Here is a 57,671-nt window from a genome sequence, read left to right as displayed (position 1 = left end):
TCGGAACAGTTGCGTCCGCAAACGCATATGTAAGTCTGGCAGCAGCCTTTGCAATCTTCTTCTCGGAGCACTTGTCCGCCGTAAAGCCGTTTACGTTGGTCAGTGTAAGCACCGGAATGTTGAATGCATCGCAGAAGCTGACGAATTCAGCGGCCTTATCACAGCCTGCGGGAGAAAGCGCAGCATCAAAGGAAGCGGTCTTCTCACCTTCGTCATTGTAAACTTCACAGCGGTTAGCCACAGCGCCTACGGTAATCCCGTTCAGCTTCATAAAGCCGGTTACCATTTCTTTGGCATATGCAGCCTTAACTTCAACAAAAGCATTGTCGTCTGCGATAGTGGAAAGAGCGATGGATGTATCTCCCACACAGTTGGCCAGAGATGCTTCCGCACGGTTCAGATCGTCCGTGCATTCCACGAAAGAATTGTCATCTTCATTGTTGGAAGGAAGCATGCATACCAGATCCCTGATCTGTCCGAGAACGGCTGCTTCGTCACCAACGAAATCCACGATACCTGCTTCTTCACTCTGGAAAGCCGCACTGGAGGTATCACATTTGGAAATTTCATTTCCTGCAAGCGCATTGGGTGCGTTTACAAACAGTCTGGCCTTCTTCTCTTCCATGAAGGTAAAATCGGTCAGCGCGGGGAACAGTGCAAGTCCGCCGCCGCAGGTTCCGAAAACAGCTGTAATCTGAGGAATCACACCGGAAGCAAGCGTCTGTTTCTTATAGATCTCCCCGAAAGCGTTCAGCGCATCCGTTGCTTCCTGTAATCTGAGTCCGGCGGAATCAATCAGGCCAATCACAGGTGCGCCTGTCTTCATCGCCAGATCATAGAGTCCGGCAATCTTCTTTGCATGCATCTCACCAATACTGCCGCCCAATACGGAAGCGTCCTGGCTGTAAACATACACAAGGTTGCCGTCAATCACTCCATAGCCGGTGATACATCCGTCGGAAGGAGTTTCTGTCTGTTTCAAATTGAAATCAGTTGCTCTGGCAGTTACCATAGCGCCAATTTCAACGAAACTGTTGTCATCGAGCAAAGCGGTAATTCTTTGACTCGCTTGTGAAGTAATACTCATTTTTCAGCCCTCCATTTTATATTAATAAAAAAGTTAACTTTAATCTACGGCTGTACAAGCACCTGCAGGCTGAAATCTGCGGCCGCGGGCAGTGGTTCCGATTGGGACAACCTCACCGCTGCTTCCTGACCCGTGCTCACAGCATCCGTATTTTAGTAGTATAACACGAAACCTGAAAAAGGACTAGATGGAAAAAGTAAAATTTTCATGCAGAAAACAAATTTTTTTCGTTTTTTTTCCGTGCAAATTCCCCTGTTTTTTCAGCAGCTTTCCTTTCTGCCATAGTTTTCTTTTACGGATCAGCCGGCCGTGCTTTGCATCAGAGCCAGAACAGCTCCAGGATACGGTCCAGGCAGTACCGGTAGGTCAGCGCAAGCACATCCGCCGCCGTAGTGATCGGCAACTGTGCATATACCTCGCCGTTGACATAGTAGGTTTCAAAGCCCACCGTTTTCCCGGCATGTACGGGTGCTTCCATAGTCTCAGGGATCTCCACCTCCATGCGCACCTCGTCCTGATCACACAGCAGCAGGGAAATCTCCTGTTCCTGCACCTGAAGGGGCATTTCTGCCTGGATTCCCCCCGTTACCGGCACCGGCGCCAGCTCTGCCTTTTCATAAATATTCCTCTTCTCATAATTGGCAAGCCCGTATTCATACAGCAGCTTGGCATCGTGCCATTTCCAGCTCTTATGGTTCGGCCAGCCGCAGGCAAGCAGGGCGATGGAGAAGGTCTTTCCCTCCCTGGAAAGCGCCCCTACGTAACAGTAGCCTGCTTTGCCCGTAAAGCCGGTCTTTCCGGTGAGCGCTCCTTCCATCATATTAAGGAAGGCATTGTGGTTCGTACAGGAAAACTGCCTGCTTCCCGTTAACCATTGATTATCTTCCCCCAGCTTATAATCGGTAAAAGAATAATCGGCTGTCCGGGTGATTGCAAGGAAATCCTCCTTTTTCGGGGAATCGGTAATGCAGTAGCTCATGATGCGGGCCAGATCCCCGGCTGTGGTGGAATGCTGCCGCTGGGCCTCGTTCCCCTCATCGTCCGTATAAGTCATAATGGCATCCAGGCCGTTGGGCGTAATAAAAAAAGTATCCGTACAGCCGATCTCCTCCGCCTTCGCATTCATCAGCGCTGCAAACCGCAGTACGGCCGCCCTGCTCTCCTCCTCCGAATTGTCCGCGCTCCGTTTGCCGCCTCCGTCCAGGCAGTTGCCCACATGCTCGGCTATAATAGCGGCCGCGTCATTATGGGATTCCAGCATCAGGGAATAGAGCAGATCTCCCAGACGGAACACCTGCCCCCTGGATACGCCCAGATGGACCTTGGGCATGCCCGCCGCATAGGAGGAAACAGAAACATAATCGTCCAGATTCGCCTGCTCAAGCGCCAGGATACAGGTCATGATCTTGGTTGTGCTTGCCATGGGCAGCACCTCCGAAGCATTTTTCTGCAGCAAAATACGCCCATTGTCCGCATCCATAAGGACGGCGGACAGGGCGTATAATTCACTGGTTGTACTATTTTCATCATTCTCCCGGGCACATACCTCAAGAGGTCTTACGGGAAATAGGACAGCCGAGCTGAGTGCCAGGATACAGGAAAGAACTATCACATGAAAAATTTTTGTGCGCATACGGATACCTGTTCGCAATGTATTGATACATTTTATTGCCGCGGTAACGTTTTTATGTATGCAGCTTTTCCTGCGATGTGATTTTTGGGAATTAATCCCCCATAGCCTCAACAGCCGCAGCCTGTGCAGCCGCTTTGGATGCTTCCTCCTGCGTTACGCCGCTGATATTGATATTCCGGTTTACCTTGGCATCATAGGTGCCTGCCTTTACGATTTCGGACATATCTATTCCCACGGTTTCCTTCATGGTTTCAAACAGCTTCGTCATAACGGCAGGCACATGATCCGCCACGGCGCCCACGCCGTCGCTGTCTCCGCTGCCGATAATGGTAATTTTGTCGATCTTGGTGAGAGGCTCCGCAATCTTTCCGGCGATATCAGGCAGTACATTTATGAGCATTTCCGCCATGGCGGCATTGTTGTACTTCTGGTAAGCCAGCGCCTTTTTCTCCATGGCCTCCGCTTCCGCAAGACCCTTGGCACGGATAGCCTCCGCTTCCGCCTCACCGACCATGCGGATACCGGCAGCCTCCTGCTCCTTTGCAAACGCCTGGGCTTCCGCCGTAGCCTTCATGGCCATGGCGCTCTTCTCAGTCTCGAATTTCTCAGCCTCAGCCCTCTTCTGTCTTTCATACAGTTCAGCCTCGGACTGCTGCTGACGCGCGTAGCGGTCTGCTTCCGCTTTCTTCTTTACCTGTGCGTCCAGCGCCTTTTCCTGCACCTCGGCCTCGCGCTGCTTCAGGATGACTTCCTTTTCCTGCTTGGCGATGCTGGCTTCCGCCGTGGTAATTTCAATGGTCTTTCTCTGCTGCTGCTGTTGGATACTGTAGGCTGCGTCCGCTTCCGCCTTCTTGGTATCCTCCATCTTCTTCAGCTCGGCCTTCTGCAGGGCAAGCTCATTGTTCTTCTTGGCAATTTCACGTTCCGAATTAATCCTTGCATCATTGGCCTGACGATCTGCCTCCGCTTTGGCAACGGCGATTTCCTTCTCCGCCTCCGCCTTGGCAATGGCAGCTTTTTTCTTAATCTGGGAAATGTTGTCGATTCCCAGATCTTCGATAACACCGTTGCCATCAGAGAAATTCTGCACGTTGAAGCTGACGATGTCAAGCCCCATGGCCGCCAGATCGGGTTCTGCATTCTCTTTTACCAGATTGGCGAATTTCTGTCTGTCGCTGACCATTTCCTCCAGACGCATGCGGCCCACGATTTCTCTCATGTTGCCTTCCAGCACCTCTCTGGCTATGGAAGCAATGTACTGAATATTCTGGTTCAGGAAGTTCTCCGCCGCCAGGGCAAGCCGGGAGGGCTCGCTGCTGATCTTCACATTAACAGCCGCATCCACCTGGATATTGATGTAATCCGCAGTGGGCACCGCATTGGTGGTCTTTACATCAATAGCGATCAGCTTCAGGCTCAGCTTATCCATTCTTTCCAAAAACGGAAGCTTTACGCTGGCCTTTCCAATGATGATCTTCTTGCGCAGACCCGAAATAATAAAAGCCGTATCCGGGGGCGCTTTCTTATATCCGGTGAATATAATAGCAATAACTAAAACGATGACTACTCCGGCAATGATATATGGTATCATACCTTCTCCTCCTTTTTCGCAGGCGCCTTGCGGCAGATTTATATGCGGCATCCGTATTACGGCGGATCTCCGTGTTCTATGGCCCCTCAGCAGCTGCCTTCCCCCAGGAAAAGCAGTCTCCCCACAGGCCCGGGAACCTTTTATATGTTCAATGCAAGCTCGGCCTCTTCCTCGGCCTCCTCTTTAAATTCCTCCAGCTTCAGTTCATTTAACTCCGGCAGATCCTCCAGGGATTTTACCCCGAAGCTTCTTAAAAACTGTTCCGTCGTCCCAAACAGAAGCGGCCTTCCCGGCGCGTCCATTCTCCCAAGCTCCGTCACGAGATCAAATTCAATGAGTCTGTTCACCGCGTGATCGCAGTTGACTCCGCGGATTCTTTCAATATCCAGCTTGGTTACCGGCTGTTTATAGGCGATAATGGAGAGCGTTTCCAGAAGGGTTTCCGTCAGGACATATTTTTTCGGGGTTTTGGCCACCTTGAGCAGATATTCATACATATCCCCTCTGGTACACATCTGGTAGGCATTTTCAAATCCCACAATGGAAACCCCTCTGCCTTCCTTCTCCCATTTATCCTTCATTTCGGCAATGATCTGCCTGGCCGTCTCTTCCTCTTCCTCTATCACCTCAGCCAGCTTGTCTATTTCCACGGATTCCCCCATGGCGAAAAGAACCGCTTCAATGGCCGCCTCCTGCTGTCTGCGCTCCATTACTGATTTTCCTCCCTGTCAATGTCTTCATTCTCCCCCACAGCGTCCCCCAGCGAGGTCAGGCCATGGAATTCCAGCCCGTCCTCCGGGATTTCCCGGGCGGTAATGATAATATCATCCTCAATGGATTCCTGCTCTACGGAAACAACTCCCGTCTTCATCAGCTCCAGCACCACCAGAAATGTGACGATGACATCCATCCTGCTTTTCTGTTTCTCCAGTAGCTCCCTGAAATTCATCCGCTTATGGCTTCTTATGTAACCGGCCACATAATTTGCCTTGGCGTCAATGTTGACCTCATCCTTTTCTATCCTTCCGAAATGGCTGCGGACAGGATCCACCTTGTCCTCCTGCCGTTTCAGGCAGTTTCTGAAAATTTCATTCAATCGGGTCAGCGTCAGATCCGCAAGCAGCTCATCATAATTGACCGGCTCCCTGAACTTCAGCACCTCCTCAGGAATGGTGGGAGGCTTATAGAAAACCTTCAGGGCATCCACCTGCATGTCCCGAAGCTCATAGGACATATATTTATAAGCCTTATACTCCAGCAGCTTCTGAACGAGCTCCGCCCTGGGGTCCTCTTCCTCGCCCTCTTCATTCACTTCCCGGGGAAGAAGCATCCTGCATTTGATATCCAGCAGCGTGGCCGCCATCAGCAGAAACTCACTCATCACATTCATATCCCCTTCTTCCATCTGACGGATATACTCCATGTACTGCTCCGTGATTTCCGCAATGGGGATATCGTAAATATCCACTTTATTCTTTTCTATTAAATGCAGCAGAAGGTCCAGCGGGCCTTCGAATACCTGCAGCTTGACTTCGATCGCCATCAGTTCACTCTTTCCGGCTCCAGGCGGACCACAATCAGTTCTCCCGGGTTAAATACCCGTATTGGCAGCGTGTGGGTTCCCAGCCCCCTGCCCAGTACCATTTTACTCTTTCCTTCCTCATACAGGCCCCCGTCATATCTGGGGAACAGGCGCAGCGCCGGGGAAAGCACGCCTCCCAGCACCGGCAGCCGCATAATGCCGCCGTGCACATGCCCGGAAAGCACCAGATCCGCTCCCCAGCCCGCATAGGCCTGGAAATAATCCGGATTGTGGGCAAGCAGGATGTTATATTCATCGGCGCAGGGTCGTCCCAACAGCGAATTGAGGTAAGAAACCTTCATCACACTTTTGCGAAGCTTCTTATAATAATCCATATCGATTTCCACGCCGAAAATCCGGATTCCCGTTTCCGGCAGTAAAGCGCTCTCATTTTCCAGGAGCACCACTCCCGCCCGGCGCAGCTGCTTTGCATACCGCTCATACCGGTCCTCGTACCTCTCCGTATCCGTTTTCACACGGTATTCGTGATTGCCGTTGGCATAATAAACCGGATACTTCTCCGCCAGGGCGCTCACCGTCTCCAGCGCCGGCGCAAAGGAGCCGGAAACCTGTGAGGTCAGCATATCTCCCGCAATCAGGACGCCGTCGGGACGGCACTCCTCCACCGCCTCAAGCAGCCTGCCGTTATGTTCCCCGAACTGCTTGTTATGCAGATCGGAGAGCATGACGAAACAGCAGCTCTTCTTCAGTCCCCTGCAGGGGATGCGGTATTCAACGGTTACAAAACGGTGGACATCCCGTATAATAACAACAAGGAAAAAAAGAACACATAAAGCCATCAGTCCCAATAAAATCTGTATCAATCGCTTACTCCTTTGCCTTCAGCTCCTCTTATATATAAGAAGCAGCAGCTGTACGGCATCCCTGCTCCGGCCGCCTGCACGAAAAGGGGATCCTGAACAGTTATCAGCAGTATATCATATTTTTAAATATTATAAAAGAAAATATGACAGAACTTTCAAAACATAATCCCGGTAAACGGCTTTCTCCACATTCTCGGAAAACAGGATGGGCACGGTGCCGATCGTCTCTCCATTCAGCCTGTAGACCGCTTCTCCCGCCTTATCTCCCGCCTTTACCGGCGCCTGTGCGCTCTCCGGAAGATGTATCACCTTTTCTATAGTGCTCAAATCATTTCCCTTCACGTCCAGATAGGAAAAGCCCTGCTGATAGGACAGGCCCGCATCATCCTGGACGCCGCCGTCAATGAGAAGCCTGGGCAGCGCATCCTGGTTGGCATCCTTATACAGGGCGCTCACACTGTAGCCATAGTTAAGCAGGGTGGCCGCATCGCTGAAACGCACCTTATAATCCGGCGCTGTCATTACCACGGCTATCAGATCAATATCATCCTTCCTGGCCGTGGCGGACAGGCAATACTTCGCCTTGCTGGTGGAACCGGTTTTCAGGCCCGTGGTCCACTGGTACTGCTTCAGCAGCTTATTGGTGCTGGAAAGGGTAAAGGTGGAGCTGCCCCTTGCCGTATTGTGGGTGATATCCTCCATCCAGATCATGGTGTAATTAAAAACATCCGGATGCCTTGTAATCAGTTCCCTTGACATGGCCGCCACATCCCGGGCCGTGGTATAGTGATTATCCGAATCCGTCAGGCCGCAGCAATCCTCAAAATGAGTGCCGTTCATCCCCAGCGCCTGCGCTTTTTCATTCATCCTGGAGACAAATTCTTCTTCACTGCCCGCAATGAACTCCGCCATAGCCACTGCCGCATCATTTCCGCTGGCCACCGCAATACATTTGATCATGGTGTCCACCGTCTGCATTTCCCCTTCCTCCAGAAAAACCTGGGAGCCGCCCATGGACTGCGCATGGGCGCTGGTCATCACTTCATCCTCCAGCTTGATGTCCCCTCTTTCCAGCGCTTCAAAAATCAGCAGCAGCGTCATGATTTTGGTAATGCTGGCCGGAGAACAGGCAGCGTCCGCATTCTGTTCATAGATCACAGTTCCGGTGGATGCCTCCAGCAGAATGGCAGAGGGCGCTGCAATGGTAACCGGAGCGCTTTCCTCCGCATACGCCTTTATCCCCGGCATCCATATCAGACATATGACCAGCATGAGAGAAATGATTTTTCTCGCCGTCACCTTTCGATACACACAATTCATAAGGGAAACTCCCCTCTACATAAGTTCTATAACACATTTTATGTAGACCTGGGGGGATTATTCCTTCGGCGTGCCTGTCCCTGAAAATAAAAAGAAAAATCCGCGGTTCCGCCGGAGCTTTACCACTCTGGCAGATCCGCGGTTCCTTTCGGGCACCTGAATTTCTGTGCCGCGCTTCTTACACCTTTTATATTTCGTCCGGTTACTGCGCCGCCTGTGCCTGGGCGATTACCGCCGCGGCGATTGCGGGATCCACAGGAAGCCCCGTTGCGGTGTCAATCATGTTCCCTGTCGCCGGGTCAAGCACCCAGGTGGAAGGATCCACGCCGGTCAGATCGATATCCGGCGCCACCACTTCCTGGCCGTAGCCTGTTGCATCGAATATATAGGTCTTGCCGTCCAGCACCAGCGTCTTGTTCATCGCCATGCTGCCGTCCTCCTGGAAGTAGCGTACGCCCTTCTCATCGGTAAACCAGCCGTACTGCATGGAACCGTCCGCACCGAACAGATAGGTCAGGCCGCCGATGTTTACAAATCCCTTCTGCATGAAGCCGTTTACGTCGAAATAGTAATTCTTTCCCTGGATATTCACCAGATCATGGAGCATATGGCCGTCCTTCGTGTCCATATAGAAGGTATTTACGCCGTCCGTCAGCCAGCCATTGGTGTAAAGGGTTCCGTCCGCATTCATGAAATAACGTTTTCCTTCATAGTCCACCCAACCGTACTGCATACGGTAATTATTGTAAAAATAAGTATTACCGCCCCTTGTGGTAAAGCCGTAAGGGATGATGATATTGGAATAATCCTTGAACTGGAAATTCAAATCCACACGTCCATCAATGCCGCTCACCGTTCCGCTGTTGGAAAACTGCCAGAAGGCCGGATTGGGATATTCACAGGCCTCTGCATACTGCGCCACCCATACGTCAAAAGGGATTGGCCCAACTCTCTGTGTCAGCCAGTTCTTGCTGGAGTACACCATGGGCTGGTAGCCTGCACTCTGTATAATGGAACAGAAAACCACCGTAAGCGCCTGCAGCTGCTCAGGAGTCATCGTTTTATGCACCGCATCCTCAAGATCAAAAACCACGGGCATGCTTACCGTAAAGGGCGCGATGGCAGCCAGTGTGAACTGGGCCTCCGCCATGGCTGCCTCAACTGTCGTGGCATAAGAATAAAGATAAACTCCCGTCTTAAGCCCCGCCGCATTGGCTCCCACCATGTTGGCGGCAAAATAAGGATCCAGGCCGCTCTTGGCGCTGCCTACCTTAATAAATGCAAAGCTGTATCCCTCCGCTGCCACTGCGCTCCAGTTAATGGCGCCCTGATATTTGGAAACGTCTATTCCCTTTGCTATGGCTCCGGCCGCTTCCGCTTCCACGCCGGACGCAAGGAACGTGCTCAGTCCGATTACCGCAGCCAGCGCCAGACTGACAATTCTTTTCTTCCAGTTCATATGTAGCTTTCCTCCTGCTTTTGTGTCCCGATGAATAATAAAAGACGGGGGCCTGAAGGTCCCCGCCTTTTACGTCAGAGTTAATACCATCTGGCTTTGAATTCCTGATATTTTTCCACCAGCCTGTCCCTCTGATCCGTCACATTGAAGTGCAGCGCAGCAAGCAGCTGATGTAAAAAGTCAATTGTAAAAATAAAAATAATCGCTTTCAGCACCCACAATCCGGGGCCGTATGTATACCATGAGGCAACATTCATCACAGCCTGATGGAGATAACCGATTATGATTACCGCATAAAATCCCCATGCTATTGTACTTTCCAGGCAGATAATTCCCTGATAGTTAAAGGGCTTCTCCCTGTAGTCCCACCATACCTCACCGAAAAGGCGAAGCATCAGACGCCCTACCATGTACTCAAAGACAGTCGCCGTAAAGGCTCCCGCCAGGTACAGCATTACCGGATTCCCGGCAAAAGGGCGCAGTAAAAAATAACCTGCAAGCGCTCCGATCCCATAAATAGGGCAAAATGGACCTTTTGCAAATCCTCTGTTTGTCAGCCTGCGGTTACAGAACGACATGTAGACAGATTCCACAAACCAGCCCAAAATACTGTAAATACAGAACGCCGCGAGCAGATGATAAACATCATTTCCCAGTATTCCACCTATCCACATATTTCTTTCCCCTCTGATCTCCGGCCTTCAGTTCAATGCACAGGATGTCCTGAATGCAGCTTCCGTACAAAGCAGCGTCAGTCACATCTTCCTGGCAGAAATTTCCAGCCGGATAAAACACAAGTCCTTGGTAGTAAATGCCAAGGACTTCCGTTTGCTTAGTTATATTTACGTTTTCTAGCCGCTTCGGATTTCTTCTTACGTCTTACGCTGGGCTTCTCGTAATGCTCTCTCTTGCGGATTTCCTGCTGGATCCCGGCTTTTGCGCAGCTTCTTTTAAAACGACGTAAAGCGCTGTCCAAAGTCTCATTTTCTTTTACGATAATGTTTGACATAGCTCACACCTGACCTCCCTTCAGTCCCTTCAAGTTCACGACTGATTGGGTTTTTTATGCATACCAATGCACAAGAAACATTATACCAAAAATTGCAGGTACGTCAACCATTTTTTTTGCAATTTAAGTATATTTTAAGAAAAAGTGCATTGAAAGTCCTCTTTTCATCAGTTTTTGGTCACTTTTTCCAAATTTCCGTGCTGTTAACAAGTTACTTAAGCTGTCCTTCCAGAACCTTCTCCACTTCGGCAATCGCCTGGGGGATTCCTGCGGGATTCTTTCCTCCGGCCTGTGCCATGTTCGGGCGTCCGCCGCCTCCTCCGCCTACCAGTGCCGCGATTCCCTTGATCAGATTGCCGGCATGGGCTCCCTGTGCCATAGCGCTGTCCGTTGCCATCGCCACCAGGTTCACCTTTCCATCTTTTTCAGAAGCCAGGACAACAACGCCCTCGCCCAGCTTCTCCTTGAGCTGGTCTCCCAGATCACGGAGGCCGTTCATGTCAGCGCCGTCCGCCTTGGCAGCCAGCAGCTTCACACCCTTGATCTCCTTCACCTGATCCATGACATTGCCCAGGGATTCCCTGGCAGCCTTGCTCTTTAAGGATTCGTTTTCACTGGAAAGCTGCTTCACCTCAGCCATAAGGTGCGTAAGCTTCTCCGCAAGATTGGCAGGAGTCGCCTTCACAATCTTCGCGGCCTCTGAAAGCCTGTCTTCCAGTTCTTTATAGTAAGCGAATACGCCGGGGCCGGTAAGCGCCTCAATTCTTCTCACGCCTGCCGCCACACCGCTTTCCGAAAGGATCTTGAACACGGCAATATCGCCGGTATTGGCCACATGGGTGCCGCCGCACAGCTCTGTGGAGAAATCTCCCATCTGCACCACGCGCACACTGTCGCCGTATTTCTCGCCAAACAGCGCCATCGCGCCTGTTTTCTTCGCATCCTCCAGCGTCATGACTGAAGTCCTGACGGGAAGATGCGCATTGATTTCATCATTTACAATCTGCTCAACCTTTGCCAGCTCCTCCGGGGTCATGGCGGAAAAATGGCTGAAGTCAAAACGCAGCCTGTGGGCATCCACATAGGAACCGGCCTGTTCCACATGGGAACCGAGCACAGTGCGCAGGGCTTTCTGAAGAAGGTGGGTTGCGCTGTGGTTCTTGCAGGTATCTGCTCTTCCTGCAGGATTCACGGAAAGCTCCACTTTATCACCCAGCTTGATCATTCCACTGGTCATTCTTCCGATATGGCCGATTTTGCCGCCTGCCAGATGAATGGTATCCTGTACCACAAATTCACCGTCGCCGCAGCGGATTACGCCGGTATCACCGCACTGTCCGCCCATGGTTCCGTAGAAGGGTGTCTGCGCCACGATAATCGTGCCGGACTCCCCATCGGTAAGGGCATCCACAACAGCTTCCTCCGTAGTCATTGCCGTTACGCCAGATTCCCATGACAGCTTGTCATAGCCTACGAATTCAGAGGTGATAGCAGGATCGATGGACTCATAAACCGTAACGTCCGCGCCCATATAGTTGGTTACCTTCCTGGCCTTGCGGGCTTTTTCCTTCTGCTCCTTCATGGCAGCCTGGAAGCCCTCCTCATCAATGGTGAGGTTTTTCTCCTCCAGGATTTCCATGGTGAGATCCAGAGGGAAGCCATAGGTATCATAAAGCCGGAAAGCATCTTCGCCCGAAAGCTGCGTCCTGCCTTCCTTCTCCATATTCTCTTCCATCTCGGCCAGAATATTCAGACCCTGGTCAATGGTTTTGTTGAATTTGCTTTCTTCCTGTGTCAGGACGTTGAAAATAAAGTCCTTTTTCTCTTCCAGCTCCGGATAACCGTCTTTGCTTCCTTCAATTACCGTGCTGCTCAAATTAGCCAGGAAATCTCCTTCGATTCCCAGAAGCCTTCCATGACGGGCCGCGCGGCGGATGATACGGCGCAGCACATAGCCCCTTCCTTCATTGGAGGGCATGATGCCGTCTGAAATCATAAAGGTGGCGGAACGGATATGATCCGTTACAATACGGATGGATACGTCCCATTCATGCTTTTCTTTGTATGTCTTTCCCGCCAGCTCGCATACGCGGTTGCGCAGCGCCTGGATGGTATCCACATCAAAAATAGACTCCACATCCTGCACAACGGCAGCCAGACGTTCCAGTCCCATGCCGGTATCTATGTTCTTCTGAGACAGATCCGTATAGTTTCCGTGTCCGTCGTTGTCAAATTGGGTAAATACATTGTTCCATACTTCAATATAGCGGTCGCATTCGCAGCCTACGGTACAGCCGGGCTTTCCGCAGCCGTACTTCTCGCCGCGGTCGTAGTAAACCTCGGAGCAGGGACCGCAGGGACCTGAGCCGTGTTCCCAGAAGTTGTCCTCCTTGCCGAAACGGAAGATGCGCTCCGCCGGAATTCCGATTTCCTTATTCCAGATATCAAAGGCTTCATCATCATCCAGATATACGGAAGGATAAAGCCTGTCCGCTTCCAGTCCCACCACTTCGGTCAGAAACTCCCAGCACCAGGCAATCGCTTCATGCTTGAAATAATCTCCGAAGGAGAAGTTGCCCAGCATTTCAAAAAAGGTTCCATGCCTGTCCGTCTTGCCGATATTCTCAATATCGCCGGTACGGATACACTTCTGGCAGGTAGTCACCCTCTTGCGGGGCGGAATCTCCTGTCCTGTAAAATAAGGCTTGAGCGGCGCCATGCCTGAATTGATTAACAGCAGGCTGTTGTCGTTATGCGGCACCAGGGAAAAGCTTTTCATCACCAGATGTCCTTTGCTTTCAAAGAAGTCAAGGAACATTTTTCTCAGTTCATTTACTCCGTATTTATTCACGTTTCTTTCCTCCACATCACTGCAGTATGTCCGCATCCTTCCTGCAGGCCGGTTTCCGGGCCGCAAAACGGATCTCAGACACGCTCAATCTATCCTATTATATGTTTAATTTTTTTCCTTGTCAACGCCGCCGCACAGGGTATTTGCAAAGGCTTCGATATTTTCTTCCCGCACGGACGGCATGACGGCCTTATAATGCTTCACCAGGTTGGTCATCATCCTGGCCATGAACCGGTCAAAGCCCTTCTGCTTATGGATATCCACCTCACCGCCGAACCCGGCGGCACAGACCGAGGCCTCCAGAAGCTCCCTGGGGAAATTCTCCAACAGCACCTGCTGTGTCTGCGCGGGAAAAGCGCTGCAGATAAAAAAGGCGGTTTTTTTACAATTCAGAAGCTCATTCCTGCCTGCTTCCAGAAAAGCCTTTGTTTCTTTCGGGATTTTCCCCATACGCACGGGCGCTCCTGTAATAATGCAGTCATAGCCGGCAAGCTGCGGTCTTCCGGCCGCCAGATTGGCAGCCGTGATCTGCGCCCCTCTTTTTTCCAGCTTCTTTTTCAGGATCTCCGCGCATTTTGCCGTTGTCCCCGTTTTACTCTGATAGCAAATCAAACATTTCATCTTAACAGTACTCCTGCCTTTTTCCTGAATCTAACCATTATCAATATCTTCCCGCCAATATCAGCACAGCGGGGCAAATACACGGAGGACGGAATCGAAAAGGCCTCCGATAATTCCCTGTTTGCAGTCCTTTAACGTAATTTCCCGGCTCGCCGCAATGGTTTCCAGACTGTCCTTTTTTAATTCCTCCAGCCCGCTCGTACGGTACAGAAGCGTGGCGCATTCGAAATGCAGGTACAGGCTTCTGAAGTCCATATTTACGCTTCCCACCACGCCGAACTCGTCGTCGCAGATATAGCTCTTTGCATGAATAAAGCCCGGCGTATATTCAAAAATCCGGATGCCCGCGCGCAAAAGCGGAGGATAATTGGAACGGGTCAGCCGGAAAATGGTTGGTTTGTCAGGAATGGCCGGCGTCACTATCCGCACATCCACACCCCTTTTGGCCGCCGTGCACAGCGCGTTTCTCATCACGTCGTCCACTATCAAGTAAGGCGTAAATATGTAGACATATTTTTTCGCCTGATGGAGAATGTCCAGATATACATTTTCCGCAATGGTTTCGTTATCCAGGGGCGAATCGGTATAGGGCTGCACGAAGCCCTTTCCCTCAAAAGGCCCCGGATGATGCACATGAGGCTTGAAGCAGCTGATATCCGTATCCTCTTTCCTGAAGGCATTCCACATTTCCAGGAACATCTCCGTAAAATTCCACACGCCGTCGCCCTTTAAGCGCACTCCCGTATCCTTCCAGTAGCCGAACCTGACCTTTTCATTAATGTATTCATCTGCCAGGTTGATTCCGCCCGTAAATGCGGTATGACCGTCTATGTCAAGGATTTTTCTGTGATCCCGGTTGTTCATTACCAGGGAGAAGAAAGGGATGACGTGGTTAAAGGCCATGCACTTAATCCCGTATCTTTCCAGTCCGGCGTAATAGCCGGCGGGCAGCAGGGTCAGGCATCCCATGTCATCGTAAATCATTCTGACATCCAGCCCTTCCTCCGCCTTCTGCTTCAGGATTTCCAGGATAGTTTCCCACATCCTGCCTTCCGCCACAATAAAATATTCCAGGAAAATAAAATGCTTTGCCTGGCGCAGCTCTTCCAGCATATCCACAAACATCTCTTCCCCGCTGGGATAATAGGTCACGTCCGTATTTTCATAGGCGGGGAAGTCGCTCACACGGCGCACATACTGAAACGTCCCCGCCGCGCGTCCGTGTATCTTTCCCAGACGATCCTGCAGTTCTCCCTCCTGTATCAGGGTATCCTTAAAAACATCATGCTGAGCATTCAGCTTCCTGCGCATATTCTGGGAAGGCTTTTTATCCCCTAAAAACAGATACAGCAGGCCGCCGAACAGCGGCAGCGTCATGATAAGGACAATCCAGCCTATTTTATAGGCCGAATTATCATCTTTTCCGATAATGTAGAGTACAATGGCGATACTCAGTGCGGTGAACGCCGTGGTGATCCAGCTGGAGTATCTCGCCAGCTTTTCCAGCATAAAAACAAACCAAACTATCTGAAGCAATATAAGAACAACCGTAATAACTATCCGATTGACCACAAGTCTTTTGTACTTCCCCTTCATCAGCTGTCTATCTTCCTTTCTGCTTCTCACGCCGCCCTACAGATGCGGCCGCTTCCCGGGGAACCTTTTTTTGAGCCTCCTGCGGGGTTTCCCGGATATTTTCCTGCGGGTTATCCGGTCTCCTGCCGTTGCGTCCCGCCACATCATTTCTTATCAGCTTATAGGCGGTTGCCGCAACCGGAACACCCAGAAGCATTCCACCGATGCCTCCCAGTCCGCCGCCCACCGTTACGGCCGCCAGCACCCAGATACCGGGAAGACCGATGGAGGAACCGACAACTCTGGGATATATCAGGTTTCCTTCCAGCTGCTGCAGCACTACAATAAATATGATGAACAGAAGCGCCTTCAGCGGATCTACCGTCAAAATCATGAATGCTCCCACCGCAGCGCCCAGATAAGCGCCTACAATGGGGATCAGCGCCGTAGCCCCGATAAATGCCCCGATCATCGGCGCATAAGGGAAACGGAACAGCAGCATTCCTATAGTACACAGTGTACCCAGAATTACCGCTTCCGTACACTGTCCTATTATAAAACTGGAAAAAGTTTCATTGGCGGTCCTGTAAATATACCTGATTCTGGCAACGGTACTTTCCTTCATATACGCATGCATAATCCTGCTCACCTGGGAATGCAGCTTTTCCTTTCCTGAAAGGATATAAATGCCGAAAATCAGGCCGATAAAAAAGTTCACCACGCTGCCGACCACAGCGCCCACTGCGGTCAATGTGGAATTCACAAAGCTGGTAAAGCCCGATTTTGCAACATCCGCCACTTTATCCATAACACTGTTCCAATCCACATTCTTCAGCATATCGGCAGTATTGCCTGCATTATTTTTCTCCAGCCATGCCGCCGCTTCCTCCAGGAAAATCGGCACATTCCTGCCGATTACGGCAAAGGCCTTCCCAAGCTCCGGCAGAACCAGCCTTGCAACCAGGGAAAAAATCCCCGCAACCAGCAGCAGGGACACAACGATGCTTACGCCTCTCCTGCTCGCCGCAACAAACCGGTTCTTTGTTTTCGGGAAATAAATTCGCTCCACCCGGACCATAATGATGTTGATAACATAGGCGACAGCCACTCCCAGAATCAGCGGAAACGCCACATTCCAGAGGTTTAGAGCAACTCCGGCTATCTGGTCAGAATATTTAATTCCAAGAATCAGCAGCGCCGCAAGGCAGATATAAATAATCACAGCAACATCCGTTTTCTTCTTTTTCATAGTACCTCCGTAGACTCCTGCAGGTTAGTTGCAACTTCCTGATAAACAATATTATTCTATATTACCACAAATCTTTCCAGAAATGTAGTCCTTTCCTGTTTTGTATAAAAATCGGAACAGAAAAAAAGTAACTGTCCTCCTCCTCCCGGGTTCCCGCAGGCACAAGGCGGCGACGGCAGGGACCCGGGCGGGGTGCGGACAGTTACAAAAAAAAACGCCAGACACAGAGGATATCAGAATCTGTGCTGGCAGTAGTACCAGTGGAAGGTGCCTTTGTATGAATTTTTTGAAAAATAAAGGGCTTCATCGGCGCGGGAGTACAGGTTTTCAAAGGTTTCTTTATCGGCTTCCCGGTACATGCCGATGGAACAGCTCAGCTGAAAATCATTTCCGTATTTTTCGGATAAAGCGCTGTAGTCCTGCAGAACGGCCCGGGCTTTTCCCTCCGCTTCCTTTCTGCCGCAGCAGCCTGCCTCGTATACTGCGAATTCATCGCCGCCCAGCCTGCCGATGACGGCTTCCTTTGCAAATATCCGGCGGAGGATATCGGCCATGTCCATGATGACCTTGTCGCCTGCCACATGCCCGTAGGTATCATTTACCGCCTTAAAGTCATCCAGATCGATCATATAGAAAATGCCGCCTTCACCGCTTTCCAGCCTTTTTTTCACATAATATTCAAAGCTGCCCCGGTTATAAAGTCCTGTCATCAGATCCTTTTCAGAAAGGCGTCTGTAGTAATCCACCGTCTTTTTCTCCGGCTCCGGCAGCATTTCCGTTTCTCCTGCAGCCTGGTCTGGCCTTCGGGCCGGCTGCCCGCAGCTGTCCTCCTGGGGAACGGATATATGAATATGTATAATCCGGTTCGCCTTTCCATCTTTTTTCCATACCATGCTTATACGGATGCTTGTTTCTGTCAATCCTGTAACTGAGAGGCCGGCATTGTCAAAAGCCTGTTCCTCATTACCGCGCTGAAATATTTTTTTTATCCGGAGAATGCCGTAGACCAGATAGGTATTTTCGGACAGCCGGGTGCATTGGTACCAGTCCTTCACCGGCCTGTACACATACTCCCTGCCATCTGCCCACTTACCGGAATCCAGTTCGCTTTTTATTTGTTCTGCAGTTGTGTAGTATTCATGGGCCCGGCTCCCTATTACCACCGAATTTTCCTCAAGAATACCGCCTATTTCCTGTATTTTACCCGAATTTTGTCCGCCCAGGCAGGTAAACATCAGCTGTTCTGTTAAGTCACATAATTCTCTATCTATCATTCCTGTACCTTTCCCGAGCACAACTTCCCTTTGCTCTATTTATAGAGCAATTATATCTTACTTTTTTACTAAAATCAATAATATATCCCACAATTGAATCTGGGAGGCCGCTGTTTGGAATTTCTATCCCTGCGGCGGTATTGGGAGTAATTCATGCAGAAAATAAAATACAATGTTTCTTTGGGCGCTAATATCCGCGCACTCCGCAGGGACTGCGGCCTGACTCAGGAGCAGACAATAGCAAAGCTGCAGCTTTTAGGCTGCAGCCTTACAAGAGGCTCCTATGCAAAAATAGAAGCCGGTATTCAGAATATAAGCGTACAGGAGCTACTGGCTATGAAAGAAGTTTTTCATGCGGATTTCGAAGACTTCTTCCAAAAACAGCCGGAAGAATAGTACGCTTTTTTCCGTCCTTCCCTGCGGCAGGGGCTTTCCCTCAACAGCCTGTCATAATACGGATAATCCCTTATCTGTTTCTTTCATGCCGTCTTTGCCCGGGCGGCCCACATTTCCTATTGTCTTGACCAGCCGCCGCTGCCTCCATTGCCTTCAGGCCGTTGGTGTTGGGGACCACCACGCTCTTTACATTCTTAATTATATTGCCGCTTGCTTCCACCAGCACGCTGTCCGGCATGCAGCTCAGTATTTCCCTGGCCTTTGCGGCACAGTAGGCCAGCGCTATCGACTTCGTCAGCCCATGGCCGGCACAATCTTTTGCCCGTTTTCTTCATGTTCGCTCCTATCTGCACGCATTTACGCGGCTGGTGATCTGGTTCCGCTCTAACCGCATTATAACAGATACCCGGCAAACAGGCAATGCCGCAGGACGGCGGGCTTGCTGCCGGTACAGCCGGCAGACGGCAAATAAATACAAACGAAAAAACTTAGGCGAAAAAAACTTCCGCAGACAGGTATTTATACCTGCAAGCGGAAGCCTTACACTGCCGGGAAATATTATCATTACAGCTGTGAAGCTGAGGAACAGTTATGAATCTGCAACTGTTTAAGCGTCCTTACATCTTCATGGACTATCCGAAAAATTTATACAATGCCCTGTGCGGTCATGGCCGTTGCAACCTTTTCAAAGCCTGCAATATTAGCGCCCGCAACATAGTTGCCTTCCATACCGTAACGCTTTGCAGCGTCATCCAGGTTATGGAAGATATTGATCATGATGCCCTGCAGCTTGCTGTCCACCTCTTCGAAGCTCCAGCTGAGACGCTCGCTGTTCTGGCTCATTTCCAGAGCGGAGGTTGCCACGCCGCCTGCATTTGCAGCCTTTCCGGGAACGAACAGAACGCCGTTCTTCTGCAGATACTCGGTAGCCTCCAGGGTGGTAGGCATATTGGCGCCCTCGCATACTGCCTTTACGCCGTTTGCAACCAGCCCTTCCGCATCGGAAAGTGTCAGTTCATTCTGGGTTGCGCAGGGAAGTGCGATATCCACCTTCACACTCCATACGCCCTTTCCGGAATGATATTCCGCATTGGGCCTGTAATTCAGGTAATCGGAAACCCTTCCGCGTTTTACTTCTTTGATTTCCTTAAGCGCCGCCAGATCAATTCCCTCCGGATCGTATACCCAGCCGGTGGAATCGGAGCAGGTTACTACCTTAGCGCCCATCTGCTGTGCTTTCTGGATAGCATAGGTGGCCACATTACCGGAACCGGAAACTGCGATGGTCTTACCCGCAATATCAATGCCGTTGCACTTGAGCATTTCCTTTGTCATGTACAGGAGTCCGTAGCCGGTAGCCTCCGTCCTTGCCAGGGAACCGCCGTAAGTAAGCCCCTTGCCTGTCAGAACGCCTTCATAAACATTGCGGATTCTCTTATACTGGCCGTACATATAACCGATTTCCCTTGCGCCGGTTCCGATATCTCCGGCAGGAACATCTGTGTCTGCGCCGATATGTCTGTAAAGCTCCGTCATGAAGCTCTGGCAGAATGCCATGAGCTCTCTGTCGGATTTCCCTTTCGGGTCAAAGTCGGAACCACCCTTTCCTCCGCCGATGGGAAGTCCTGTCAGGGAGTTCTTGAACACCTGTTCAAAACCAAGGAACTTGATGATGCCAAGGTTAACGGAAGGGTGCAGACGCAGGCCTCCCTTATAGGGTCCGATAGCGCTGTTGAACTGAACACGGTATGCTGTATTCACATGAACCTGGCCCTTGTCGTCTACCCACGGTACCCGGAAGATAATCTGACGTTCCGGGTTAACCAGTCTTTCCAGTAAAGCATCTTTTCTGTATGCTTCCTCATTGGCTTCCACTACGACTCTGAGAGATTCCAGAACTTCCTTAACTGCCTGATGGAATTCAGGCTGTGCAGGATTTTTCTCCACTACCTGTGCAATGACCTCATCTACATATGACATGTATGATTCCTCCTTTAATTGTTTTACAAAAAATGCCCGGGACAGAAAACTGGCCTGGGCATTCCAGATGGCTTTGTCCGGCTCTTATTATATAATGGATAAAGCCTGTACGCAAGTACTTTATTACGTTAAATTGACGAAATTTGCTAAAAAGCACCTGTTTATAGATACTTTTTCAGCTTTTCAATGGTTTTTTCCTCAAAATCCATGAGTTCGCGGGCAAGCTCCGTGCTCTCATTTCCGGCATTTTCATAGTGGTTCAATGCCTTCCACATGCTTGTCAGCCCCCTGTTACTGCCCTGAATCATCAGTTCCGCAATATGGCTGGTGCTGGTATTCAAAAGCGTATTGGCCTGTATCCCGCCCTTAAGCATCAAATCAGTGACACCGCTGCTGCGGTACTCCTCCGCACGCCCCTCCAGCATCTCATGCCTGGCTTTATCCCTGATTTCTGAAAACTTCAGTTCCTGCCTGCTTAGCTGCAGGGCAAAGGCATCATCCGTCAGCTTGGGGCTGACAGCTTCTATCGCTTTGATTCCCATTTCTGCATTTTTTTGGATTTCCCTGTATATAGCCGCATCATCACTTCTCATACTCCGCCTTCCTTCCCGGTTGTGTACGCTCCGTGCTGTCCGGGGGTTTTTCCGCTGGCTCCGTTATCCGGTTCTACTCCGGCGCTGGCGGGTGTTTTCTGGTGCATTTCAAAAATGGGATGTTTCTAACTGTTCTGTCCTGTCAGGAATCGGCTAACGCGGCTGAACTCCTCACATAAGCGTCTAAATACGCCGGCGCCTTGCGGCACGGCGTATTTAGATGCTTATGTTCGTCAGACAAGCCGCTAAAAGCAGCCGGTTCCTGGCAGGGCAGGGCAGTAAGAAACATCTCCATTTTTTCTCATGCACCGGAAAACACCCGCCAGCGCCGGAGCAGGACCGGATAGCGGAGCGGCGGAAAAACCCCCGGACAGCACGGAGCTGAGCCGTAGTTATTGAAAAAAAATATATTTTTAAAAAATGAAAAACCGGAAATACTTTTTTTAGTAAGTATTTCCGGGGAGATTTTTATTATTCATTTTTATTTTCTTTATTCTTCTTTATAATTATGACGGTTTCTTATTTAATTAGTTACGTTACGCGCCGTGCGGCCTTGTGCTGTGGGGATTTCGCCCCATACTGCTGCCGGCCGGCCCGAAATGGGAGGCGGGAAGCAGTATGGGCGCAATCCCTGCAGCGCAAGGCCGCACGGGTCACAAACAACAAATTAACTATTTTAATACATCCGTCTTAATATATCCGGTCTCGCCTTTGAATTTGACCTTTGTCCAGCCGTCGGCCTGTTTCATCAGGATTTCCACTTCGTCACCGGAGTATCCCACGCCCAGCCTGTCGGCTGTTTCGCTTGCGGATTTACGGACATTAACGGTGGTGGTAAGGCGGTAGGTTCCGCTGTTGGGTACATTGGCAGACGGCGCGCCGTCACCTGCGCCCGGCGTATCAGCCTGGCCGTTGTGTGTGGTATTATCAGTGTTTGCCGTATTATCGGTATTGGCGGTATTATCAGTATTATCTGCGTTAGCCGCTTCGTTTCCCGCTTCGGCATTTCCGTCATCTGCATTCTCAGGTTCTTCGGAAACCGCTTCCAGGAACTCCGATTTGATAAAGGCCTCCTGGCCGTTATAATCAATTTTGGACCAGCCGTTGGCACGGTTCTCCAGGAGGGCGAACTCATCTCCCACCTGAGCCTTTCCAAGAGAATCGGCTGTCTCACTGTCGGACTTTCTGATATTGACCACATCAGTGGCCTTTACCCTAGAAGAGGCAGCTTCCCCTGCATTATCGGCAGGCTCCTGGCCTTCTTCTTCAGTAGTCTCCGTCTCGCTTACTGTTTCGGCTTCCGCCAGGGCATCACCGACCGCTGTCTTGAGCTTCTCGGACAGATCGGTAAGGAATGCGGCAAGCTCTTCATTCTCCGTCACGGCTTCGTTATATTCTACCTGAACTTTATTGAACAAATCCACCACATCGTCCTGCTTGGTTACGTTGGTGCGGTATTCCTTCATGGACTCATCTTCCGAGCAGTCATGGATATAGTAGGAATCATCCGCCTTCCGGCAGACAATGTAGGTATTCAGCCCCGTCACCTTCTGGTCAATATCGTGGAACTTGGCATAATAGGTGACATAGACAACATAGGAATCCTCGATGGGGCCGGGCTTCGTATAGCAGTTGATATCATCATAGCTTTCCAGGTATTTGCTCTTTTCCTGGATGCGCAGCAGCTCGGCCTGATCCGAATAGTCCTTCAGGGACTTGACAGTCTCCATGTCTCCCTCTGCGGCCGCATTATAATATTTCTTCATCAGTGAATTGATTTCGGGATAGGCGTTGACCTCCATGGGCACATTGGGAATGGCCTCTGTGGACTGTGTCTGCGCAACTGCAGCCTGGGACTGTTCCTGGGCAGCATCCTTGTCGCCCGATTTCTTGCCTATCAGCGAACCGAGCAGAATCCCGATCCCCAAAAGCACCACCGCAGTCACAATGATAACGGCAAGCGACTTCTTGTTCTTTTTCAGCAGTTCTATAAATTCGTTCAGCGCACCCTCCGACTTGGAGCCATCAGGCATTTTCTTCTGTTCCTCGCTCAATTTCACACCTTCAATCCTGAAAACATCGACTTTAAAACAGAACCGCCCTGCGGCGGTTCTCCAGTTACACTTGGCTGATATATTCACAGCAAGGCAAATTATATGCCAGAGTGACACAAATGCACCCGACAGGAATCGAACCTGCATTAAAGGCGTCGGAGGCCTCCGTTCTATCCATTAGACTACGGGTGCATAAGATATGTTGATGCACTGATTAAATATTACAAATTTGTTACATGCACCACTCTGACATATAATAGCACAAGTTTTTCCGGTTGTCCAGATCTCATTTTGGAAAAATAGAAAATTTATAGCATCTTAAGAATTATTCAGAATATCAAAGAATTGTTATCTTTCCGCTTTTCAGGCTGAAATAGTAAACATTGTCCGATAAAAGCTCCTCCTCAGGCACATTCTGTGCATTTACTTCCCGCACCATATCATATAGATGCTCTCTGTCTTCCACTCCCGTATCCGCAAGCAGAATCACTTCATGTACGGAACTGGGCAGAATATAAAAATCATGTCCCAGCTTACCGGCATAGCTTTCCAGAATCCCGGGATACAAAATGGCTGCCGCTCCATAAAAATGCTGCTTATTGGTAAGTATGTACATTTTACGCTCCGGCTCCTTTTCCAGGGGAAGCCCTGCCAGGAATTCCGCAATCCCGTCCAGTATGGCCCGGCACTCCTCATCCTCCTGCGTTTTCTCACCCTCTGCTGTCAGCTCCAGCTTTTCCTCTACTGCCTTCCTGACTATGTCATGCATGAAATCATCCATGTCGGAAAGCTCGTCAGGCAGTATGCGCGGCATATTCTCCAACGCATCCCGGTAAAGCGTCTCTTCGTCCACATCCCAGTACCGGGCGTGCATATCGCTGATCAGGACACAGGCGCAGCCCATGTTATCGCTCATAAGGATACAGCAGTATACAATGGCAAGATCCAGAAATTCCCTGTGGGGATGGCCGCCAAGCAGCTCCTGATTCTTCTCACAGTTAATCAGGCGGCAGGCCAGCCTCGGCTTCACCATCTTATAATCGTGGAAAAAATCCATATTCAGGTTCTGCTCCGGTTTATTTTCCTCATAAACCGTACATACCTGGCGGACGATTTCCCCCATCGTTTTTCCTCTCTTATATTCCTCATAAAGCCCGTCCAGATATATGGTGGAAGCGACGTCGCTGTCCCCGTCCATGAAAATAATCCCCGTAAGATTAACGCCGTTGTTCTTTAATACTGTGCTTACGGACAGGGAAACGCCGTCTCCCAGATAGGCCTGTGCGCCATCCTTAACTTTTTTTACAAATTTTTCAAAATCCATTTAATATCCTCTCTTTGTTAGAATTTAAGATTTGATTTTCAGACATGCTTTTCGATCCGATAAAATTTGGTTCATGAGGCATTTGGGCCGCGGCTTTCGTCCGGCCGGAGGCCGCATTTTCCATGAAATAAAAAAGACAATGAAAACTCTGCCATGCAGAAATCCCATTGTCTTATAGGCTAAATAATAGAACAGCATTCTGTTGCTGATTATGCTCTGGACAGATATTCTCCGGTTCTGGTGTCGATCTTAATCTTGTCCCCCTGGTTTACGAACAGAGGTACATATACAACAGCTCCGGTTTCCACTGTAGCAGGCTTGGATGCGCCTGTAGCGGTATCTCCCTTAAATCCGGGTTCTGTTTCGGTGATCTCCAGTTCTACGAAAAGAGGAGGCTCCACTGCAAATACGCCGCCATTGGTTGAGCATATCTTGCATACTTCATTTTCCTTTACGAATTTAAGCGCATCTCCGACAGTCTCGGAATTCAGCGCAACCTGATCATAGGTTTCCATATCCATAAAGGTAAATAAATCACCGTCAGAATATAAATACTGCATATCTTTTCTATCAATACGTGCCTGCGGGAATTTTTCAGTAGGACGGAAGGTCTTTTCCACCACGCCTCCGTTAATGATATTTTTCAGCTTAGTCCTTACAAAAGCGGCGCCCTTGCCAGGTTTCACATGCTGGAATTCTACTATCTGAAAAATATTGCCATCTACTTCAATTGTAATACCATTCCTGAAATCACCTGCAGAAATCATAAAAAATATTCCTCCTAAATTTTCACGTTTAATTCCCTACTAGTTTATAATAAAAATATGCTTTTTTCAACTGTTTTTTTACAGAATTTGCTTTTCCAGTATAAAATCTATGGCCTGGAGGTATCCGTCCAGCCCCTGGCCGTAGATTTGGCGGTCACAGGAGGGCGCGGTAACGGAGGTTTTCCGGAATTCCTCCCGTTTCGTGATATCGGAAATATGGATCTCCACCTTGGGCACCGTAATGCTTGCAAGCGCGTCTCTGATGGCATAGCTGTAATGGGTGAAGGCGCCCGGATTGATGACAATACCATCCGTCCCGTCAAAATAGGCTTCCTGCAGCCGGTCTATAATCGCGCCCTCGTGGTTGCTCTGGAATACGGTCACCTCGCAGCCCGCTTCCTTCCCTTTTTCCTCCAGGAGCTTCTGCAGATACGCATAATCCTGGGTCCCATAAATATTCTTCTCACGAATTCCGAGGAAATTCAGGTTCGCCCCGTTAATTACAAGTATTTTCATTTTATCTCCCTTCCGGCTGGATGTCCGTTCCATCCAGTATCTCTTCCAGCAGCTCTTCAAAATCCTTCCCGTCCACGTCCACCACCCGGTCGGCGGCCTGTTCGTAAATGGGGTTCCTTACGGCGAGCAGCCTGCGTATCTCCCCTTCGGGATCGGGCTTTTGAAGCAGCGGCCGGGTGGTGTCCCCCTTCAGTCTTTCGTATACCGTTTCCGGGCGGATCCTTAAAAAGACCACAAAGCCCAGCTGCTTTAACAGCGCCTGGTTCTCCTCCCGCATGGGAAGCCCGCCGCCGGTGGAAATCACCTGGCCGGGGTCAGCTTCCAGAAGGCTTTTTACCGCCTGGGTTTCCAGCTGCCTGAACCCTTCTTCCCCATAGGAGGCAAAGATGTCCGACACGCTCATCCCCTGCTCCTTTTCGATCCATCTGTCCGTATCCAGGAGCGGACGGCGCAGCCTGTAGGAAAGCCGGATGCCAAGGGTTGTTTTCCCGCTTCCCATGAAGCCGATAAGAATAATATTTCTTTTGTTCCTACTCATTTTTTTCCAGTTCCTTTTTCATCTGTTCATAGCAGAATGCCGCATCCTCTTCCTTCACCTTCAGGCCGGTCCACAGCTCGAAGGCTTCCACACCCTGATACAGCAGCATCTTCAGGCCGTTGCAGGCTTTTCCTCCCGTTTCTTCGGTCAGGCGCATGAACCTGGTATTCGCCGGACGGTAAACCAGATCAAAGCCCGTATGTATCAGCCGGTAGAAATCCCGATCCTCAATCACCGCTTCTTCCGTATTGGGGGCAAGTCCCACGGAGGTTCCCTGAATCGCCAGATATTTCTTTTCAGGAAGGCTCTTCCAGCCGCAAAGCTCCATGGGCAGGATACACTGCCGCCCTGCCGCGAGATTGGCCTCCTCTGCAACAGCCTGCGCTTTTTCCAGGCTCCGGTTCAGCAGATACACTCTTTTAGCGCCCCGCAGCGCACAGAGAAAGGCTGCCGCCCTGGCCGCGCCGCCCGCGCCCAAGAGAATCACCTCTTCCCCGGACAGGCTGATCCCTTCGGAAACCAGCGCCCGGTACAGGCCGGGGAGATCCGTGTTATAGCCCTTGAAGCCGTTTTCCGCCGGGACAAGCGTATTTACCGCACCGATTAAGGACGCTTCCCTGTCAATCTCCGCAAGGTACGGGATCACTGCGCTCTTATGAGGAACCGTCACATTCACTCCCAGCAGCTGCAGCGCCCGGGCGCCTTCCACGGCCTGCTTCACCTGGTCCCCGTCTACCAGGAAGGGCACATATACCATATTGATCCCGCACCGCTTCGCCAGCGTATTATGAATAACAGGGGAAAGCGTATGCTCCACAGGATTACCGAACAGACCGCAAATCCTTGTTTTTCCGTCAATCATCTTTCCTGCCCTCCTTTTCCAGTTTCTTCTTATAAAAATGAAGAACGATTTTTTCCAGATAGCGCTTTAGGACGATCTGTATCTCTTCCCTGGGGTTGATGGGCTTAACAAGAAAGCTGTACAGCCCCGCATTCCTGGCGCCCCACACATCCGTAAACAGCTGGTCGCCCACAAAAAAAGTGTTCACATCGTCCGTCCCCATCAAATCCATGGCCCGTTCATAATTTTTAACGCCCGGCTTTCCCGCCTTGTAAATATAACGGACATGCACGGCGTCATTGAACATTTTCACCCTGGGTTCCTTGTTGTTGGAAAGCAGCAGGCATTCATACCCGATGGCCTTCAGCCGCTTGAAAAGAGCGATGCTCCTCTTGTCAGCCGGCGCCCCATGGGGCACCAACGTATTATCAATGTCAAAAATAATTCCCCGGTAGCCCTTTTTATACATGCCCTCGTAATCTATCACGTAGGCGCTCTCCACATATTTATCCGGATAAAACCTTTCAAACATCTGTTTTCTTCCTTTTCCTCATTTCCACCGGACCGCCTGCAGCCAGGCCGCCTGTCAGTCGCCTTCCTCCAGTATCCCCGCCGCTTCCAGAAGCTTCTTCGTATAAGGATGCTCCGGATGGAAATAAACCTGTTCCACGTCGCCGCTTTCCACGATTTCCCCATCCTTCATGATCATCACCCGCTGGCTCAGCTGGTACACCACGCGCATATCGTGGGAGATAAAAAGGATGGCAAGCCCCATCTCCTTCTGTATGCTGCGCAGGAGGGCGATAATCTGCGCCTGTATGGTTACGTCCAGGGCGGAAACCGGTTCATCCGCTATCAGAAGCTTCGGGGACAGCATCAGGCTTTCCGCAATGCAGACGCGCTGCCGCTGGCCTCCAGACAGCTGTCTGGGATAGCGCTGCGCCAGCTTTTCCTCCAGCCCCACCCTGCGCAGCATCTCAGACACCTTTTTTTCTCTCTCCGCCCTGTTAAGCCCCGTGTTCAGGCGGAGCGGCTCTTCCAGAATCCATCCCACCTTTTTCGCAGGATTGAGGGAGCTGAAGGGATCCTGGAAAATCATCTGGGGATGCTCCGATTTCTGGACAATCACCCCTTCATATTTGGGAATCAGGCCCAGGAGCGCTTTGGAAAGCGTTGATTTCCCGCAGCCGCTTTCTCCCACCAGACCCATAACCTCCCCTTCCCGGATGGAAAAGGAAACGCCCTTTAAAACGTCCAGATCCTTCTTGGGGCGGAACACGCTGCCCGCCTCCTGGGAATAGGAAACCCGCAGATCCTTCACCATCAGAATATTGTTCGTCTGTGTATTTTCCATGTCAAACCTCCGCCGGCTTTTCGCATCTGGGGATGGCAGCTATCAGGTTTTGCGTATAGCTTTCCTTCGGCGCATCAAAAATCTGATCACATGCGCCTTCTTCCACGATCCGGCCGTCCTTCATCACCACAATCCGCTCGCAGAGACGTTTTACCAGGCTCAGATCATGGGAGATGAATAAAATCCCTGTTTTTTTCTCCCGGTTCAGCTTTTTCAAAAGCTTTACAATTGCCAGCTGCACCGTCACATCCAGCGCTGTCGTGGGCTCATCCGCTATCAGCAGCGCCGGATCGCAGATCATGGCCGCCGCTATCATGACACGCTGTCTCTGGCCGCCGGATATTTCATGGGGATAGGAATGGTAAATTCGCTCCGGATCGGGAAGCTCCACCGCGCGGAGCATTTCCATCGCTTTTCCCTTCCTGTCCTCCCGGCTCATGGAAGGGCGGTGTATCCGCAGGCTTTCCTCCACCTGCCAGCCTATCCGGTATACGGGATTGAGGGAGGTCATCGGTTCCTGGAAAACAATGCCGATGTCATCCCCCTGATAGCCGCGCAGCTGATTTCTCGGACAGGTCAGAAGGTCGGTGCCGTGAAACATTATCTGTCCTGTTTTTTTCATATCGTGCCGGCGGAGAAGCCCGGCGATTGCCAGCGCTGTCATGGATTTTCCCGAGCCGGATTCCCCTACCAGCCCCACGATATCCCCTTCTTCCATATGCAGGTTAAAATGATGCACCACGGTTTCCGGGACCAGGTGATCATGAAATTCCAGATTCAGATCGATTACGTCAAGCATCGCTTACCGCCTTTCCAGAGGGAGCACACAGCCTCCCCTAATCCCTTTTTAAGCCTTCCGCAAGCAGGCTGAAGCCAAGCACCATCACCACGATAAAAATGCCCGGAAACAGGGCAAAGCCCGGCGCGGAAAAAATATAGGTCTGCGCTTCGGAAAGCATCCGGCCCAGGCTGGCATCCGGCGGCTGCACGCCTATCCCCAGATAGCTCATGCCCGCTTCCGCCAGAACGGCGTTGTTAAAGCCGATCATGACTGCCGGGACCAGCACGGATATGGTGTTGGGCAGGATATGCACGAACATGATGCGCAGATGCCCCGCGCCGGCCAGCCTGGCCAGCTTCACGTAATCCATGTTTTTGCAGCGGATGAACTCCGAGCGCACGATTCTGGCAAAGCTGGGAATGAAGGCGATGCCTAAGGATATGATCACGTTGCCCTTTCCCGGCCCCAGAAGGCTAATAAATACCAGCGCCAGAAGGATGCTGGGAAAAGCAAACACCACATCGATGATGCGCATCAGCACCTCGTCCAGAAGCCCGCCGAAATACCCTGTAAAAGCCCCCAGCAGCACGCCGAAAAAGGTGCCGATGGCCACGGTGGACAGCGCCACCAAAAGCGTGGTTCCGCTGCCCTTCATCACACGGCTTAAAATATCTCTTCCGAAATTATCACAGCCGAAGGGATGTGCAAGGGAAATACCGGAAAGCTTATTTGCGTTGTCCATAGCGGTGGGATCATAGGGCGTGTAAAAAATGCCCACCAGCATCACCAGAAGGACAATTCCTGTAAGTATGCTTCCCAGAATAAAATTCAAGTTCTTTTTTTTCATTATTAAGCCTCTTCCCACCGGTTTCCGGTCGCATGGAGCGCTGTAAATAAAATGCAGCCGCCCAAACCGTTACGCCGGCAGACTTTCCGGTTACTGTACACGGATCCTGGGATCGATTTTCTTGTAAATAAAATCCACCAGGAAGTTGATGAAAATAACAAGAAAGGCCAACAGCACAATGATGGCCTCCACCACAGGATAATCCCGGTTGGAAATGGAGGTGAGCAGGATTCTGCCCAGCCCCGGAATATTAAAAACCTGTTCGATAATAATGCTTCCCGCTATCATATCCGCAAGGGCCATTCCCAAAAAAGTCACTACCGGAATCATGGCGTTCTTCAGAAGATGTCTATACATCACATTCCTGGTGCTGTTTCCCCTGCTGTACGCCGTTCTCGCATAATCCTGGCGCATTTCATGCACAATAGAGCTGCGCAGCAGCTTCACCGCCATGGCCGCCTTGGGAAGGGCAATGGCCAGCGCCGGGAAAAAGAGGTAGCCCAAAAAGCCCGGAATGCTTTTTGTATAGGAAACATAGCCGCCCGGCGTAAACAGATGCAGAATCAGCCCGAACAGGAGCGTAATCAGTATCCCTGAAAAAAACGGCGGCACAGCCATGATGATCTGATTGAGCGCAGAAACCACATGGTCGGCGGTTCCTCCCTCATGCTTTGCCGTATACAGGCCAAGCGGTATGGAAATAAGCACCATCATGGCAAAGGACATCAGAGTCAGGGTCAGGGTTACCGGAATTTTATCCGACACCATTTTCGTTACAGGCATGCTGTAGCTGTAGGAGGTTCCCATATCGCCCTGCAGCAGGCCGCCCAGCCAGGCGGCATAACGTACGGGAATCGGACGGTTTAAGCCCATCTCATCCCGCAGCGCCTCCACCTTGGCCTGCGTAGCCTCCGTACCAAGCTTCGCAGTGGCGGGATCCCCCGGTATCACTGCAAACGCCAGAAACACCAGGAAGGATACCACCAGAAGGGTCGCTGCCATGGATATCAGTTTTTTCATAAAATATTTCACGTCACACTCACTCTCCCCTGCGAAGCTGCCGCAGCTTATTCTTTGTAAATGTGCAGACCTGTCTGAACTATAACTATTCTTCCACGATATAAAGCTTGGAAACATCCTGTACGTACAGCGGATAGAATTCGTAGCCTGCATATTTTTTATTCAGCGCCACCAGATAGGGCAGATCCTGAATATAAACATTGGCCGCATGCTCTGCCAGCAGTGTTTCACATTCCTTGAAGGCAGCCGTTTTCTCGTCATCATCGATGGTAGCAAGCGCTTTCGCATAAGCGGCGTCATAATCGGCATTGTTAAAATTGATGAAATTATTGCCCGCGGTGGAAACAAATCGGGAAAGCAAAGCGCTTGGCGTCAGGGCCGAGGCATCCACGCCTACCACCGTAGCCTGGTAATTTCTTTCCGCATAGACATCGGACAGCCAGCTGTCCCATTCAATCAGGTTAATGTCAGCGGTTACTCCGATTTTCTTCAGCTGCTCCACCAGAACCTGGGCGGTGTCGATGTGCTGCTGGTAGTTGGAGGGCACGGTGATGGTGAAGGAAAATCCGTTTTCATATCCGGCTTCCTTCAGAAGCTCTTTGGCTTTCTCCAGATTCACAGCATACATATCTGAAAGCTCAGGCATAAAATATTTTTCAAAAGCGGGGAACATGCTGCTGCCGATGACCGTTCCCTTTCCTGCGGAAATCATGTCCATGACTCCCTGGGGATCGACTGCATAGCAAAGCGCCTGGCGCACTCTTTCATCGTTAAAAGGCTCCGCCGCATTATTCAGGTAGAGTGCCTGCACCAGATTCATGGTTCCCTCCAGCACCTGGTAATTATCTCCCAGCTGTTCCGCCTGGGCGGTGGTCACTCTGGCAAACATATCAATGGAGCCGCCATTTAAATCCATGACGATGGAATCCGCATTGGCGCACACCTTGAAGGTGACATGCTCGATATTGGCCGGAATCCCCCAGTAGTCGTCAAATTTTTCTATGACAAAATTCTCCTGCGGGGAACGGGACACATATTTGTAGGGGCCGGTACCGATGGGATTGGTATCCGGGTTCTCATTGGAAGCGGGAATAACGGCATTGGTCATATAGGCAAGAAAATCGGTGTCCGGGCCGTCCAGCACCACTTCTATTGTTTTATCATCCACAATATTCACGCTCTGAATATGGGAATACGCCGCTACCAGGGGTTCCCCGTTCGTGGTATCGGCGCATCTGTCTATGGAATACTTCACGTCCTGCGCCGTTACCGGACTGCCATCATGAAATTTTCCCCCGTCTCTCAGGGTAAAGGTGTAGGTGGTGGCATCTTCCGATATCCGATAATCACTCGCAACCGCCGGCTGCAGCTCGCCGCTGCTGTCAGGCTTCACAAGTCCCTCATACAGGTTGAACAATACCTCTTCAGTTCCTGCCGCCACCGCCTTGTGGGGGTCAAGACTATCTTCAATGTCCTGAGGTATGCCAATCGTTATCTGAGAAGAGTTCTCACCTGCCTTATCACCTGAGCATGCGCTCAGTGCAATAGTTAGTGTTGTGCACACTAAAGTCAAAAGAAACCTTTTCAAAGTCTTTTTCTTCATGTGTTTTTCCTTTCTCTCTCAGCACTTTTCCGACTGGGCGTGAAAAGTACCTTTTCTTTATTTAGTTTTACCGCCCTATTGTATACAAAAACAACTTAAAAAGCAAGAATTTTTTTCGGGCATGGGGATAATTCGTTGGCGTGGGGGGCCATCCCGGCTCTGTTTTGGGGGCCAGCGGTTTGCGCTGAGCGTAAGAAAGGGATTCAGGAGTGCTAAAATATGTCGCCAAAGGAGATTTTGGATGGATTTTAGCTGTAACTGTGAGGGCAGCGGACAGTTACGAAATAGAAAGGAAAAGGGCGTGGAAATGGAAAGTTGTAAAAATCCTCTGTGGATTGGGCGCACGGAGGATTTTTTGAAGTGGTGTATTGGAATATAAGTTTTTTTAGGATTTTACGATTTTGTTGTATTTAATGGTGAAATAGAATTGGATGAGGGTGCTGATGAGGACGAAAATCAGGTCCCAGCCGGTGATGAAGTAGATCCATTTTTTTGCGGTTTGGAACCATGGGGTCTGTTCGAAGAATTTGCCGCCGAAAAAGATGAAGAGGAGGAAAAGGACGGCTATGAAGAGGAAGGTCAGTCTCCATTTATTGGCTTTGTCTACTTTTGCCCTGGCGGCGGTGAGTTTTTGTTTTTTTTCTTCGGTCATGGTTTTCTCTTTCTTATTTTGTGGTAATTACTTTTTTGAGTTCGTCCATAAAGGTGTTGATGTCTTTGAATTCCCTGTATACGGAGGCAAAACGGACGTAGGCAACGGCATCCAGGCTTTTGAGTCTGTCCATTACCAGTTCACCTATGACCTGGCTGGGGATTTCTTTTTCTTCCTTGTTAAAGATCTCTGTCTCCACTTCGTCTACCAGGCGTGTGATCTGGTTGGCGCTGACGGGTCTTTTGTGGCAGGCGCGGAGTACACCGGCTTCTATTTTGGATCGGTCGTAGGTTTCCCTGTTGTTGTCTTTTTTGATGACTATGAGGGGAATGGTTTCTACTTTTTCGTAGGTGGTGAAGCGTTTGCCGCATTCATCACATACGCGGCGTCTTCTGATGGAGTTGTTTTCATCAGCAGGTCTGGAGTCGATGACTCTTGTGTTGTCGTGGCCGCAAAATGGACATTTCATAATTTAAACCTCCGAATGCCCGCAAAAAGGCACTTTATTTTTACTTATTATAACGAAGGTTTGGTTTTATGTCAACTTAGGAACTGGTGTTCGGATATCAGGCGCGGGAACAGCGTTTTTGGTCGCAAAAAAAGACGGGCATGGGTGTTTTTTGTCCGTCTTTTTTCAGCCGGGTTATTCCGGTAAATCTACAATTATAATATCGGGGCCGATCTGCTTGATATCGTTGTAGCAGATTACATGATCCGTGTCACAGGAAAAAAAGGATTTCCATTTGGCTCCGCCGGGTACGATCAGTTTGCAGATGCAGCCGCTGCACTGGTCGAATTCAAAATCCGTCACATGTCCCAGCTTTCTGCAGTCTCTGAGATTTATGACTTCCTTGCATTTCAGCTCTGAAAAAAGCATATCCGTCTCCCTGTCCGCTTGGCGCGTGGTCTTTTACTGTTATTATATGCTTTTTCATTTTTTCGGTCACATTTTTCAATCGGGCGGTTTTCAGGCGCTGAGGTAATTTTTCATTACCTTGAGGGCATTTTTTTCAAGCCTTGACACCTGGGCCTGGGAAATGCCGATGATTTCCGCTACCTCCATCTGGGTTTTCCCTTCGAAAAAGCGGAGGGAAATGATTTCATATTCTCTGTCGTTCAGTTTTTTCATGGCTTCACTGAGGGAAAGGTGCTCCACCCAGGTTTCTTCCTTATTTTTTTTATCGCTGATCTGATCCATGACATAGAGGGTGTCGCCGCCGTCGGTGTAGACCGGCTCATAAAGGCTCATGGGATTCTGGATGGCGTCCAGGGCGTACACAACGTCTTCCTTGGGGATCCCGATTTCCGTTGCCACTTCGGCAATGGTGGGTTCCTTCTGGTTTTGCTTTATGAGGTTTTCTTTTGCGTAAATTGCCTTGTAAGCCGTGTCCTTCAGTGATCTGCTTACACGGATGGCGTTGTTGTCTCTCAGGAATCTCCGGATTTCCCCGATAATCATGGGAACCGCATAGGTACTGAATTTCACGTTCAGCGTGGAGTCAAAGTTGTCAATGGCCTTGATCAGTCCGATACAGCCTATCTGGAACAGATCGTCCACATTTTCATTGCTGTTGGAAAACCGTTTGATCACGCTGAGCACCAGCCGCAGGTTTCCTTTGATATACTGCTGTCTGGCTTCCTCATCCCCTTCTTTTATCCGCTCAAACAGCTGCGTTTTTTCTTCATTGGTAAGCACCGTAAGCTTTGAAGTATTTACCCCGCATATTTCCACCTTATTCAGTGCCATTGCCGAATCCTCCTGCTCTCATTTTCTACTAAAGAGAATTCTCACAATTCCTGCCAATTATACCATCCAAAAAATACAAAATATGGAAGGGGGGGAAGGGCGTCTGAGGGTTCGGGGGCAGGGGACAGGGCGGCGGGGATTGCGGGGGGCGGCGGGAGGGAGTTTTTTATGGAACCAGTCAGTCCGGGCATTGCGATGAGCCTTGGGCGAAAAATTATGTCAGGAAAGCCTTCCATAATTTTTAAGTCTCATCTCCATGGACTGAAAAGGTTCCATAAAAAACTCCCTCCCGCCGCCCCCCGCAATCCCCGCCGCCCTGTCCCCTGCCCCCGAACCCTCAGACCCGCTGCCCGGTACTGTTTGGCTGCGTTTTAGTAATGCGGATAAAAAAATATTATGGCATTCTGTTTTAGCTATTGCTGTATGATGGGACGGATGCTTGTTATAGTCGTCCGCATTATGCTATGGATAGGCAAATTATATACTAAATATAAGTCCTTTTATTTTCTCCCGGCTGCCGGAAACTATACTTTTTTCAGGATAAGCGCAGCTGTCCTCCCCCCTCACTCCTTGACCATTTCGCGTTTGAGGCGTTTCATGATCTTTTTTTCGAGGCGGGATATGTAGGATTGGGAGATGCCAAGGAGGGTGGCCACTTCTTTCTGGGTCATTTCCTGGCCGTCGGGGGTGTTGAGGCCGAACCTTAAGTTGATGATAGTTTTTTCACGGTCGGTGAGTTTGTTGATGGCCTTGAGGAGGAGCTTTCGTTCCACTTCGTTTTCGATGTCGCGGTAGATAACGTCCTCGTCTGTTCCCAGGATGTCGGAAAGGAGGAGTTCGTTGCCGTCCCAGTCCACATTCAGGGGTTCGTCAATGGATACCTCAAGGCGGGTTTTGTTGTTTCTGCGCAGGTACATGAGAATTTCATTTTCAATGCAGCGGGAGGCATAGGTGGCCAGCTTGATGTTTTTGTCGGGCTTGAAGGTGTTGATGGATTTGATCAGGCCGATGGTCCCGATGGAGATCAGGTCTTCTACGCCCACGCCGGTATTGTCGAATTTTTTTGCTATGTAAACCACAAGTCTGAGATTATGTTCTATGAGAATATTTTTTGCTTCGTCTTCATATTCTGTTCCCAAGTCACTGATGATTTCATTTTCTTTTTCTGATTCAAGGGGCGGGGGAAGTACCTCGGCGCCTCCGATATAATGAATGTCGCCCTGTCCTGATAAAAGGAAACTGGGTTCCCTGCGAATCATTTTAAACTGCATTTTTCCTGGTATTGCAACTTTTAATATCATGTCCGTTCCTCCGATTTTCAAGTAATGCAGGATGCAGGATCATCTGGTATGCGCCGCTTTGTGTGACCTTATTTTCATAGAGTCCGAGAAGCGCTTTCTCGATAACCAGCTCCTGTCCTTCTTTCTTTACCTTCAGTTTCTCAATTTCCACTGCCTGCATTATGCCGTGCTTTTTGCCAAGGGAGTGGTAGGGGATGAGGCGGAATTTTTCGGGGATATCCAGGGGGATTTTCCCTTCCAGCGCCGCTTTTTCCACAACGCATACCGGCCTTTGGCTGATGGGGTCGTACAGGCTGTTGCCGCTGTCTATCAGCGCCTCCAGTGTGATTTTTACGTCTCCATCTTCCAGTATTGCGCTTACTATCACTGCCTGCGCACTCTTTTTTTCCCACCGGAGTATGTAAAGGGCGGCGGTTCCTACGCCCACTGCACACAGGGAAGCCTGCATGGTCGTCATGGCAGGTCTTCTGCCAGCAGCATGCAGCAGGGCGTACAGGGCGCCTGCCAGCAGGAAGGCCGCCGCATGGTAGAGTATCACCGCCCTGCAGAAAACCTGCAGGGTGCGGATGCGGAATGCCAGCCAGAGGGTTGCAAGCGAGCACAATGCAAATAACAGGACCTTAATGTTTCTGCTTATTCCCGGTAACAGGAAGATGACGCAGAATAACAGCGTTCCGGCCGCCGATGCGAAAACAATCCGTTTGAGCGTGACAGTGCTCCGCAGGAATGCTCTTGTCAGCAGCAGGAGTACACAGCTTTGTACCAGCTGAAGCAGAAACAGGCGGTCAATATACACGATGTACCTCACTTCTCACCTCCTGTATGTATGGCAACTGCTTTCATGGGTTAATTATAGCGGCCAGTCCCTGCATTTTTTGTCGGAACGGCGCACATTTTCTTCTGTATCCGTCTGTAATATTCGACAAATTATCGGGGGATGCGCAAAGCTGTAGCTTTATGTGGTATCGGCGCATTAAAAAAGGAGCAGCCGGCAATCACTGCCGTTTGCTCCTTCAGGTATTATATAAAAGGCCTCATCCGCAAAACGGAGGGGCCTTTTATTATTACACGATCATTATGTTTATATGGAATTATTTCTCAGCCATGCATGCGTTCCGCTCTTTCCCCGCTTTGACTGTAAGGAATTCAGAAAGGGATAAAATCTGCCGCCTGCATTCGCTGCGGATGATTACCTTTTACTGTGGATGTACCTGTGGTCCGGTTATTTCTTCTGAAGGAAATCCGGAATCTTCAGGGACTTCTCTTCCACGCTGCTTCTTAAGTTGCCGGGCTTCTTGATTCCCAGGTTAGGAAGCTGTGTCACGGGCTTGGTTCCCGTTCCCTGTCCGGGAGTAATCGGCGTGTAGGGCCGTACGGGCGTTCCATTTCCCTGCGCAACAGGCTTTACGCCCTGCTGGGGCTTCACGCTGAAATTGGAACCGAACTTATTCTGGTTCTGAGGCTTGTCATCCAGGCCGGTTGCGATAACGGTAATCTGGCAGGTATCCGGCGTAGTATCATCGTACATGGCGCCAAAGATAATATTCACATCATCCCCGGTCAGCTGCTGTACATAGCTTGCCGCATCGTCCGCATCGTACATGGAAATATCACCGCTGACATTGATGATAACATCGGTGGCTCCTGCAATGGTGGTTTCAAGCAGCGGGCTTTCCACAGCCATCTTAACGGCTTCAGAAGCCTTATCATCACCCTTGCCGTAACCGATACCGATATGGGCGATGCCTTTTTCCTTCATAACTGTCTGAACATCGGCAAAGTCCAGGTTAATAACAGCGGGCACATTGATCAGGTCGGTAATTCCCTGTACTGCCTGCTGGAGGACTTCATCCGCTTTCTTAAGGGCCTCGGGCATTGTTGTCCTGCGGTCCACAATTTCAAGAAGCTTGTCATTGGGTATCACAATGAGCGTGTCCACGCTGTTCTTCAGGCGTTCGATACCGCTCAGCGCGTTGGTCATACGTGTCCTCGCTTCAAAACGGAAGGGCTTTGTCACAACGCCTACCGTAAGGATTCCCATTCCTTTGGCAATCCCGGCAATTACAGGCGCCGCGCCGGTTCCTGTCCCGCCGCCCATACCGCAGGTTACGAATACCATGTCCGCACCGGTAAGGGAATTGGTGATTTCATCCGTGCTTTCTTCAGCCGCCTTCTGGCCAACCTCCGGCTTAGCGCCGGCGCCCAGTCCCTTGGTCAGCTTCTCTCCGATCTGGAGCAGCTTGGGCGCCTTGCATAACTGAAGCGCCTGCTTGTCCGTATTCACTCCGATAAAATCCACACCATCAATTTTTTCATCAATCATTCTATTAACAGCATTATTGCCCGCACCGCCAACACCGATCACTATGATCTTGGCAGCAGACTCAGCGTCATTTGTCTTAATTTCCAGCAAAGGTACTTCCTCCTTTAGATTTCCATATAAACTTCACAGTTCCTATCATATAATTATTTTGCGAAGAACGCAATATCTTTTTTCATTTTCTTCTACTTATTTATCCTGTTCAAAGGTAACATTAGAGCCGCTTCCGGAATAATTTTCCATGTGGAAGACTCCTTTTGTTCCCGCGGCCGCAGGCAGTATTTGCTTTAGTCTTGAAATTTTCTCCTCCACGTTGTCGTCATTGCCCAGCTTAACTCTCACATCGCCAAAATATAACGTCATTTCGTACGAGTCGTCAAAATAAATTTTATCGGCGCTGATTTCATATTTCGACAAGATCTGTGTCATATACAGTATTTCCTTAAATACCTTCTGGTTGTCCACCGGCAGGGGTTCATAAAGCACCACCTGGTTGAACGGAATTCCCGTTACCTGGGGGATTCCGGCAGTTTTGGCATCGGAAGCCTCCACTACGGTTCCGTCCTTGTCAAAATACATGTACTTGTCCAGATATTCCACGTACCCGGCCACAGCCTTTTCATAAACCACAATCTTAATGGTGTCTGGCGCCAGGACCTTTACATCCATATTTTCGATAAAGGGAATTCCCCTGATTCCCTTATTTTTATATTTCAGGGAGAGGTAGAGGGAGTTGTCCCCCAGCCGCTCGGAGGTTACCATTTGTATGATTTCCTCGTTGGTATAATGCACGTTTCCTTCCACATAAATGGTTTCCACATGATAATGTTTTCCTATGTAAAAGAGCACACCAGACGCAATCAGCAGCAGAAACAGAAATATTCCGGCCGCAATCAGGCCGCGTCCCGGGTCCCTGGGCCGGAGGGACTGCAGCCCCTTTCCTCCTCTGCCACCGCCGCTGTCCGCATTTCCCATAACCACCCGCAGCTTGCTGCCAGTGGATGTGGTGGCCGCTACCCTGCTGATGCTTCTTACCGTTCCCGGGCTGCCGGCGTTTTTTTTGCGTTCGGCCTGAGGAGGGGAATATCCGGTTCGGGACTTTTCCGGTTTGGCCAGGACAGCTTTGGAGCCTCCGCCTCTGGCTGGGCTTGCCTTGGACGGGCTGGTTTTGACCGGGCCAGCTTTGGCCGCGCCCCCTTTGGATATCCGGCCTTTGCCTGTTCCGCCTTTGGACGGGCCGGCGCCAGGAACCGTTTTCTTCTTGGACGCAGCGGCAGCAGGCTTTTTCCCGCTGCCTGTTTTATGATCCTGAACGGATTTTTTCTTCTGTTTTTTCATTTCATCCGTCTTCATTTACAGTTCCTGCCCTTATGCATCCGATTAGCTTTATCACTTTTCAAGGCTTCCCGCAAAGGCTTCCGAAATTGCAGAAGCCTTATAAGCCCTCCCCTGCCGCTTTTACCAGCTGTCGATATCCGCTCCCAGCTGTCTTAAATCCCGGCAGATATCCTCATAGCCGCGGTCAATAAAATACCTGTTTCCCACTGCGGTAAGTCCCTCCGCACACAGCCCGGCGACCACAAGCGCAGCCCCGCCACGCAGCTCGCTGGCGGTCACCTGTCTGCCGGTGAGCCTCCGCCCGCCTGGGATACAGGCCAGCTTGTTATCCTGTACGTCAATTTCCGTGCCCATACGGTTCAGCTCCGCCACTACCACGAAACGGTCATTAAAAATTGTTTCCTTCAGTCTGCTTTCCCCGTCTGCCAGTGCCATAGCCACCAGCAGAGGCGACTGGAGATCCGTGGGAAAACCGGGATAGCTGCCCGTTTCCACGTAACCCGGTGAAAAAAGGATTCCCCTTCGCTGTACCCACAGCCCTTCGTCCCCTCTGCGCAGGCGGCAGCCCATACGTATGGCCACATCCTCCATGGCATTCAGCTGGCCTTCCGGGGCATTTTTCATAAAAATCTCACCGCCCGCAGCCATACAGGCACACAGATAGGTTCCCGCCACAATCCTGTCGGAAGGGATTTCAAAGCAGCAGGGATGCAGCTCTCTGCCGCCCCTTACCGTAATACAGCCCGTCTGCTCGCCCCGGATATCTGCGCCCGCACACCGCAGGAATGCACACAGGCTGCCGATTTCCGGCTCCATGGCACACCTTCGTATCCTGGTCACGCCCTCCGCCGCCACCGCCGCCATAACGGCGTTTTCCGTGGCGCCCACACTGGGAAACTCCAGTAAAATATCCGTTCCCCTAAGGCCTGCCGTCCAGGCCTCCAGTTCCTGATCACTGTCACTGTAACAGGTGCCCAGACTTCTTAATGCCTTTAAATGGATATCAATCGGCCTGTCTCCTATGACACAGCCTCCCGGATAATGCAGGGATACCTCACCGGTTCTTCCCAGCATGGGCCCCATCAGCATGACGGACGAGCGCATCATCGTTACATACTCCTCCGGCAGCCGGCTCCTGCTGACTGTCGATGCATCGATGCGTACCTCATTTTTATCCCGTTCCACAAAACAGCCGATGCTTTGAAGCAGCCGGCACATATATTCCACATCCGCTATGCGGGGACAGTTCTTCAGTACACTGATCCCAGGAATCAAAAGAGCCGCTGCCATGATCGGCAGCGCCGCATTTTTGGAACCCTGGATTGTAACTTCGCCGTACAAGGGCGCGTTTCCGCTGATATAAATAGACTTCAAATGTCCACCTTCCCGGATTTTTTCAGAACAGATAATTGTTCAGTGCCTTCACAGTTTCTGTCAAAATTCATCCCAAATCGCCTTTGGCGGTGAATTTTGGCACTCCTGGATCACTTTCTTACGGTCAGCGCAGCATGTGCGCCGGCCTGACTGAAAAATTACCTAAACAGAACTATTCTATCCTATGCGGAAGGTAACATAAATGTTACTGTCTATGGCTTTGCGGCCCTCCTGGCAGCGGTTTGGGGCCGCCCTGTAACGGCCTTTGTATCTTCCTACACATTTTTCAGCTTAATGCCCTTGGCCACGCTGAGGACAAGTCCGATTTCAATGAGCAGGAACATGACCGAGGAACCTCCGTAGCTGATAAACGGCAGGGAAATACCGGTGTTGGGAATGGTATTGGTTACTACGGCGATATTCAGGATCACCTGAATGGCAATATGCCCCATCACGCCAACCACCAAAAGCGCGCCGAACAGATCCGAGGCATTATTGGCAATTACCATGAAACGCCAGATGAGCAGCACAAAAAGCAGAATAACCGCTATACCGCCGAACAGCCCCAGTTCTTCACAGATAATGGAAAAAATCATGTCGTTCTGCGCTTCGGGAAGGAAGCCCAGCTTCTGCATGCTCTGCCCCAGCCCCTTGCCGAAAATGCCGCCTGAGCCAATGGCATACAGCGCCTGCAGCGTCTGGAAGCCGGTACCGGAAGCATAAGCTTCCGGGTTCAGCCAGGCCAGGATACGGCCCCCGCGGAAGCCCAGATCGCTGTGTTCCATCTGGATAATGGCGAATACCAGCGCCGCCACCGCCGCCACGCCTGCGGCTCCCATCAGCACAAACCGTTTGTAGTCCGGGCTTGCCACAAAAAGCATCAGCAGCGCAATACCGAAAATAATAATTGCGGAACTCATGTTATTGGTAATTTTCCAGACCATCAGACAGATGGGCACGGGAATCATCAGCACCAGCCAGAAGCCCCTTCCGGTCCGGATCCCTTTTCCCATCTTACAGATGAAGCTGGCTAAAAAAAGGATCATACACAGCTTTGCGATTTCCGCAGGCTGTACGGAAAGTCCCAGATTCAGCCAACGCCTGGCGCCATTGGCCTCAATGCCCAGGGGCGTTAGGACCAGCGCTATGAGGATGGCCGATAAAAAATATCCCAGCACCGCAAACCTTTCCCAGAAGTGATAAGGAATGTTTGCCACAACAATCATTGCCACCAGCCCCATCACGGCAGCCAGCGCCTGATGCTTGAGATAATAGGCTTCATCATATTTCAGGCTGGCCGAAAGGGACGCCTCGTAGGAGCTGGTGGAATAAACCATGATCATTCCGAAGCCCAGCAGGAACAATACGATAAACAGCAGGGTATAATCAAAAAAATATTCAGCTTGCTTTTTGTTTCTTCTGGATGCCACGCAATCACTCCTTCAATTGATTCACATATTCCTTGAACATATCTCCCCTCACCTCATAGTTGGGGAACATTCCCCAGCTGGCGCAGGCGGGTGAAAGCAGTACTGCGTCTCCGGAAACTGCATTTTTCACACAGATATCCATACATTCCTCGAATGTATCTGCGAAAACAATATTGTTGAAACCATGTTTTCTGGCACACTCCGCTATTTTTTCCTTTGTCTGTCCGATCAGGACAAGCAGCCTGACCTTTCCGTCAAAGGCCTCGATCCATTCATCATATTCGCTCTGTTTATCATAGCCGCCTCCAATCAGTATGGTCGGCCGGTTCATGGCGCGGATTCCCTGGATAGCCGCGTCCGGGTTGGTTCCTTTGGAATCGTTGTAATAGGCGACCCCTTTTTTGGTTGCCACATATTCAATCCGGTGCTCTACCGCCTTGAAATGCTTCACTGTATTCAGTATATGCTCCATAGGCACGCCGTATGACGAAGACATGGCAATTGCCGCCATGACATTTTCCACATTATGGATTCCGAGAAGCTGCATATCGTGGATATGCATGAGCCGTTCCTCCGCTCCGTCCACGCTGCGGCAGATATCCTCTCCGTCCAGATAATACCCCTCTTCTAGCCTCCTGGCTGAAGAAAACCAGACCACCGACGCCGGGCACCGCTCCCCGAAATCCCTGGTATAAGGATCCTCATAGTTCAGCACACAGATATCTTTCCCCGTCTGATTTTTGGTAATGGATTCCTTCACCGCCACATAATTTTCCATGGTATGATGCCGATTCAGATGATCCGGCGTAATATTCAGGATGGCTGTCACCGCCGGGTGGAAATTCTCCGTAGTTTCCAGCTGGAAGCTGCTGATTTCCGCCACCGTCACGCTGTCCTCCCGGGTATGCAGAGCTTCCAGCGTATAAGGCGTGCCGATATTCCCCACCACAAAAACGGAGGAATAATAATCACTCATAATCTTTCCCGTAAGAGCCGTGGTCGTGGTCTTGCCATTGGTTCCGGTAATCGCTATCACCTTACCCTTAGAAAAAGCATAGCCCAGCTCCACCTCACCCCAAACACGCACACCCTTGTCCCTGAACTTCTCCACAAAAGGCGTATCCACCGGAACACCGGGGCTGAGCACCAGAAGCTGCGCCTCATCCGCAGCCTGCTCCGGAAGCCTACACGTAATAACCTCCGCCCGCACCCCCTCCGGCAGCTTCTTCTCCACTTCCCTCTTATCCGTACCCTCATTTTCATCAAAAAGGACAGGCACCGCCCCCACCTGAGAAAGCAACGCCGCCGCCGCAATCCCGCTCTTTCCCGTCCCTACAATCAAAACCTTTTTTCCTTCTATATTCATCTCCACTCCCATCCGCCCGCCGCAGCAGACCCAAGTCAAAATTCATACTCCATCCCAAACCCATACACTATCAAACTAACAATATATCCCCCATACCCCCACTCTCCAAACATACTTTACTCTTTTCCAGCCGTTTTCCCCCCCTTTTCTCTCGCCCTTTCTCCCGCACTCCAAGTCCCGGAAGAATGGCCCCCGCCATCTTCCAGGAGGGACATAGAAGTTCAAAGGCAGCGTCTTTTGCTGCCTTTGAACTTCTTCCCGCCTTTTTTACATGGCCAACAGCGCCACCAGGCAAAGGATAGCCGTAACGACAGAAAAAAACGCAACAATCCTTGTTTCCGACCAGCCCCCCAGCTCAAAATGATGATGCAGGGGCGCCATCCGGAAGAGCCGCCGCCCCCCCGTCAGCTTAAAAAAAAGCACCTGGAGGATTACGGAAACCACCTCGATAAGATAAATAAACCCGATAATCGGTATAAACAGCTGAAGCTGCATCATATAGGCGGCCGCCGCCACAAAGCCCCCCAGCGCCAGGGATCCGGTATCCCCCATGAAAACGCTGGCAGGATACACATTAAACAGCAGAAATCCCAGCAGCGCGCCCGCAACAGCGCAGGTGACAGGTTCGATTCTCGTCCCCGTACCTATGGCCGCCGCCGAAAGGAAGCTTGCCGCCAGCACCGTGACACTGGCTGCCAGGCCGTCCAGGCCGTCGGTGAAATTGGCGCCGTTCACCGTTCCAATGACGATAAAAAATAAAAGGGGGATATTCAGCCAGCCCAAATCCAGCTCTTTCCCCGGCATAAAGGGAATCTTCGCCGCCAGGCTGATGTCCGTGCATTTTAACAGGTAAAAGGCAAAAAGGCCTGTCACTACCAGCTGCCCCGCCATCTTTTGTATTGGGGTAAGCCCCATGGAACGCTTCAGGATTACCTTTATGTAATCATCCAGGAACCCGATCAGCCCAAACCCCAGAGTCATCAGGAGAATGGGCTTGATTTCCGGATAATCCTCCATATAAAAAAGGGAGGTTACTATCATGGCCGACAATATCAGGATTCCTCCCATCGTCGGCGTTCCGTTCTTTTTCAAATGGCTTTTGGGCCCTTCATCTCTGACGGTCTGCCCAGCCTTAAGTCTCTTTAGAAAAGGTATGATTACCGGCCCCAGAAACACGCTTACAAGAAACGAGATGAGAACCGGAAGACAAACGGATAAACTCATTTGACCTTTCCCGTGACTGATCAGTCAGCCTTTCCTTTCAATTTGCCTGCTGCCCATCTATGCTGTAGTCCATTTTTTCCAGGTAAGGAAGGATGTTCTCAAAGAGCTGGCGGACAATCGGCGCGGACACCTGTCCTCCATAGTATACCCCCTGAGGGTTGGTAATAATGGCCATGGCAAGCACCTTCGGATCATCGGCCGGGGCAAATCCCAGGAACGAGGCAATATAGCGTCCCGTACCTCTGGGCAGGGTCTGGCTCGTCGCCGTCTTGCCTCCCACCCTGTAGCCTTCCACATATCCGTTCTTACCACCTCCGTTTTCCACTACCTGTTCCAGCATATAACGCAGTTTTTCGCAGGTATCCTCCGATACGATTCCCGTGGTGACGGGATATTCGAAGGTATTCGTCACATTGCCCGCTTCATCCACCGTCCTTACGCCGAAATGGGGCGTAATGCGGTTGCCGCCGTTAATCAGCGAGGAAACCGTGGTTGCCAGCTGAATGGGCGTTATCTGGAAGGACTGGCCAAAGGATATGGTCGCCAGCTCCACCAGACCGATGTTTTCAGGCTTGTGCATGATAGTCCCGGCCTCCCCCGGCAAATCCACATTTGTTTTGGTAAGAAGCCCGAACTGGTTAAAATATCTGTAGTAATTGTCCGCTCCCAGCCTCAGCCCCACCGTAACGAATACGGGGTTGCAGGAGTTCATGGTAGCCTGGACAAAGTTTTCCGCCCCGTGACCTGAGGTTTTATGGCACCGGATCCTGCGATCCTCCACCATAATATAACCGGGGCAGCTGAAATTATCCTCCATGGTCACCACGCCCTCCTCCAGTCCGGCGGCCGCAGTGATTATCTTGAAAATGGATCCCGGCTCATAGGTATCGTTGATACAGCCGTTCCTCCACATCCGGTTCAGCAGATTCTGTTTTTCCTCCTCCGAAAGCCCTTCCGTCACCGTTCCCTCCGGCAGGGTGAAGGGATCGTTCAGATTGAATTCCGGCACATTGACCATGGCCAGTATTTCGCCGTTATCCGGCTTCATTACCAGAATGGAAACGCTTTCCGCCTCCTTGGCCGCCAGCGCCTGGTAAGCCAGCTGCGTGGCATACTGCTCAATATTCACATCCAGGCTGATATGCAGGTCGTCGCCGTTCACAGGCTCCACCCGGTCTTCCCCCTCCTGCGTAACCTCCACTCCTCTTGCGTCGGTCACCGTCAGGATCGTTCCCGGTTCTCCCTGGAGATATTCGTCATACTTGACCTCCAGCCCCACAATTCCCTGGTTGTCGCCTCCCGTAAAGCCCAGGACCTTGGAAGCAAGGCTGTCAAAGGGATAATATCTCTTATAGTCCTCATCCACCTTGACGCCGTCCAGCTGGTAATCACGGATAACATCCCCTACCGCTTTGTCCACATTGCTTTTTATTTTTTCTATGGCGGTGTATTTTTCCACACGCTTTCTGACATATTCCTCTTCAAGCCCCAGCTCCCGGGAAAGCACCTCCACCACTTTGTCCGGATCCGTAATCTGGTTGTGGATAACGGAAATATTACATACCGTCCTGTTATCCGCCAGCACCGTTCCTGTGGCATCTATTATTCTCCCCCGCTTGGCCTTGATGTTTCTTTCCCTCTGGTGAAGCTCCTGGGCCGCCTGTGTATAGTAGGAGGACTGATATACCATCAGATAGACCAGCCTTCCGGTCAGGCCCAGAAAGGCGGCCAGGCAGAGCACAAAGGCCCAGACTGTTTTCTTTCTGTGGAATGTTTTGTTTTTCTCTTCCATTGGAAAACCTCATAAAGCGGTAATTGATACAATCTATTACCGGATTTATGAGGTTATTCCCATTTTGCTCTTCTTATGTATAAAAGAGTTCCCGGCCGGGCTCCCGACTTTCAGGAAAATTTCCGCAATACCCACCCGGATATTTTCCCTGGCTCCGGCTTAAAAAGGAGAATCGCCTCCGTCCTCTCCGCCCTGGGTTCCGTCAAGCGGCAGATTGGGTTCCGGAAGATCCAGCGGTGTATCTTCATCAATGGCTTCTCCCGTAACGGGATCCACCTTGGTTCCATCAGGAAGTACTCCATATCCGGTATCCGGATCAATATCTATCTTGGGCTTGTCCGGATTATCCTGGTTTCCTCCCGTATTTTCCCCGATGCCTTCTCCATTTTCCCCGGCCGCCGGCATGCCGTCGCCTCCTGCATCATTGCCGCTGATATCGTTGCCGCTCACATCATTTCCGCTCACGGAGGTCATCAGCTGCTGCTTATATGCGATCTGCTGTTCTTCCAGTTCCTTCTGCTCAGCCTCGGAAAGAGGCTCCGTCATGAAAATATCCATATAAGGAAGAACCTCTGTTAAAATGCTGCGCACAATTCTCGTGGCATACTTGGCATCGTCCTGTTTATCGGAATTGGGACGGTCCACTACCACATAGATGGCGATCTGCGGGTCATCCGCAGGCGCAAAGCCAATGAAGGAAACCACGTACTGCCTGTTTCCTCTGGGCTGTGTCTCCGCCGTGCCGGTCTTTCCACCGATGATGTAGCCGGCCGGTCTTGCCGTATGGCCGGTGCCGTGTTCCCCCATCACAACATCCACGCAATAATCACGTATTTTGGCAGAGGTTGATTCGGATACGGTCTGCTTTAAAAGACGAGGTTCAATATTCTGTACCACCGAACCGTCCGAAGCGGTGATCTTGCTTACCATATGAGGCTCATAATAGTAGCCTCCGTTTATCAGGGAGCTGAAGCCGGCCGCCATCTGGATCATGGTCACGTTGAAGCCCTGGCCGAAGGATGCCGTTGCCAGCTCCATGGGCCCCATGGAATCCTCCGTAAATACAAGGGAGGCCGTCCTGGCTTCTCCGTACAAATCTATGTTGGTCTTCAGCCCGAAGTTAAAATCCTGCATGTATTTCAAAAATGTGGTTTTGCCGATTGTCTGCCCCATCTTCATCAGGGCCACATTACAGGAACGCTCCACCGCGCCGGCCACACTCACAATGCCGTCTCCTCCCACCCGGTAGCTGTGGCATTTGATGGGCTTCTGGCCTTCAACAACTGTCAGGCTGCCGTTGCACTGGTAGGTTTCGTTTCCTGTCATTTTGCCGCTTTCCAGTCCGGCCGCCACGGTAAAGGGCTTCATTGTGGAACCGGGCTCAAAGGTACTGGAAATACAGTAATTCTTCCACAGCGCGTTCAGCTGGCGGTACAGGGTATCCTCATCCATGGAAGCAAGTGTTTCTTCATTAATTACAGTCTCCTGGAGCTCCGCTTTTTCATTGATTACGTTCTGCCCCAGCAGCATGTCCGTATTTCTAGGTTCATTCAGATTGTAAAAAGGATAGCTGGCCATGGCCAGTACATTTCCGTTATTTACATCCATGATGATACAGCCGGTATTATAGGCGCCGTTTCCTTCTCTGGCCGCATTCTTATAGGTATCATTGTATTCCTGCAGCTTGCGCTCCACGATGCCCTGGATGTTGGCATCCAGGGTGGAAACCAGGTTATAGCCGTCCACCGCCGCCTTGGTGGTCCTCTCCAGGTTGGAATCGTCGTTCATGTAGCCGTATTCCCTGCCGTTTATCCCGCTGAGAATATCGTTATAGTATGCCTCCAGCCCGTAATTTCCCACATTGTCCTTGGTGGTAAAGCCGATGACGTCACTGGCCAGCGTATTGTTGGGATATAACCGCCGGTACTCCTCTTCAAACCAGACGCCCTGGATATACTTTCCCGTCTCTTCATTGTTTACAAGCTCCTGGAAAGGCGCGATTTCATCATAGGTCAGCTGTTTCTTCAGTATATGGTACTGGGAGGTGGGATTATCCGAACTGTATTTACGGATTTCCGATTCATCCACATCAAAGCATTGGGCCAGCGCCGCTATGGTGCCCTCCACATATTCCTCTTTTTCATTCATCAGCTTACAGTCCAGAATCAGGTTATACACCTTCTCGCTCACTGCCAGCTTCGTCCCCTTGGAATCCAGGATTTCCCCCCGTTTGAAGGGAATTGTCCGGCTGGTATACTGCTGCTGGGAAAGGACCTGCTTTTTATACTGCTCGCCGTTGTCCCGGTTGATCAGGACCAATCTGGCGCTTAATCCTGCAAAAGCCAGTAATACCAGGAAATACAGTACTACCAGCTTCTTTTGCATTTTTGTTGTAAATCTGTTTGTATTCTGCGCTTCTTTTCTGTCGCCGTTCTGTCTGTTTCTGTCCAAACTGTCACCCACTTTTAATGTAACTGTCCTGCAGCCGCCAAATATCCCAACAACCGCAGGTTCAGCCGCAATTTAATCATCAATGTCTGCAAGCTGTCTTACATAATCGCTGCCTTCATCGGGAATCGTTACAATCTGGTCCTGATTCGGATATGTCATTCCCAGCTCCGTAATGGCGATTCTGCGGATTTCATCCAAATCAACAGAGCTTTCGATTCTGCTGTATTCCTCATCATTGGATACCTTCAGGCTGTTCAGCGTGCTTTCCATCGCCGCAATGTGCTTTACGCTTGCGGTAATCTCCGACTGCAGACGGATATATCCAATCAAAACAAAGCCCGCCACAAGCAGGGAGGCGCTCAAAAACAGCACATAGCCCAGATTCATGTAAACGGCCTTGTCCCTGTTCTTCTTTACCGCATGGCTCAGCTCCTGCTTCCGGGGCTTATGTATCTCTTCAACTACGTCTAGCTTTCTTACCGTATTGCCTGCCACATATGCACTGCGGCTGTCTGATCTTCTGTATTCGCTTTTTCCAGTGCTTCTGTATTGTCTGCTTTTTCCTGTCTGTGCCATGGCAATTCTCCTTTACTCATAGCTGCGCACCGTACCGGCAGCTATGCTTTGATTAACTACTCCTTCTTTTCAAATATCCTCAGCTTTGCGCTCTTGGAACGGGAATTGTTTTCCAGTTCCTGTGCGCCGGGCAGTATGGGTTTTCTTGTGATTACCTTTCCCTGGGATTCCTTTCCGCACACACATACCGGGAAATCCGGCGGGCAGGTGCAGGGATTCTCATTTTTACGGAAGGCCGACTTCACTATGCGGTCCTCCAGGGAATGAAAGGTAATTATACAAATGCGGCCTCCCGGATTCAGCAGACCAATCAGCTCATCCAGCGAATTCTTGAGCACGTCCAGCTCGTGGTTGCACTCAATGCGGATGGCCTGAAACGTCCGTTTGGAGGGGTGTCCCCCGTTCGCCCGCATCTTTGCGGGGATTGCCGCTTTAATCAGTTCATTCAGCTCCCCGGTCGTTTCGATGGGCCTGTCCTTTCTTGCCGCCGCGATGTGCTTGGCGATGTTCTTGGCAAACTGATCCTCGCCGTAATCGCGGATGATCCGGTAAAGCTCCCGCTCGGGGTATTCATTGACAATCTCTTTTGCGGAAAGGGACTGTCTCGTATCCATTCTCATGTCCAGGGCCGTGTCGTATCTGTATGAAAAGCCCCGATCCACATTGTCCAGCTGATAAGAGGAAACGCCCAAATCCAGTACGATTCCGTCAACGCCTTCAAGCCCCAGGCTTTTCACCACAGCCGGTGCATTGCAATAATTATCCCTGACGAGAGTCACCTTTTCCCGGAAAGGTTCCAGCCTTTCGGAGGCGGCCGCAATGGCTTCCGCGTCCTGATCGATTCCGATCAGGCACCCTCCTGAAAGCCTTCTGCAGATTTCGCTGCTATGCCCGCCGCCGCCAAGCGTGCCGTCCAGGTAAATCCCGTCAGGTTTTATCTTCAGTCCTTCTATTGTCTCGTCCAAAAGTACAGACTTGTGTGCAAACTCCATTCCGCCGTCACCTTTCCGTTATATGCCAAGCCCCAGATCTGCCATACGTTCCGCAATGTCTTCCATTGCCTCGTCCTCATCCTCTGTGATACCTTCCCATCTTGCTTTGCTCCAGATCTCAATGCGGCTGGCCACGCCGACCAGTACCACATCCTTTTCCAGCTCCGCAAAATCACGCAGATTCCCGGGAACCAGTATCCTCCCCTGCTTGTCCACTTCCACCTGGGCAGCGCCCGCAAGGAAAAACCTGACAAACTGACGGTTATCCTTCTTATTCAGAGGCAAAGCCTTCAGCTTCTCCTCAAAGGCGTTCCATTCCTGATTGTCATACACAAATAAGCAGCCGTCCAAACCTTTCGTAATTACGAATTCCTCACCCAAGCTCTCGCGGAATTTTGAAGGTATGATCAGCCTGCCTTTCGCATCAATTGTATGATTGTACTCTCCCATGAACATGACAATCACCGCCTTAAAAGTGGCCTGTCACGGAAAACACTGCCGAAGCTGCCTCCCTGCATGTATCAGTTCTGAATAAAAGCGGTGCCGCATTTTCTTATAGTCTGCGCGGCAGATATGCAATCCTGCCCCGCCTGTGCGGATAACTCACCACTTTCTACCACTTCGTACCACTTTCCACCACTTTAAATATGATTTTAGTATAACTTAAGGTATTTTGCAAGCAAAATCAACCCCTTCCCCTAAAAAAGTACATCTTGCCGAACCCACAAAAAACTGCATATTACGCCGTTTTCCACATGTTGTGTTCCATTTTTGCGTCATATACAATATATTGGTTCTTCTTTCTCCTGACGCTTTCCCTTTTACCATAATTTACCACGGTGGGGCGTCATCCCATATTTTTTACTGTTTTCCATAAAAAAATGGGCCGGGCGGTTCAAAGCTGTATGAACCGGGATTAAAAAGAGCTGTTTTTATTTTCGTCTTATGGATTGACATGGCCTCCGGCTGTATATATACTGTATATATCAATATAAACAGTTGGGAGGAGAGCCATGGAGCCATTATTGGAGGTCAGCGGATTGGAAAAACGCCTGGGGACACTGCATCTGAATCAGATTTCCTTCCGGGTGGAGCCCGGCCACATCGCAGGGCTGGTAGGCGTCAACGGAGTCGGGAAAACCACTTTGCTCCACACCATCCTGAATCTGTATGATAAGAACGGCGGCCAGGTAACCGTTTGCGGTTATGATATGGATACTCAGGAAAGGGAAGCCAAGGACCGGCTGGGACTGGTCCTGGATGAGATGATGTATGAGAAGGGGCTGTCAGGGCTGGAAAATGCCCGGCTGTATGGCAGGCTGTATCATCATTTTAACGAATCGCTGTTTCTGGAGCTGTGCGAAAGATTTGAGCTGCCGCCGAACCGGAAGCTCGGCCTGCTCTCCACGGGATTTAAGATGCGGTTTCAGTTTGCCTTTGCCCTGTCCCACAATGCCCGCCTTTTTCTGATGGATGAGCCGGCCTCCGGGCTGGATCCGCTTTTCCGGAAGAATCTCATTCACTGTATGCAGGATATCGTGGAGGACGGAACGAGAAGCGTACTTTTTTCCACCCACATCACCGAGGATCTGGACGGAACCGCCAGCCAGATTCTGTGGCTGCATGACGGGGAGATGAAAAAGAACACTTCCTATGATGAACTCATTATGAGTTACCGCCTTCTGTACGGTACCAGGCAGCAGGTCGAGGCTGCGGAGGGTGAGGATATTATTTACCGGGAGCACGGGGAAAGCCGGCATCTTCTGTTCGTACGCTGGACGCCGCGGACACAGCGGCTGCCGTTTGCGGAATGCCGCATCCCCACACTGGAGGATGTGATGTATTACCTGATGAAGGGAGGAAAGCTGGATGCCTGAAATCGTTATGATACAATTCCGGCTGCGGCTGAAGGAACAGGGAATCCGACTGGCGGGGCTTCTCGTTGTCTGGATACTTCTGGGACAGTTTCTCTACCGCGCCGTATTCATCATTCTTATGAACGGAACAGTCCGGACGCTGGACGGTCCGAAAACACTTTGGAGCTTCACGCCGGAACAGGCGCGGATCTGGCAGGTGTGGGCCTGCAGCACCCTGGGTTGTATTATGATATATTTTCTTGTAAAGGCGCTTCCGCTGCGGATGGGAAAAGGAATGTTCATCTGCGCCGCCGGTGCCCGGGAAAAAACGGAATATATGAAATGGCAGCTCCTTCTGAAAACAGCAGTCAGCTTCCTTCTCCTCTGCGCCGTCACCGCCCTGTCCGCAGGCACCCTCTTTCTGGGCGGCGGGACGGCCCGGAACCTGATACAGCTTGTCCTCTGGCTGTTTCTGCTTCTGAACATCAATCTCCGGATCGGCAGCGGTGACGAGGGACGGCCGCTGGTGGACGACAAGGGATATATGATTTATGCAAAAGAGGAGGAAATCAACAATGTTTACGGGTTTTGCTTCCTTCTGACACAGATCATCGTCTTTTACGGACTGCCCTTTTACAGCTTTTTCCGCCAGGGAAGCCTGACCTCCATGCGCCTGCCGGAAATACTTATCTGGCTCTGTATCCTCCTTTCGGACGCAGCCCTTACCGCCTGCTGCCTGCCCGGCATCCTAAAAAAAGCAGCTTCCTATGAAAAAGTGTACCGGCAGGTTCCGGTCCATGCCTGGGAGGAAAGCGGAGAATGAATATACTGTTGACAAATGACTCCCGTCTGCCTATTTATGAGCAGCTGATGCGCGCCATCAAGCAGTCCATCCTGCGCGGGGAGGCCGGGCCGGGCGACATGCTTCCCTCGATCCGCGGTCTGGCCAGGGATTTGGATATCAGTGTTATCACCACCAGCCGCGCTTACGAAGAACTGGAAAAAGAGGGGCTGATATATTCGGTCCAGGGAAAGGGGTTTTATGTGAACCAGATGGATAAGAAGCTTCTGAAGGAAACGCAGCTGAAGGACTGGGAGGAAGCCGCCGGCGCCTGGATTGATGAAGGGAAAAGGCTGGGGCTTTCCCTGGAAGAAATCCTGAAGGCAGCAGAGCTTTTATATTCCCGTTAGCGTTTTGCTCCGTAAAAACAGGAAGGAGAACTCCTCTGCTAGCAGAGGGCTCGCATTTTTGCTCCGCAAAAACAAGGAGGAGGTTTTATGGCCAGGTTAATATGTGAAAATGTAGGGAAGACCTACCAGGAATTTGAACTTAAAAATATCTCTCTGACCGTGGAGTCCGGTTACCTGACAGGCCTGCTGGGGCTGAACGGGGCAGGGAAAAGTACGCTGCTGCGCATTCTGGCGGGTGTGGATCCGCTCTTTACAGGAACGGTAACGGTTGACGGGACCGATGTTTCCGCACAACCGGCCGAAGCAAAGCAGAAAATCGGCTTCGTGTCGGAGGAGCGGCAGTTTTTCTGGGAGATGGATGCCCTGGAAAACGGGGAGCTTCTGGGGCAGCTGTATCCGGATTTTGATCAGGTGCAGTTCCGGGGCTGGCTTCAGGGTATGGGAATCCCAATCAACCAGCCGCTCTATCAGTTCTCCAAGGGAATGAAGATGAAGTTCCAGCTGGGCTTTGTACTGTCCTACCATCCGCAGTTTCTTCTTCTGGACGAACCCACTTCGGGGCTTGATCCCATCTTCCGCAGGGATTTTCTGAAAATACTGCGCGATGTCATGGATTTGGGCATGGGGATACTGATGACCACGCATCTCATGAGCGATCTGGATCGCATTGCGGATGTAATCGTAGTTCTGGACCATGGGGAACAAAAGCTGAACGAACACAGCGACGTCCTGGAAAATGGCGCCGGTGCCGAAATAGAAGCCCTGCTCACAGGGAAATTCCGCATCCGAGATCTGTTGGAGAAATATGGAGAAACGGTTTGAAGGCAGCATTTCAGTTCTCAGGATCTGCACCTTAGAAGGGCGCTTTCAAACTATTAATAATGCAGTATCGCAGGCATATCTGTGATACACAGGAGGTATAAGCATGACATTTCAGGAGCTGGAAAAAAAACGGATGAAAAAAATTTCCCATTTCCGCGCTGTCATCGCAGGTCTTACGTTCTTCTACTGGTTCGGCATCGCTGTCAGAATCGTTAATACGGTTCTGATTCGTGTCATGGAAGGCGTGGAAGAACCGGGCGTCATCCGTATTCCCTTGCTGAACGGAATCCTTTATCTGGTCATTCTGTATATGGCCTTTTACATGAATAAACGGCTATTCTGGATCAGGGAAAGGGGTAAGACAGTGCTGTTAGTTCGAAAATACGACGCACTTCCGGTAGACAGGAAACATTACTACACTGAAAAAACGAAATTCGCCCTGCGCAAATGGCTGCTGCTTTTTTGCTGGTGCATACTCATTTATTTTCTGGAAATGCTGATGTACAATATTCCTCTGAACTGGGGACGTTTTCTTATAGAGTCTGCTGCCGCACTGCTCCTGATGGCTGCGGTACAGGGGCTGTGCGTTCTCCTAGCCGCAACGCAGGACTGGTGGAGCCGGAGGATGGGGACAACGGCGGAAGGCTGAGGAGGCATTCCAAGTGTAAAAGTATATATGCCGAAGATGATCGCCAAAAGCGCCTCCCGTTTCCGGGCGGCGCTTTTAATAACCGTTCTGATGGCTGTAACAGCTCCGATTACTGAACTGTTAATGTTTTATACTTTCATCCGTTTTTTATTTCCCGGCCGTTTTCTTCAGCTGATTATCTTATACATTGAAGCGGAACAGAATCGTATCCCCATCCTGTACCACATAATCCTTGCCTTCCATACGGACCAGGCCTTTTTCCCTGGCCGCTGCCAGAGAGCCCTGCTCTAAAAGATCCTTATAATTTACCACCTCGGCCTTGATAAAACCTCTTTCAAAATCGGTATGTATCTTACCCGCTGCCTGAGGTGCTTTCGTACCGATTTTAATCGTCCAGGCCCTTGTCTCATCCTCACCGGAGGTCAGGAAGCTGATGAGTCCCAGAAGATGATAGCTCGCCTTAACCAGCTTGTCCAGACCGGATTCCTTCAGGCCCAAATCCTCCAGGAACATCTCCTTTTCGTCATCCTCCAGTTCGGAGATCTCCTCTTCTATCTGTGCGCAGATAACGAAAACCTCGCTTCCGCTTTCCGCCGCATATTTTCTCACCTCAGCCACGCCGGCATTCTGTGCGCCGTCATCAGCCAGGTCCTCCTCGGAAACATTGGCCGCATAAATAACCGGTTTGGCAGTAAGCAGATTCAGGGAGGCAAAAATCACCTCTTCGTCCTCATCCTCCGGCTGGAAGGCCATCGCCAGCTTTCCATCCTCCAGCAGAGCCTTCACCCGTTCCAGAAGCGCCGCTTCCTTGGCAGCCGTTTTATCCATTCTGGCCTGCTTGCCTACTTTGGCAATTCTTCTTTCCAGAATTTCAATATCAGAAAAAATCAGTTCCAGATTAATCGTCTCAATATCGCGCAGAGGATTGATGGTCCCATCTACATGGACTACGTTGGGATCCTCAAAGCAGCGCACCACATGAACGATAGCGTCCACTTCCCTGATGTTACTGAGGAACTGATTTCCCAATCCCTCCCCTTTGGAGGCACCTTTTACCAGACCGGCGATGTCCACGAATTCAATCACTGCAGGAGTCACTTTTTTGGAATGATACATATCTCCCAGCAGCTTCAGCCGCTCATCAGGCACCGTTACGATTCCTACATTGGGATCAATGGTACAGAAGGGATAATTGGCCGATTCCGCACCAGCCTTGGTCAGGGAATTGAACAACGTACTTTTTCCTACATTGGGAAGTCCTACGATTCCTAATTTCATTTTTACTTATACCTGTCTGGAAAACCTTGCTTTTCAAGGATTCCTGCCTTTCACTATTCTCAACACTCTTTTTGTCGTATACATTAGATACCTCAGCATAAGATTATACCACATAGTCCTTTTTTTTGAAATAACTATTTTTCGCCCGGTAACGTTTTTATTATTGAATATCTGTCTGCTGTCTGATATAATCTTCTCGTATAATTAAAAAGAAAGCGGATGCGATTTTCCGATGTCAGATGCCCTCTAATCTTAAAGGAGGGATGCCCTATGAACACAATAGAAGTTCTTACACTTTTACTTGTTGTTTTCGCGGCTTTGTCTTACATAGACAATCATATTGACAAAAAGAAATAGCATCCCACCGTCCAAAGTAGATGCTATTTCTTTAATGATCTATTAAACTACCGAGGGCAATCGGAAATTCGTTTCCGACCACCTTTCTGAGTAAATTATACATTAGGGTGCTTAAGAAATCAAGCGCCCTTTTTCATTTTCAGCGCCGAAAGGCGCTGGCAGGTTGTAAATAATCCTCTCGATACTTTTATACTTAAATATTTATTTTCCACATCGCTACGCCCTTTTCATGTTTTTATCCACACCCTTTAGGCATTCGTAGCCTT

Annotated in this window: 53 protein-coding genes, 1 tRNA gene and 1 pseudogene (1 of these 55 running past the window's edge); 7 read left to right on the top strand and 48 right to left on the bottom strand. The window is 50.5% G+C overall.

What is annotated here, in order from left to right:
* From FYJ45_RS15245 to FYJ45_RS15175, 15 genes are all read right to left on the bottom strand, one after another.
* Nucleotides 1-1,087: the 5' portion of an acyl-CoA carboxylase subunit beta gene (locus tag FYJ45_RS15245; RefSeq protein ID WP_154465470.1), read on the bottom strand. Its footprint begins 344 nt before the window's first position; 1,087 of the gene's 1,431 nt are visible here — the first part of the coding sequence; it begins with the start codon at nucleotides 1,085-1,087; the stop codon falls past the left edge of the window.
* Between the two features lie 319 nt (nucleotides 1,088-1,406).
* Nucleotides 1,407-2,720 (bottom strand): D-alanyl-D-alanine carboxypeptidase family protein, encoded by a 1,314-nt coding sequence (locus tag FYJ45_RS15240; protein WP_154465468.1) that lies wholly within the window; start codon nucleotides 2,718-2,720, stop codon nucleotides 1,407-1,409.
* A 91-nt stretch (nucleotides 2,721-2,811) separates the two neighbouring features.
* Nucleotides 2,812-4,311, bottom strand: coding sequence for a flotillin family protein (locus FYJ45_RS15235; protein WP_154465466.1), 1,500 nt, complete (start codon nucleotides 4,309-4,311; stop codon nucleotides 2,812-2,814).
* 140 nt (nucleotides 4,312-4,451) lie between these two features.
* On the bottom strand, nucleotides 4,452-5,021 hold the full coding sequence (gene scpB / locus FYJ45_RS15230) for an SMC-Scp complex subunit ScpB (protein ID WP_154465464.1): 570 nt from the start codon (nucleotides 5,019-5,021) through the stop codon (nucleotides 4,452-4,454).
* Nucleotides 5,021-5,854, bottom strand: a complete 834-nt coding sequence (locus FYJ45_RS15225; protein ID WP_154465462.1) for a segregation and condensation protein A — start codon at nucleotides 5,852-5,854, stop codon at nucleotides 5,021-5,023. The genes scpB and FYJ45_RS15225 overlap by 1 nt, the downstream gene beginning before the upstream one ends.
* Nucleotides 5,854-6,717, bottom strand: a complete 864-nt coding sequence (locus tag FYJ45_RS15220) for a metallophosphoesterase (protein ID WP_154465460.1) — start codon at nucleotides 6,715-6,717, stop codon at nucleotides 5,854-5,856. Before FYJ45_RS15220 ends, FYJ45_RS15225 begins: the two co-directional genes overlap by 1 nt.
* A 129-nt stretch (nucleotides 6,718-6,846) precedes the next feature.
* A complete protein-coding gene (locus FYJ45_RS15215; RefSeq protein ID WP_154465458.1) occupies nucleotides 6,847-8,037 on the bottom strand; it encodes a D-alanyl-D-alanine carboxypeptidase family protein in 1,191 nt (396 codons plus the stop codon).
* A 202-nt stretch (nucleotides 8,038-8,239) separates the two neighbouring features.
* On the bottom strand, nucleotides 8,240-9,496 hold the full coding sequence (locus FYJ45_RS15210) for a GH25 family lysozyme (RefSeq protein WP_154465441.1): 1,257 nt from the start codon (nucleotides 9,494-9,496) through the stop codon (nucleotides 8,240-8,242).
* A gap of 80 nt (nucleotides 9,497-9,576) precedes the next feature.
* The gene (locus tag FYJ45_RS15205; RefSeq protein ID WP_154465439.1) at nucleotides 9,577-10,170 is read right to left on the bottom strand and encodes a putative ABC transporter permease; all 594 of its coding nucleotides are present in this window, start codon (nucleotides 10,168-10,170) and stop codon (nucleotides 9,577-9,579) included.
* Nucleotides 10,171-10,328: 158 nt separating this feature from the next.
* The gene (gene rpsU, locus FYJ45_RS15200; protein ID WP_009252110.1) at nucleotides 10,329-10,505 is read right to left on the bottom strand and encodes a 30S ribosomal protein S21; all 177 of its coding nucleotides are present in this window, start codon (nucleotides 10,503-10,505) and stop codon (nucleotides 10,329-10,331) included.
* A gap of 211 nt (nucleotides 10,506-10,716) precedes the next feature.
* Nucleotides 10,717-13,392: an alanine--tRNA ligase gene (alaS, locus tag FYJ45_RS15195; protein WP_154465437.1), complete on the bottom strand. Its 2,676-nt coding sequence runs from the start codon at nucleotides 13,390-13,392 to the stop codon at nucleotides 10,717-10,719.
* 69 nt (nucleotides 13,393-13,461) lie between these two features.
* A complete protein-coding gene (locus tag FYJ45_RS15190) occupies nucleotides 13,462-13,977 on the bottom strand; it encodes a flavodoxin domain-containing protein (protein ID WP_154465435.1) in 516 nt (171 codons plus the stop codon).
* 60 nt (nucleotides 13,978-14,037) lie between these two features.
* Nucleotides 14,038-15,573, bottom strand: coding sequence for a cardiolipin synthase (cls, locus tag FYJ45_RS15185; protein WP_154465433.1), 1,536 nt, complete (start codon nucleotides 15,571-15,573; stop codon nucleotides 14,038-14,040).
* 7 nt (nucleotides 15,574-15,580) lie between these two features.
* On the bottom strand, nucleotides 15,581-16,801 hold the full coding sequence (locus FYJ45_RS15180; protein ID WP_154465431.1) for an AI-2E family transporter: 1,221 nt from the start codon (nucleotides 16,799-16,801) through the stop codon (nucleotides 15,581-15,583).
* 233 nt (nucleotides 16,802-17,034) lie between these two features.
* Nucleotides 17,035-18,075: a GGDEF domain-containing protein gene (locus FYJ45_RS15175; RefSeq protein ID WP_154465430.1), complete on the bottom strand. Its 1,041-nt coding sequence runs from the start codon at nucleotides 18,073-18,075 to the stop codon at nucleotides 17,035-17,037.
* 153 nt (nucleotides 18,076-18,228) lie between these two features.
* On the opposite strand from FYJ45_RS15175, the gene FYJ45_RS15170 reads away from it, so the two are divergent.
* The gene (locus FYJ45_RS15170) at nucleotides 18,229-18,471 is read left to right on the top strand and encodes a helix-turn-helix domain-containing protein (protein WP_021637580.1); all 243 of its coding nucleotides are present in this window, start codon (nucleotides 18,229-18,231) and stop codon (nucleotides 18,469-18,471) included.
* A 130-nt stretch (nucleotides 18,472-18,601) separates the two neighbouring features.
* On the opposite strand, the pseudogene FYJ45_RS33185 reads toward FYJ45_RS15170, so the two are convergent.
* The 16 genes and pseudogenes from FYJ45_RS33185 to FYJ45_RS15095 all read right to left on the bottom strand — a co-directional run.
* Nucleotides 18,602-18,828, bottom strand: a pseudogene (locus tag FYJ45_RS33185) (hypothetical protein); the annotation flags it as partial.
* Nucleotides 18,829-19,116: 288 nt separating this feature from the next.
* The gene (gdhA, locus tag FYJ45_RS15160) at nucleotides 19,117-20,451 is read right to left on the bottom strand and encodes an NADP-specific glutamate dehydrogenase (RefSeq protein WP_154465428.1); all 1,335 of its coding nucleotides are present in this window, start codon (nucleotides 20,449-20,451) and stop codon (nucleotides 19,117-19,119) included.
* A 161-nt stretch (nucleotides 20,452-20,612) separates the two neighbouring features.
* Nucleotides 20,613-21,044 (bottom strand): hypothetical protein, encoded by a 432-nt coding sequence (locus tag FYJ45_RS15155; RefSeq protein WP_154465426.1) that lies wholly within the window; start codon nucleotides 21,042-21,044, stop codon nucleotides 20,613-20,615.
* A gap of 671 nt (nucleotides 21,045-21,715) precedes the next feature.
* On the bottom strand, nucleotides 21,716-23,098 hold the full coding sequence (locus FYJ45_RS15150) for an SH3 domain-containing protein (protein ID WP_207708427.1): 1,383 nt from the start codon (nucleotides 23,096-23,098) through the stop codon (nucleotides 21,716-21,718).
* Between the two features lie 120 nt (nucleotides 23,099-23,218).
* Nucleotides 23,219-23,290 (bottom strand) — tRNA-Arg (locus FYJ45_RS15145).
* Nucleotides 23,291-23,435: 145 nt separating this feature from the next.
* Nucleotides 23,436-24,422, bottom strand: coding sequence for a DUF5688 family protein (locus FYJ45_RS15140; RefSeq protein ID WP_154465422.1), 987 nt, complete (start codon nucleotides 24,420-24,422; stop codon nucleotides 23,436-23,438).
* Nucleotides 24,423-24,631: 209 nt separating this feature from the next.
* Complete coding sequence (gene efp, locus FYJ45_RS15135) at nucleotides 24,632-25,189, bottom strand: elongation factor P (protein WP_021637569.1); 558 nt, start codon at nucleotides 25,187-25,189, stop codon at nucleotides 24,632-24,634.
* Between the two features lie 78 nt (nucleotides 25,190-25,267).
* A complete protein-coding gene (gene aroQ, locus FYJ45_RS15130) occupies nucleotides 25,268-25,705 on the bottom strand; it encodes a type II 3-dehydroquinate dehydratase (RefSeq protein ID WP_154465420.1) in 438 nt (145 codons plus the stop codon).
* Nucleotide 25,706: 1 nt separating this feature from the next.
* Entirely contained in the window at nucleotides 25,707-26,243 is a 537-nt protein-coding gene (locus tag FYJ45_RS29610) for a shikimate kinase (RefSeq protein ID WP_195841827.1), read from the bottom strand.
* A complete protein-coding gene (gene aroE / locus FYJ45_RS29605; protein WP_195841826.1) occupies nucleotides 26,236-27,105 on the bottom strand; it encodes a shikimate dehydrogenase in 870 nt (289 codons plus the stop codon). Before aroE ends, FYJ45_RS29610 begins: the two co-directional genes overlap by 8 nt.
* Nucleotides 27,098-27,616: a YqeG family HAD IIIA-type phosphatase gene (locus FYJ45_RS15120; RefSeq protein ID WP_021637565.1), complete on the bottom strand. Its 519-nt coding sequence runs from the start codon at nucleotides 27,614-27,616 to the stop codon at nucleotides 27,098-27,100. The genes aroE and FYJ45_RS15120 overlap by 8 nt, the downstream gene beginning before the upstream one ends.
* A 54-nt stretch (nucleotides 27,617-27,670) precedes the next feature.
* Nucleotides 27,671-28,438: an ABC transporter ATP-binding protein gene (locus tag FYJ45_RS15115; protein WP_044916079.1), complete on the bottom strand. Its 768-nt coding sequence runs from the start codon at nucleotides 28,436-28,438 to the stop codon at nucleotides 27,671-27,673.
* Between the two features lies 1 nt (nucleotide 28,439).
* Nucleotides 28,440-29,237 carry an ATP-binding cassette domain-containing protein gene (locus FYJ45_RS15110; protein WP_154465418.1) on the bottom strand — a complete coding sequence of 266 codons (798 nt, stop codon included), beginning with the start codon at nucleotides 29,235-29,237 and terminating at the stop codon, nucleotides 28,440-28,442.
* A gap of 37 nt (nucleotides 29,238-29,274) precedes the next feature.
* Nucleotides 29,275-30,066, bottom strand: a complete 792-nt coding sequence (locus FYJ45_RS15105) for an ABC transporter permease (protein WP_154465417.1) — start codon at nucleotides 30,064-30,066, stop codon at nucleotides 29,275-29,277.
* Between the two features lie 90 nt (nucleotides 30,067-30,156).
* A complete protein-coding gene (locus FYJ45_RS15100; protein WP_154465415.1) occupies nucleotides 30,157-31,086 on the bottom strand; it encodes an ABC transporter permease in 930 nt (309 codons plus the stop codon).
* Between the two features lie 85 nt (nucleotides 31,087-31,171).
* Nucleotides 31,172-32,689: an ABC transporter substrate-binding protein gene (locus FYJ45_RS15095; protein WP_154465413.1), complete on the bottom strand. Its 1,518-nt coding sequence runs from the start codon at nucleotides 32,687-32,689 to the stop codon at nucleotides 31,172-31,174.
* 427 nt (nucleotides 32,690-33,116) lie between these two features.
* Here FYJ45_RS15095 and FYJ45_RS15090 point away from each other — a divergent pair, with 427 nt between their 5' ends.
* Entirely contained in the window at nucleotides 33,117-33,368 is a 252-nt protein-coding gene (locus FYJ45_RS15090; protein ID WP_154465411.1) for a hypothetical protein, read from the top strand.
* On the opposite strand, the gene nrdR is transcribed toward FYJ45_RS15090, so the two are convergent.
* The 16 genes from nrdR to mraZ form a co-directional block, all read right to left on the bottom strand.
* The gene (nrdR, locus tag FYJ45_RS15085) at nucleotides 33,355-33,810 is read right to left on the bottom strand and encodes a transcriptional regulator NrdR (RefSeq protein ID WP_154465409.1); all 456 of its coding nucleotides are present in this window, start codon (nucleotides 33,808-33,810) and stop codon (nucleotides 33,355-33,357) included. The two genes, FYJ45_RS15090 and nrdR, sit on opposite strands and share 14 nt — an antisense overlap.
* A 174-nt stretch (nucleotides 33,811-33,984) precedes the next feature.
* Entirely contained in the window at nucleotides 33,985-34,218 is a 234-nt protein-coding gene (locus FYJ45_RS15080) for a YlmC/YmxH family sporulation protein (protein ID WP_021638900.1), read from the bottom strand.
* A 90-nt stretch (nucleotides 34,219-34,308) separates the two neighbouring features.
* On the bottom strand, nucleotides 34,309-35,088 hold the full coding sequence (sigG, locus tag FYJ45_RS15075) for an RNA polymerase sporulation sigma factor SigG (protein WP_154465407.1): 780 nt from the start codon (nucleotides 35,086-35,088) through the stop codon (nucleotides 34,309-34,311).
* A gap of 563 nt (nucleotides 35,089-35,651) precedes the next feature.
* On the bottom strand, nucleotides 35,652-36,389 hold the full coding sequence (gene sigE, locus FYJ45_RS15070) for an RNA polymerase sporulation sigma factor SigE (RefSeq protein ID WP_009252084.1): 738 nt from the start codon (nucleotides 36,387-36,389) through the stop codon (nucleotides 35,652-35,654).
* Nucleotides 36,349-37,197: a sigma-E processing peptidase SpoIIGA gene (locus FYJ45_RS15065; RefSeq protein ID WP_154465405.1), complete on the bottom strand. Its 849-nt coding sequence runs from the start codon at nucleotides 37,195-37,197 to the stop codon at nucleotides 36,349-36,351. Before FYJ45_RS15065 ends, sigE begins: the two co-directional genes overlap by 41 nt.
* Nucleotides 37,198-37,611: 414 nt before the next feature.
* Nucleotides 37,612-38,802 (bottom strand): cell division protein FtsZ, encoded by a 1,191-nt coding sequence (gene ftsZ, locus FYJ45_RS15060; protein WP_021639430.1) that lies wholly within the window; start codon nucleotides 38,800-38,802, stop codon nucleotides 37,612-37,614.
* Between the two features lie 96 nt (nucleotides 38,803-38,898).
* A complete protein-coding gene (locus tag FYJ45_RS15055; RefSeq protein WP_154465403.1) occupies nucleotides 38,899-40,062 on the bottom strand; it encodes a cell division protein FtsQ/DivIB in 1,164 nt (387 codons plus the stop codon).
* Between the two features lie 105 nt (nucleotides 40,063-40,167).
* The gene (gene murA, locus FYJ45_RS15050; protein ID WP_154465401.1) at nucleotides 40,168-41,421 is read right to left on the bottom strand and encodes a UDP-N-acetylglucosamine 1-carboxyvinyltransferase; all 1,254 of its coding nucleotides are present in this window, start codon (nucleotides 41,419-41,421) and stop codon (nucleotides 40,168-40,170) included.
* Between the two features lie 275 nt (nucleotides 41,422-41,696).
* Nucleotides 41,697-42,851, bottom strand: a complete 1,155-nt coding sequence (locus tag FYJ45_RS15045) for an FtsW/RodA/SpoVE family cell cycle protein (RefSeq protein WP_276893263.1) — start codon at nucleotides 42,849-42,851, stop codon at nucleotides 41,697-41,699.
* A 4-nt stretch (nucleotides 42,852-42,855) separates the two neighbouring features.
* A complete protein-coding gene (gene murD / locus FYJ45_RS15040; RefSeq protein WP_154465399.1) occupies nucleotides 42,856-44,217 on the bottom strand; it encodes a UDP-N-acetylmuramoyl-L-alanine--D-glutamate ligase in 1,362 nt (453 codons plus the stop codon).
* 267 nt (nucleotides 44,218-44,484) lie between these two features.
* Nucleotides 44,485-45,441: a phospho-N-acetylmuramoyl-pentapeptide-transferase gene (gene mraY, locus FYJ45_RS15035; RefSeq protein ID WP_154465397.1), complete on the bottom strand. Its 957-nt coding sequence runs from the start codon at nucleotides 45,439-45,441 to the stop codon at nucleotides 44,485-44,487.
* A gap of 37 nt (nucleotides 45,442-45,478) precedes the next feature.
* On the bottom strand, nucleotides 45,479-47,233 hold the full coding sequence (locus FYJ45_RS15030; protein WP_025490892.1) for a peptidoglycan D,D-transpeptidase FtsI family protein: 1,755 nt from the start codon (nucleotides 47,231-47,233) through the stop codon (nucleotides 45,479-45,481).
* 159 nt (nucleotides 47,234-47,392) lie between these two features.
* Entirely contained in the window at nucleotides 47,393-49,684 is a 2,292-nt protein-coding gene (locus FYJ45_RS15025; RefSeq protein ID WP_154465395.1) for a peptidoglycan D,D-transpeptidase FtsI family protein, read from the bottom strand.
* 72 nt (nucleotides 49,685-49,756) lie between these two features.
* The gene (locus tag FYJ45_RS15020; RefSeq protein ID WP_154465393.1) at nucleotides 49,757-50,260 is read right to left on the bottom strand and encodes a cell division protein FtsL; all 504 of its coding nucleotides are present in this window, start codon (nucleotides 50,258-50,260) and stop codon (nucleotides 49,757-49,759) included.
* A gap of 56 nt (nucleotides 50,261-50,316) precedes the next feature.
* On the bottom strand, nucleotides 50,317-51,252 hold the full coding sequence (gene rsmH / locus FYJ45_RS15015; RefSeq protein ID WP_154465391.1) for a 16S rRNA (cytosine(1402)-N(4))-methyltransferase RsmH: 936 nt from the start codon (nucleotides 51,250-51,252) through the stop codon (nucleotides 50,317-50,319).
* A gap of 18 nt (nucleotides 51,253-51,270) precedes the next feature.
* The gene (gene mraZ, locus FYJ45_RS15010) at nucleotides 51,271-51,708 is read right to left on the bottom strand and encodes a division/cell wall cluster transcriptional repressor MraZ (RefSeq protein ID WP_021639103.1); all 438 of its coding nucleotides are present in this window, start codon (nucleotides 51,706-51,708) and stop codon (nucleotides 51,271-51,273) included.
* A gap of 557 nt (nucleotides 51,709-52,265) precedes the next feature.
* Between mraZ and FYJ45_RS15005 the strand changes: the two genes are divergently transcribed.
* From FYJ45_RS15005 to FYJ45_RS14985, 5 genes are all read left to right on the top strand, one after another.
* On the top strand, nucleotides 52,266-53,129 hold the full coding sequence (locus FYJ45_RS15005) for an ABC transporter ATP-binding protein (RefSeq protein WP_154465389.1): 864 nt from the start codon (nucleotides 52,266-52,268) through the stop codon (nucleotides 53,127-53,129).
* Nucleotides 53,122-53,931: a hypothetical protein gene (locus FYJ45_RS15000; protein ID WP_154465387.1), complete on the top strand. Its 810-nt coding sequence runs from the start codon at nucleotides 53,122-53,124 to the stop codon at nucleotides 53,929-53,931. The genes FYJ45_RS15005 and FYJ45_RS15000 overlap by 8 nt, the downstream gene beginning before the upstream one ends.
* On the top strand, nucleotides 53,928-54,299 hold the full coding sequence (locus tag FYJ45_RS14995; protein ID WP_154465385.1) for a GntR family transcriptional regulator: 372 nt from the start codon (nucleotides 53,928-53,930) through the stop codon (nucleotides 54,297-54,299). Before FYJ45_RS15000 ends, FYJ45_RS14995 begins: the two co-directional genes overlap by 4 nt.
* A gap of 87 nt (nucleotides 54,300-54,386) precedes the next feature.
* Nucleotides 54,387-55,121: an ABC transporter ATP-binding protein gene (locus FYJ45_RS14990; protein ID WP_154465383.1), complete on the top strand. Its 735-nt coding sequence runs from the start codon at nucleotides 54,387-54,389 to the stop codon at nucleotides 55,119-55,121.
* Nucleotides 55,122-55,224: 103 nt separating this feature from the next.
* On the top strand, nucleotides 55,225-55,770 hold the full coding sequence (locus FYJ45_RS14985; RefSeq protein WP_154465381.1) for a hypothetical protein: 546 nt from the start codon (nucleotides 55,225-55,227) through the stop codon (nucleotides 55,768-55,770).
* A gap of 180 nt (nucleotides 55,771-55,950) precedes the next feature.
* Here FYJ45_RS14985 and ychF read toward each other — a convergent pair whose 3' ends face one another.
* Nucleotides 55,951-57,048 (bottom strand): redox-regulated ATPase YchF, encoded by a 1,098-nt coding sequence (gene ychF / locus FYJ45_RS14980; protein WP_021639098.1) that lies wholly within the window; start codon nucleotides 57,046-57,048, stop codon nucleotides 55,951-55,953.
* Nucleotides 57,049-57,671: the final 623 nt, after the last annotated feature.

This window comes from Eisenbergiella porci, from assembly GCF_009696275.1.
Classification (GTDB): domain Bacteria; phylum Bacillota; class Clostridia; order Lachnospirales; family Lachnospiraceae; genus Eisenbergiella; species Eisenbergiella porci.
Note: the sequence above shows the minus strand (reverse complement) of the source record. Positions and strands in the feature narration are given on the sequence as shown.

Coding starts and splice junctions, on each gene's coding strand:
- FYJ45_RS14990 (WP_154465383.1), top strand. CDS start 54,387: ATGGCCAGGTTAATATGTGAAAATGTAGGGAAGACCTACCAGGAATTT.
- murD (WP_154465399.1), bottom strand. CDS start 44,217: ATGAATATAGAAGGAAAAAAGGTTTTGATTGTAGGGACGGGAAAGAGC.
- FYJ45_RS15235 (WP_154465466.1), bottom strand. CDS start 4,311: ATGATACCATATATCATTGCCGGAGTAGTCATCGTTTTAGTTATTGCT.
- rpsU (WP_009252110.1), bottom strand. CDS start 10,505: ATGTCAAACATTATCGTAAAAGAAAATGAGACTTTGGACAGCGCTTTA.
- FYJ45_RS15030 (WP_025490892.1), bottom strand. CDS start 47,233: ATGGAAGAGAAAAACAAAACATTCCACAGAAAGAAAACAGTCTGGGCC.
- FYJ45_RS15095 (WP_154465413.1), bottom strand. CDS start 32,689: ATGAAGAAAAAGACTTTGAAAAGGTTTCTTTTGACTTTAGTGTGCACA.
- cls (WP_154465433.1), bottom strand. CDS start 15,573: ATGAAGGGGAAGTACAAAAGACTTGTGGTCAATCGGATAGTTATTACG.
- FYJ45_RS15190 (WP_154465435.1), bottom strand. CDS start 13,977: ATGAAATGTTTGATTTGCTATCAGAGTAAAACGGGGACAACGGCAAAA.
- FYJ45_RS15110 (WP_154465418.1), bottom strand. CDS start 29,237: ATGCTTGACGTAATCGATCTGAATCTGGAATTTCATGATCACCTGGTC.
- FYJ45_RS15140 (WP_154465422.1), bottom strand. CDS start 24,422: ATGGATTTTGAAAAATTTGTAAAAAAAGTTAAGGATGGCGCACAGGCC.
- FYJ45_RS15155 (WP_154465426.1), bottom strand. CDS start 21,044: ATGAGAAGTGATGATGCGGCTATATACAGGGAAATCCAAAAAAATGCA.
- rsmH (WP_154465391.1), bottom strand. CDS start 51,252: ATGGAGTTTGCACACAAGTCTGTACTTTTGGACGAGACAATAGAAGGA.
- FYJ45_RS15115 (WP_044916079.1), bottom strand. CDS start 28,438: ATGGAAAATACACAGACGAACAATATTCTGATGGTGAAGGATCTGCGG.
- alaS (WP_154465437.1), bottom strand. CDS start 13,392: ATGCGGACATACTGCAGTGATGTGGAGGAAAGAAACGTGAATAAATAC.
- aroE (WP_195841826.1), bottom strand. CDS start 27,105: ATGATTGACGGAAAAACAAGGATTTGCGGTCTGTTCGGTAATCCTGTG.
- FYJ45_RS15120 (WP_021637565.1), bottom strand. CDS start 27,616: ATGTTTGAAAGGTTTTATCCGGATAAATATGTGGAGAGCGCCTACGTG.
- aroQ (WP_154465420.1), bottom strand. CDS start 25,705: ATGAAAATACTTGTAATTAACGGGGCGAACCTGAATTTCCTCGGAATT.
- scpB (WP_154465464.1), bottom strand. CDS start 5,021: ATGGAGCGCAGACAGCAGGAGGCGGCCATTGAAGCGGTTCTTTTCGCC.
- FYJ45_RS14985 (WP_154465381.1), top strand. CDS start 55,225: ATGACATTTCAGGAGCTGGAAAAAAAACGGATGAAAAAAATTTCCCAT.
- FYJ45_RS15055 (WP_154465403.1), bottom strand. CDS start 40,062: ATGAAGACGGATGAAATGAAAAAACAGAAGAAAAAATCCGTTCAGGAT.
- FYJ45_RS15180 (WP_154465431.1), bottom strand. CDS start 16,801: ATGAAAAAGAAGAAAACGGATGTTGCTGTGATTATTTATATCTGCCTT.
- mraZ (WP_021639103.1), bottom strand. CDS start 51,708: ATGTTCATGGGAGAGTACAATCATACAATTGATGCGAAAGGCAGGCTG.
- FYJ45_RS15105 (WP_154465417.1), bottom strand. CDS start 30,066: ATGAAAAAAAAGAACTTGAATTTTATTCTGGGAAGCATACTTACAGGA.
- FYJ45_RS15005 (WP_154465389.1), top strand. CDS start 52,266: ATGGAGCCATTATTGGAGGTCAGCGGATTGGAAAAACGCCTGGGGACA.
- nrdR (WP_154465409.1), bottom strand. CDS start 33,810: ATGAAATGTCCATTTTGCGGCCACGACAACACAAGAGTCATCGACTCC.
- ychF (WP_021639098.1), bottom strand. CDS start 57,048: ATGAAATTAGGAATCGTAGGACTTCCCAATGTAGGAAAAAGTACGTTG.
- FYJ45_RS15080 (WP_021638900.1), bottom strand. CDS start 34,218: ATGCTTTTTTCAGAGCTGAAATGCAAGGAAGTCATAAATCTCAGAGAC.
- FYJ45_RS15020 (WP_154465393.1), bottom strand. CDS start 50,260: ATGGCACAGACAGGAAAAAGCAGACAATACAGAAGCACTGGAAAAAGC.
- efp (WP_021637569.1), bottom strand. CDS start 25,189: ATGATTTCTGCAGGTGATTTCAGGAATGGTATTACAATTGAAGTAGAT.
- FYJ45_RS15215 (WP_154465458.1), bottom strand. CDS start 8,037: ATGAATTGTGTGTATCGAAAGGTGACGGCGAGAAAAATCATTTCTCTC.
- FYJ45_RS15100 (WP_154465415.1), bottom strand. CDS start 31,086: ATGAAAAAACTGATATCCATGGCAGCGACCCTTCTGGTGGTATCCTTC.
- FYJ45_RS15170 (WP_021637580.1), top strand. CDS start 18,229: ATGCAGAAAATAAAATACAATGTTTCTTTGGGCGCTAATATCCGCGCA.
- FYJ45_RS15000 (WP_154465387.1), top strand. CDS start 53,122: ATGCCTGAAATCGTTATGATACAATTCCGGCTGCGGCTGAAGGAACAG.
- FYJ45_RS14995 (WP_154465385.1), top strand. CDS start 53,928: ATGAATATACTGTTGACAAATGACTCCCGTCTGCCTATTTATGAGCAG.
- FYJ45_RS15205 (WP_154465439.1), bottom strand. CDS start 10,170: ATGTGGATAGGTGGAATACTGGGAAATGATGTTTATCATCTGCTCGCG.
- mraY (WP_154465397.1), bottom strand. CDS start 45,441: ATGAGTTTATCCGTTTGTCTTCCGGTTCTCATCTCGTTTCTTGTAAGC.
- FYJ45_RS15225 (WP_154465462.1), bottom strand. CDS start 5,854: ATGGCGATCGAAGTCAAGCTGCAGGTATTCGAAGGCCCGCTGGACCTT.
- FYJ45_RS15240 (WP_154465468.1), bottom strand. CDS start 2,720: ATGCGCACAAAAATTTTTCATGTGATAGTTCTTTCCTGTATCCTGGCA.
- sigG (WP_154465407.1), bottom strand. CDS start 35,088: ATGGCACTGAATAAGGTGGAAATATGCGGGGTAAATACTTCAAAGCTT.
- FYJ45_RS29610 (WP_195841827.1), bottom strand. CDS start 26,243: ATGAGTAGGAACAAAAGAAATATTATTCTTATCGGCTTCATGGGAAGC.
- gdhA (WP_154465428.1), bottom strand. CDS start 20,451: ATGTCATATGTAGATGAGGTCATTGCACAGGTAGTGGAGAAAAATCCT.
- FYJ45_RS15210 (WP_154465441.1), bottom strand. CDS start 9,496: ATGAACTGGAAGAAAAGAATTGTCAGTCTGGCGCTGGCTGCGGTAATC.
- sigE (WP_009252084.1), bottom strand. CDS start 36,389: ATGATATTAAAAGTTGCAATACCAGGAAAAATGCAGTTTAAAATGATT.
- FYJ45_RS15175 (WP_154465430.1), bottom strand. CDS start 18,075: ATGATAGATAGAGAATTATGTGACTTAACAGAACAGCTGATGTTTACC.